We start from the raw sequence: 55,709 nt of genomic DNA, 5'->3' as shown, positions 1-55,709 counted from the left end.
TTGCCCGTGAGGCTTGACCATATAACACCCAAGCAATTTGTAAGCTCCAAGCCCCAGGGCGAAGGAGAACCAGATTGCGGTGTGTGAAGACGAAACGAACCGAAAGTTCGAGACGCTCGACTGCAGCACACAAACTATCGCATACCCATTCGCTGGAACGTGACCGCAAGGCACGCGCTGGCTACCGAATTTCTTGACGACCATAGAGCATTGGAACCACCTGATCCCATCCCGAACTCAGAAGTGAAACGATGCATCGCCGATGGTAGTGTGGGGTTTCCCCATGTGAGAGTAGGTCATCGTCAAGATTAAATTCCGAAACCCCTATCTGCTGACGCAGGTAGGGGTTTTGTTTTTAGTAGAAGTCATCGATTTTACCGACACGTTGTTGTTGAACGGGTCGGACACAGAATTTCTTGACGACCATAGAGCATTGGAACCACCTGATCCCATCCCGAACTCAGCAGTGAAACGATGCATCGCCGATGGTAGTGTGGGGTTTCCCCATGTGAGAGTAGGTCATCGTCAAGATTGAATTCCCAGAACCCCTGTCTGCCCCCGCAGACAGGGGTTTTGTCGTTTTGGGCCGGTAATCGGATCGAACCCCTGATGCCCCGGCAAACCCCCAACGCCGTTGCTATGCTGTGAGAGTCGGGCTCTGGCGACCAAGAGGGCCACGACGTCACTGGTCATGGGGATTCCAATAATGAAAAACCCTTATGCTCCCGGCTTTTGGTGCGCCACTGCGGCATTGCTGCTGCTTTCGGCCACTTATTTCTATGGCGTCATGCTCACTCATCAAATCGACAAGGCGCTGCTGTTCCTCGATAGCGCGGCAGCGTTGATTGGCGTGATATCCATCGCAATCGTGGCCTGGGCTTCGCTTCAGGGCCAACGCATCAAGAAAAAACACCTCGAGCAAGGCAAGACCCTGGTGCTGATTTGGGACACCAAGGTGGCATTGCGACGCGTCGAAACGGTGTTTGACCGTTATTTCTGGGGCAGTTATTGGCAACCTGGCCGCACATTCCAGGAAGTCATGGGCGAGCTCACCGGTACTCCGTTGGAAAAAAGCCTGGAAGCCCTGAAAGTCCAATGCGCGGCCTTGGACAAGCAGGTCACCCAGGACGGCTGGCACTGGCTCAACAACGCCCGTGAATTGTGCGACGTGGCTAACGCCATGGCCCGGGAGCGCTATCAACTGGACTTTTGCGATTCGCGCGCAGAGTCATCGGGGGCTGCGGTGATCAATCGCGATTTCGAAGTGCTGGTGTACACCTGGACGGCCCGCCTCAAGACTTTCGACCATCAGCTCGATGAGATCGAAGTCCAATATTCGTAGACCACCTCGCAAGAAAACGTTTTTACCCCCATAAACATTGGGCCCGCAGGGGTGCCTGATGGTAATCTCCGCTCCTCTTTGCGGCGTCGAGCCACCCCCTTGGCGGGTCAGGGAAGACGACGGCTTTCTTCAACCATGGACATCGATCGGGTCACTCATGAATAAATCAGCAAGCGTACTTCTGGGAATTGTTGTGGCTGTCGGTGCTATCAGCGCGGGCGGCGCCTGGTACACCGGGACCAAACTCGAAGGCGTGTTGAAAAATGCTATTGCCGATAGCAATAAGCAGATGCAGACAGCCTTGGCCGGGTCCAACAGCACTGCTGCCCTGGAGCTGGTTTCCATGGACCGTGGCACATTCAGCAGCACCGCTCACTACCGTCTCAAAGGCGAAGGTGAGATGTTCGGTGGTGAGTCGGTCGAGTTGCTCTTCGTCGACCGGATCGAGCACGGCCCACTGCCATTCTCGCGCTTGATTACGCTCAAGTGGCTGCCGGTCATGGCCACCAGTCACACTGCTCTTGAGCGCAATCCACTGACTGACAAGTGGTTCGCTGCGACCAAGGACCAGTCGCCGCTCAAAGGTGTGGTCAACCTGGGTTACGACGAATCCATCAACGGCACTTACGAGCTGCTGCCGTTGGACACCAAGTTGGATGAGCAGTCCCAGCTCACTTTCTCCGGTCTTAAAATCGACCTGGCCGCCAGCGCCCAAGGCCAGAAGATCAAGGCCGATGGCTACATGGACAGCTTTAAGTTGACCACCGTTGCCGAAGATCAGACGCCAGTGCAGATCGAGCTGAACGGCCTGACATTGGCCAGTAACCTGAGCAAAAGCTCGTACGGTTACTATATGGGTGACAACACCCTGCTGATGAGCAGCACCAAGGCCACGTTTGGTGAGCCGAAGTCGGTGCTGGGCCTGAAGAACTTCGAAATGAAGAACAGCAGCAGCGAGAACGGCACCAGTGCTTCGGGGCGTGCCGATTACAAGATCGGTGAATTGTCGTTCAACGACAAGACCATCGGGTCGGCACAGATGGCGGTCAGCCTGAAGAACCTGGACATCCCGGCCACCATGTCGCTGATGCAGATCTACCAGACCAAGCTGCAGCCCTACGAGAAAGCGGCCGCCGAAGCCGCGGCAGCCGGTGAACCGACGCCAGAGTTGAGCCTGACCGAAGCTGAAGAAGCACAGGTCAAAGCCGACCTGGAAAAACTCTTGGCCGGTGCTCCGCAGGTGGCCTTGGAAAATCTGTCGTTCAACACTGCCAACGGTGAAAGCCGTGCCAGCCTGATCGTTGATCTGACCAAGCCACAGTCCATGGACCTGCCGCCGGATGAATTGGGACGTCAGTTGCTCGCCCTGCTGGATTTCAATCTCAAGGTTTCCAAGCCGATGCTGGTCGACCTGATGACCGTGCAGGCACAGATGGAAGGCCAGACGGATGCCAAGCTGATCGCCGATCAAGCCACAGCCACCAGCGATATGTTCAGCGCCATGGCCGTCGGTACTCAATTGGCGACCCTTGAAGGCAACGACGTTGTCACCAAGTTGCACTACGCCAACAACCAGGTCGATTTCAATGGCCAGAAAATGACCGTTGAACAATTCTCGGCATTTGTGATGAGCAAGCTGGGCGGTGGCGTCGCCATCCAGTAAGCCCGTTCAAGCCACACCCAAGACCCGGCTCGTGCATGACGCACGGCCGGGTTTTTTTATGCCCACGGATCAACCCTGGGCCGAAATCTGTATCGATTCTGAAGAATTGTGGCGTTCCTGAAGATGACCCGCCCGAGAGTGCAAGACTAGGCCCATTAGAGCTTGGCTGGATTCCTTTGATCCGGCTTCCTGTTTGATGGGCAAGGGGGCACTGCGACCCGGCTGGCCATGTAAGGATGCTGACGAATGCCGCGTACTGTGGGTCCTTTTATTCAACGTGGTTTGCGCCCGTTGTTTCGCGTCGCGCTGTGCGGCCAACTGTGCTGGCCGGTGCTGGCGTTTGCCGATACCGCCTATGACCAAATGGTGCTCGACGCCCGTGCAGGCCATTACACGCCTGCGCTGACTGCGTTGCGCCAGGTGCCGGCCGGCCAGGCCAATACCGCGCAGATCAGTGACCACTTGCAGATCGCCAGTTGGGCCGGCCTCGATACCGAGGTGGTAACGGTCTATCAGGCCCAGGGCCGTAATCGAGCGCTGCCCGTCCAGGCGCTGACTGCGACGGCTCGAGCCTATCGCAACCTCAAGCGCTGGGATTCGGCGGCCGAGTTGTACCGCCAGGCCTTGGTGATCGATCCCCAGAACCCCGACTTGCAGCTCGGCCTGGCCTTGACCCAGGCCGATGCAGGCCAGCCCGACGAAGCCGTCACACGCGCCAAGGCCCTGGTCGCTGCCAAGCCGACAGATCCGATGCGTCGACTGGCACTGGGTTATGCGTTGACCCGCGCCAACAGCCCCCACGAAGCGCTGTTCGAATACGACCAGGCCTTCACGCGTGCCGGCAACAATCCAGAGGTTGCGCGCGAATACATCTACGCCCTGCAACGCGCACGGCTGCCGGAGCCGGCGCTGCGCCTGGCACGCTTGCAGCCGGGGCTGATCGACCGTGGCGTGCAACGACGCCTGGAGGGTGACGTCGCCGCCGAACGGGTGCGCCTGGCGGACATGGCCAGCCGCAGCGAAGAGGAGCGCTTCGTCATTGCCGACCGCGCCTTGGCCGACTACGACAAGTTGCTCGTCACCTGGACCCCGGTGGCCGAGGCCCATGACGACGTACTCCGTTGGCGCATCGATCGCATGGGCGCGCTCAATGCCCGCGCCCGTCGAGCAGAAGTGATTGCCGAATACCAGAAGCTGATCGCCGAGGGCGTGAGCATTCCCACTTATGCCCTGCGCTGGGTGGCCTCTTCCTATCTGGAACAGCGTGAGCCGGAGATTGCCGTCGATCTGTACCGCCGGGTCCTGACCGCGCCGGATGCCGACCCCGCGGAGCGTTTTGAAGACAGCACCGCGCTCTACTATGCGTTGCTGGAAAGTGAAAAATCCGAAGATGCCCGTGCACTGGCCGAAGACATGGCGAAAGCCCAGCCTCCGCGCATCGAGCTCAAGGGCCTGCCGATCGGCAACCCCAACGATGAATGGATGGACGCCCAGCAACTCGCCGCCCAGGCCGGTACTTACGGCGCGGACTTGCCCTCTGCCGAGGCGCGCCTGGAAACCTTGGTCAGCCAGGGCCCCGGCAATACTGGCATGCGTCTGGCCCAGGCCGATCTGTACCAGGCCCGCGACTGGCCGCGCCGTTCGGAAAACCTGCTCAAAGAAGTCGAGGCGACGATTCCGCGCAACCGTGACCTGGAAATCGCCCAGGCCCGCGCTGCCATGGATTTGCAGGAGTGGCGGCAGATGGATGCATTGACCGATGACGTGGTCGCCCGCTACCCGGAAAACGCCCATGTCAAACGTCTGCAGCGCCAGCGTGAGGTACACGACATGGCCGAGCTGCGCATCGAGGCCTACACCGGCAAGAGCTATGGCGGTGGCAACGGTGATGCCGGTGCAGTCACTGGCAGCCGGGACTTTGGTATCGAAACGCTGCTCTACAGCCCGCCTATCGATGAAGACTGGCGGTTGTTCGGCGGTGCCGGCTACGCCACCGGCGATTTTGAGGAAGGCACCGGCCACCACCGTTGGCAGCGCCTGGGCGTGGAGCGTCGCACCCGGGACATGACCCTGGAGGCCGAGGTTTCCAATCACTCGTATGGTTCTGGCGACAAGCAAGGCGCGCGCGTGGCCGTGGCCCGAGACATCGACGACCACTGGCAATACGGCGGCAGCCTGGATTACCTCTCGGCCATTACCCCGCTGCGGGCGCTCAACAGCGGCATCCGCGCCAACGGCGGGAGTGGTTTCGTCCGCTGGCGGGCCAATGAAAGCCGTGAGTGGCGACTGGCGGTGAGCCCTTCCCATTTCAGTGACGGCAACAACCGCCTCGAAACCCAACTGACCGGCCGCGAGGGCATCTACAGCACGCCGCGCCTGCAAGTGGAGCTGGGTCTGGAAGTCGGCGCCAGCCGCAACAGCGGCTCCAACGAAGTGCCCTATTTCAATCCGAAAGCGGATTTCAGCGTCATGCCGACCGTGAGCGCGAACCACGTGTTGTATCGCCGCTACGAAACCACGTGGAGCCAGCAATTCCAGGTCGGTGCCGGTACCTACAGCCAGCGTGACTACAACACTGGGGCCATGGGACTGCTTGGCTACGGCCAGCGTTTCATCTGGAACGACGTGCTAGAGGCAGGTGCTGCGCTGAGTTGGCTCAACCGCCCCTACGACGGCGATCGCGAAAGCGATTTGCGCCTGCTTGTCGACCTCACCTATCGCTTCTAGAAGAGTTTGAAGATGCCTGTCATTTCGCGATTCATCCTTCTGCTGGGGGTCTTGCTGATCAGCGCTTGTGCCCAGCAAGCCCCGGCGTTCACGCCGCCTTCGCAGCGTCCGCTGGCGGCCAACGACGCCCCGTGGCCGAAAAATCATGTGCTCGGCATCGCCTACCACGATGTCGACGACCGAGACCCGGACCAGGCGCTGGTGGCCGTGCGCACCGAACGGCTGATCGAGCAACTGGCGTGGCTGCGGGAAAACAACTACCAGCCGGTCACGGTGGACCAGATCATCACGGCCCGCAACGGCGGCCCGGAGCTGCCACCCCGTGCGGTGCTGCTGAGTTTCGACGACGGCTACTCGAGCTTCTATACCCGCGTCATGCCCATCCTGCGTGCCTATAACTGGCCGGCCATCCTGGCTCCGGTCGGTAGCTGGGTCGATACGCCGCTGAACCAGACGGTGGATTTCGCCGGGGTGCCGCGCAAGCGTTCCGAGTTCCTGACCTGGGAGCAGATTCGTGAGGTGTCGAAATCGGGCCTGGTGGAAATCGCCGCCCACACCGATGCCAATCACAAAGGCGTGCTCGCCAACCCGCAAGGCAACCAGCAACCTGCGGCGACGACCCGGCGCTACGATCCGGCCACCGGTCGCTATGAGAGCGAGGCCGATTTCCAGGCACGCCTGCGCAAGGACGTGGCGGCCATTTCCGAGAAAATCCGCAAGGTGGCCGGTTACAGCCCACGCGTCTGGGTCTGGCCTTACGGGGAAGCCGACGGCGTCGCGCTCCAGGTGATCGGCAGCGAGGGCTATCAGATGGCCCTGACCCTGGAGGATGGCCTCGACAGCCTCGATAACCTGATGAGCGGCCCGCGCTTTTTGGTGTCGTCCGATCCGGATGGCGCCCATTTCGCCGAAAGCATCGTGTCCGTACAGACGATTGACCCGATGCGCGTGGTGCATGTCGATCTGGACTATGTCTACGACCCGGACCCGGTGCAGCAAGAGGCCAACGTTGGCAAGCTGGTCCAGCGCATCTACGACCTGGGTGCCAACACCGTATTCTTGCAGGCATTCGCCGATCCGAAAGGCGATGGCCTGGTGCACTCGTTGTACTTCCCCAACCGCCACCTGCCGGTACGGGCCGATCTGTTCGACCGGGTCGCCTGGCAGCTGCGCACCCGGGCCAACGCCAAAGTCTATGCCTGGATGCCGGTGCTCAGTTTCGCCTTGGACGCGAAGCTGCCACGGGTACAACGCTGGGATCCGGAAACCGGCAAGACCGGCGTCGCCCCTGACCAATATGTGCGGTTGTCGCCGTTCGACCCGAATGTGCGCAAGGTCATCGGTGAAATTTATGAAGACCTGGCGCGGATGAGTTCGGTGGATGGCGTTCTGTACCATGACGACGCGGTGCTCTCCGATTTCGAGGACGCCAGTCCTGCGGCCCTGAAAGTCTATGCCGCCCACGGTTTACCGACGTCCATCGCCGCCCTGCGGGACGACCCTGCGGCGATGCAACGCTGGACCCGCTTCAAGAGCCGCTACCTGATCGACTTCACCCATGAGCTGACCGCCAAGGTCCGGGCGATTCGTGGTCCGCAGGTCCTGACGGCGCGCAATATCTTTGCCGAACCGATGCTCAACCCGCAAAGCGAAGCCTGGTTCGCCCAGAACCTCGACGACTTCCTCGGCGCCTACGACTGGACGGCACCGATGGCCATGCCGCTGATGGAAAAGCAGACCCGCGCACAGTCCGGCCTGTGGTTGGAACGTCTGGTCCAGACCGTCAAAAGCCGGCCCGGCGCACTCAAGCGCACGGTGTTCGAGTTGCAGGCGCGAGATTGGGACAGCCAACCGGTGACCGACATCGACGGCGAACTGCTGGCCGACTGGATGGGGCGCCTCAAGCGCCAGGGCGTGACCAGTTTCGGCTACTACCCGGACAACTTCATCGAAGACCAGCCCGCCGTGAAAACCGTGCGGCCGGCGCTCTCCAACAAGTGGAATCCTTGACATGCTCGACAGACTGCTCGCCCTGCTGGTGCTGGCGATCGTCCTTGGGGTGCCCCTGGGCCTGATTTTCCTGGTCACCGGGCAATTCCTGATGGACTTCGTGTTCTTTTACCCGCTGTTCATGTCCGGGCTGTGGATCGCCGGCGGCCTGTATTTCTGGCTGCACTGGGAACGCCACTGGCCATGGAAGGACGACACCTTGCCACCGTCCCTGGCGGGTGAGCCGCTGATCAGCATCCTGATCCCGTGCTTCAACGAAGGCGACAACGTCGCCGACACCATTCACGCGGCGCTGGGCCAGCATTATCCGAACATCGAAGTCATCGCCATCAACGACGGCTCCAAGGACAACACCGCCCAGATGCTCGACCAACTGGCAGCCGAGGACCCGCGCCTGCGCGTGCTGCACCTGGCGGAAAACCAGGGCAAGGCCGTGGCCCTGCGCATGGGCGCCATCGCGGCGCGCAGCGAATACCTGGTGTGCATCGACGGTGACGCGCTGCTGGCGCCGAACACCTGTGCTTACCTGGTGGCGCCGATGCTGGACAACGCCCGCCTCGGTGCGGTGACCGGCAACCCACGCATTCGTACCCGCTCGACCTTGATCGGCCGGGTCCAGGTCGGCGAGTTTTCCTCGATCATCGGCCTGATCAAGCGTACCCAGCGGGTCTTCGGGCGGATCTTCACTGTATCCGGCGTGATCGTCGCGTTCCGTCGCACCGCCCTGCACCGGGTCGGCTACTGGAGCCCGGACATGATCACCGAAGACATCGACATCAGTTGGAAGCTGCAGCTGGATCACTGGAGCATTTTCTACGAGCCGCGCGCGCTCTGCTGGATCCTCATGCCCGAAACCTTGCGTGGCCTGTGGCGGCAACGCCTGCGCTGGGCCCAAGGGGGCGCCGAGGTGCTGTTCAAGAACATCCGTGGCATCTGGCAATACCGCCATCGCTACCTGTGGCCGCTGCTGTTCGAATACTGCCTGTCCACCGGCTGGGCGTTTACCTTCCTGCTGTCGGTGATCTTCTGGGGCGCCGGCAAATTCGTCGAAATGCCAGCGGCCATCGCCGTGGATCACCTGATGCCGCCAGCCTTCACCGGCCTGTTGCTGGCCGTGGTGTGCCTGCTGCAGTTCGCGGTGAGCATCCTGATTGATCGGCGCTACGAAAAAGGCCTGTGGCACATCATGTTCTGGGTGGTCTGGTACCCGTTGGTATTCTGGCTGATCAGCCTCTTCACCACCCTGGTGAGCTTTCCCAAAGTGCTGTTCGGGCAGCATCAGAAGCGTGCGCGCTGGATCAGTCCGGATCGCGGTATCAAACCGTTCGATGATCAGGAAGAGGAAGTGATCCGATGAAAATTGTCAGGACCCGGCAACGGCCTTTTCTGGTGGTCATCGATGCGCTGTTCACCGTGCTGGCGTGGATGGGGTTGCTGTATTTGCTGGTCAAAGGGCTGTGGCCGCTGCTCGACGGCCAGGCCGGCCCGCGCCTGGGAGGGTCGCTGTTCGACACCCTGGGGACTTTGCAGGTCTATGGTTGGATCGCGTTGGTCAACGCGGTACTGCTGATTACCTGGGCGCGTTATCAACAGCGTAAAAGTCGCAGCTTCGCCCAGCGCCGGCTGCCGGCGCCGGTGGTGGATGACCAGGGCTTGAGCGCCAGTTTCAAGCTGACCGGCGAGCGCCTGGACACGCTGCGCCAGCCCGGCTCGAAGATCATCCACAACAACCAGGACGGCGACATCAGCCATGTCGTGCCGCATTTCCATTTGCTCAGCCCGGACTTGCAGCCACCGCCCCTGGCGCCATTGGAGCGACCACGGGTTATCCACTTGCCGGCCGATCAGTCTGTGCATTGATGCAGGCAGGGGGATTGGGGGCGTGGCGGATATTTCGGTCAACACAAGACAACCCTGTGGGAGCGAGCTTGCTCGCGATGGCGTCGCGTCAACCACATTGAGGTGACTGATCCACCGCTATCGCGAGCAAGCTCGCTCCCACAGGGGATTTGGGGTGTGGGACAGGTCTACGAAGAGAAATCCCGAACCAGCCGCCACGCCTCGTCCACCGGCAACGGTTGCTTCATGCGCTGGGCCAGCGCTGCCATGGCCCGGCCTTCATCGCAGGCCACGGCGGCGGCCACGAGGCCGTCCTTGCCTAGCAGGGCGATAAAGGGCGGGTGCTCGGGCGTGCCCTTGAATTCCACCTCGTCCCAATGTTCAGCGTGCCCGAGGTAGTCGTAGCGTTTGCCAAAGTGATAGGTCCAGAAAAACGGCACGTCCAGATAGTGCTCGTCGCCGCCGAGCATGTTCGCGGCGGCGATGCGTGCCTGTTGCTGGGCCAGGCGCCAATGCTCGATGCGTACAGGCTTGCCGTTCAGGGGAAATGTCGCGATATCGCCCACGGCCCATAAGCCATCAGCCACACGCATGCCCGCGTCAACGGACAGCGACTGGTCCTGTTCCCGTGGCAACCGGGCAAACGGCTCGGTGGCCGGGTGCACGCCGATGCCGACGATCACCAGGTCCGCAGCCAAACGCTGGCCGTTATCCAGCACCACGGCTTCGACCTTGTGCGTTCCCTCGATCCGTGCCGCTTCGCCGTCGGTGTGGTACACCACGCCGTTGGCCCGGTGCCGGGCCAGGATGGCCTGACCGACGCTCTCGCCCAATTGCGCGGCGAACGGCACCGGGTGCCGGGCCAAGACGGTGACGCTCAGCTCGCGCTTGCGCAGGGACGAGGCCACCTCCATGGCGATGAAACTGTCGCCAATGATCACCGCCCGTAGCCCTGGCCGGACAGTGTCGAGAATCTGCCGGGCATGAGCGATCGAACGCAGCACGAAGACTTGCGGCAAATCGATGCCGGGCAGCGCTGGCGTCTTCGGCTCCCCGCCTGTGGCAATCAGCGCGGCGTCATAGTCCAGGCGCCGGCCATCGGCGAGCTGGATTTGCCGGGCACTGGGGTCCAAATGGGTGACCTCGCCGTGGAGCCTTTCGATGCGTTGCTGGGTGAAATAAGTTTCATCGCGCAGCGGTGCCGTCTCGTTGACCGGCATGTCGCCGGCCAATACATACTTGCTCAGCACCGTACGGTCGTAGCCGGCTTCGGCTTCGCGGTCGATCAACAGGATCCGGCCGCCAAACCCCTTCTCCCGCAATGCCGCCGCGCAAGCCGTGCCGGCCGCGCCAGCACCGATGATGACAAAGGTGCGTGCGTCATCGGCCGGCGGGATTTTATCGGCTGGCAACGGTTGGTCATTGACCCAGACGTCATCACCGCGCACTTCGACGTGATAGCGCGCCAGGCTGTCGAGGGCCGGCGGCTCGCACAGGGCGCCGTCTTCAGCGCGGAAGGCCGCCTTGTGCCACGGGCAAATCAGTCGTCCATGGCACACCGCACCCTTGGCCAGTGGTGCGCCTGCATGGGGGCACTTGCCTTGGAAGGCGCGCACCTGATCGCCTGAGCGCAGCAACAGGATGGACGTGTCGTTGATTTTGACTTCGAGGCCGCGGTCTTCGCGAACATCGGCGAAACGGGCGATTTGATGCAGAGACATGGGCGTTCTCCGTCAGGCGTTTCCCTTTGGAGTCGAGGGCCGGAACGAGGTTCAGCATAATTGTCACTGCACCCTTGGCGACGCTGCGGCTATAGTTCGCAAGCCGTCCATGGCCAGACACGCACAAGGTGCCCCGGTATGACTCGATTGAACATTCTCACCCCTTGGCTGGCGGCCTTCGCCCTGGTGCTGTGCGCACAAGGGGCAGCCCAGGCCGAGGAGCGTTTTACCCTCAGTATCCCCGGCGTGTCGGACGACCGCCTCTTCACCGCGGCGGCGGCCAGTGACGCCAACGCCTGTGGTGGCAAGAACATTTCCCCGGCCTTGAGCTGGAACGCCGGCCCACCGGGCACCCTCAGCTATGCCATCGTCATGTTGGACCCGGACGGTCAGAGGGGACAGGGTGTCGATCACTGGGTCCACTACGGCATCAAGGCCACCACCCGGCAGATTCCAGCGGGCGCCGGTACCAAGTCCTCGTTGGAAGGCATGAGCGGCATCAACAGCAAGAACACCCACGGCTACATCGGCCCTTGCCCGCCCATCGGCGACAGCGCTCACCATTACCTGATCCAGCTCTTCGCCCTGGACCTGCCGCCGGAAGCCTTCCCCGCTGGCCTTACCCGGGCCCAACTGATGGAAAAAATCAAAGGTCACGTCCTGCGCAACAGCAGCGTCGTACGCCGCTACCACCGCTGACCCGAGACGACACAGCCCCGTGGCGAGGGAATTTATCCCCGCCGGGGTGCAAAGCACCCCTCGCCACAATGGCGCCGTCCAGACACAAAATTGGCGTCAAGCGCCAAAAGCGAGCACTATCGAGCCCCTGTTCACTCATGCCGGAGGATGGCGATGACGCAGAAACCCGACGGCATCGCCCGCCTCCTGAACTGCCCCACCAAGGGCGACGAAATACGCCGGGCCATCGCCCGGAGCCGCAAGGATTTCCTGCCTGTCGACGAGGCCGAAGACGCCGAGCCAGGCCAACCACCGGTTCAACCGGTGGACACTGATCGCGACGACTGAGCCGTCGCCCTCTTTCAACTTATCGTTCAAATCCGCCTATGACTGCCACCCCCGTTCTACCCGGTGACCGATTCAGCCGATCCGATTACAAGACCCTGGGCCTGGCCGCCTTGGGAGGCGCGCTGGAGATCTACGATTTCATCATCTTCGTGTTCTTCGCCCTGACCCTCAGCCAGTTGTTCTTCCCCCCGGAAATGCCCGATTGGCTGCGCCTGCTGCAAAGCTTCGGGATTTTCGCCACCGGCTATCTGGCTCGCCCCTTGGGCGGCATTCTCATGGCGCACTTTGCCGATCGCCTGGGGCGCAAGCGAGTGTTCAGCCTGAGCATCCTGATGATGGCCTTGCCATGCCTGCTCATCGGGGTGATGCCCACCTACGCGCAAATCGGCTATTTCGCCCCGTTGCTGCTGCTGGCGCTGCGTATCCTGCAGGGCGCGGCCGTGGGCGGCGAGGTGCCAAGCGCCTGGGTCTTCGTGGCCGAACACGCGCCGCTGCATCATCGCGGCTATGCCCTGGGTTTCCTCCAGGCCGGCCTGACCTTCGGCTACCTGCTGGGCGCCCTGACCGCCACGGCGCTGGCGCGGATCTACACGCCGGCGGAAATACTCGATTACGCCTGGCGCCTGCCGTTCCTGCTGGGGGGCGTCTTCGGTGTGATCGGCGTCTGGCTGCGCCGCTGGCTGAGCGAAACGCCGATCTTCATGGCCCTGCAAGCCGATCGCGAAGGCGCTGCGGAACTGCCGTTGCGCACGGTCCTGCGCGACCACCGCCAGGCCTTGCTGCCCGCCGCCATCCTGACCTGCGTGCTGACCTCTGCCGTGGTGGTGTTCGTGGTCATCACCCCGACCGTGATGCAGAAAAGCTTCGGCATGACGCCCAGCCACACCTTCGCCCTGAGCAGCCTGGGCATCGTCTTCCTGAATATCGGCTGCGTCCTGGCCGGCCTCGTCGTCGACCGCATCGGCGCCTGGCGCACCGTCATGCTCTACAGTCTGCTGCTGCCCCTGGGCATTGCCGTGCTCTACGCCAGCCTGATCAGCGGCAGCGCCTGGCTGGGCCTGGCCTACGCCGTGGCCGGCCTGGGTTGCGGCGTGGTCGGCGCGGTGCCATCGGTGATGGTCAGCCTGTTCCCGCCGAAGATCCGGGTGTCGGGCATCTCGCTCACCTACAACATCGCCTATGCGCTATGGGCCAGCATGACACCGTTGATGCTGATCGCCCTGGTGCCGTGGAGCCCGTGGGTGTGCGTGGGGTATTGCGTGGTGATGGGGGCGGTGGGCGTGGCTGCGGCGGCGTATTTCCCGGGGCGCCATGGCAGAGCTGCGCAGCCGTCATTGGTCTGTGAATCCTAGCCCGGCTGGCTTAACCTCAAGTGCCGGTGGCGATCCCCGAGACCGCCACCTATTGGATCGACACGTTCAACGTTGAAGTCGTAGGTAAAACGAACGCTTTCTGCCCGACGAAAAAGTCCGCGACCGGTTGCACACTGACTTGATCGTCCGCCTAGGCATGGCAGGTGCCCTGACGAACAGAGGCAACTCCGATGTCGAAGACTATTACACCGGCCAGTTGAGCCGCTTCATCGCCGATGATCTGCGGGGCATTCCGTCCCGCTAGCCATGCCTGCTGCAGCGTGCGGGCGATGGCTCCAATCGCGGTAACGGCCTGGCCACTTCGGGGAGGCCAGGCCTGTCTTGCGGCGCTTCAAAAGAATTTTTTGGTCGTTAACCCGAACCCCGTGCGCCCTGCGTCTGACTCTGTGAACGGATCATTCATTCACGAGGTTCAGCCCATGTCCCGTCCATTTCCCTTTATGCGTCCTGCTGCCCAGGGCTTCGCCGTGACCTTGCTGGTGGCGTTGGCCGGTTGTGGGTTGTCTTCGTCCCGGGAGGTCGCCAAGCCGGCCGAACCCGTGCCTGTGGCGCCCAGCGTTGCACCGCAAGGCGAGGTCGCCTATGTTCGCGAGCCCATGGCCAAGCGCATGGCCGTTCCGGCATCGATGCCCGCCCCCACGGTGGCGAACGACACCCTAGCCGGCGATTACCGCACCGAGCCACGGGAGCAGTACGAAAAACTGCCGGACAACCCGATCCACCGCGTCGCCGAAACGCCGGTCTCGACCTTCAGCGTGGATGTCGATACCGGCAGCTATGCCAATGTGCGACGGTTCCTCAACCAAGGTAGCCTGCCGCCCGAAGGGGCTGTGCGATTGGAGGAAATGGTCAACTACTTCCCTTACGCCTACGCCCTGCCCAGCGATGGTTCACCTTTTGGCGTGACCACCGAGGTCGCCCCCTCTCCGTGGAATCCCCACACCCGCCTGCTGCGCATCGGCATCAAGGCCAGCGACCGCGCTGTGGCGGACCTGGCGCCGGCCAACCTGGTCTTCCTGGTGGACGTTTCCGGCTCCATGGACCGTCGCGAAGGCCTGCCGCTGGTCAAGAGCACGCTGAAACTGCTGGTAGACCAATTGCGCGATCAGGACCGGGTGTCCCTGGTGGTCTATGCCGGTGAATCCCGGGTGGTGCTCAAGCCCACCTCGGGTCGCGACAAGGCGGCAATCCGCAACGCCATCGACCAACTCGATGCCGGTGGTTCCACCGCTGGGGCCTCGGGCATCGAATTGGCCTATCAGATGGCGCGCGAGAGCTTCATCGACAAAGGCATCAACCGCATCCTGCTGGCCACGGATGGCGACTTCAACGTCGGCGTCAGTGATTTCGACAGCCTCAAGCAGATGGCGGTGGACCAGCGTAAAAGCGGCGTCTCCCTGACGACACTGGGCTTCGGTGTGGATAACTACAACGAACACCTGATGGAGCAATTGGCCGACGCCGGTGATGGTAACTACGCCTACATCGACAACCTGCTCGAAGCGCGCAAGGTCCTGGTGGACCAGCTCAGTTCCACCCTGGCGGTGGTCGCCCGGGACGTGAAGTTGCAGGTGGAGTTCAACCCCGCCCAGGTCAGTGAGTATCGACTGCTGGGCTATGAGAACCGCGCGTTGAAGCGTGAGGATTTCAACAACGACAAGGTCGACGCAGGCGAGATCGGCGCCGGCCATACGGTGACGGCATTGTATGAAATCGTGCCGAAGGGCGAGCCGGGCTGGTTGGAACCGCTGCGCTATGCAAGCACGCCCAAGTCGCAGAGCACCTCAGGCGAATTGGCGATGTTGCGCGTACGCTACAAGCCGGCCGAGGGCGGAAGCAGTCGATTGATCGAACATCCCATTGCCAGCGTGCAGAACGACCGCAAGCCCAGCGATGACCTGCGCTTCTCGGCCGCTGTTGCCGCCTTCGCCCAACAGCTCAAGGGCGATGGACGCTACACTGGGACGATGACCTTGAAGGACACTGCGCAATTGGCGCGCTCGGCCCGTGGTGATGATCCGTTTGGGCTGCGCTCGGAGTTTGTGCAGTTGGTGGAACTGGCCCAGAGCCTTGAGCCTGCGGCCAAGCGCTGAGCCTGACTGCAACGAGGATCAAATGTGGGAGCGAGCTTGCTCGCGATAGCAGTAGCCCGATCATGTTCATCATTGACTGATCCGACGCCATCGCGAGCAAGCTCCCACAGGGCTCCCTTGTTGTCTGCCAGGATTGTGTTGCAATGACCGGAAAGGAGTTCGCCCCCCACATGCCCGCTGCGCTTGATTCTCCCAGCGACGAATCGCTGCTGGCCCGCTACCGCAATGGCGACGGGGCTTCTTTCGAAGTCCTGTACGCCCGTCATCGGCAAGGGCTTTACCGTTTCCTGCTGTCCTTGAGCAACAAAGCCGAGCTGGCCGAGGAGGTTTTCCAGGACACCTGGCTCAGCCTGATTCGCAGCACCACCCAGCCACAAGGCCGGGCGAGTTTTCGTACCTGGTTGTTCCAGATTGCCCGCAACCGCTTGATCGACCAGTGGCGCAAACACGGTGTCCACAACCCGTTGCACGACAGTTATGACGAGCAACTGCACGTCCAGCCCGACGACACCGGCAGCCCCGAGCGACAGCTGAGCCTGAGCCGCGACCAGGCGCGTCTCGACGCCGCGTTGCAGGCCTTGCCCGAGGATCAGCGAGAGGTCTTCCTGCTGCGCCTGCATGGCGACCTGGAGCTGCCACAGATTGCCGCCCTGACCGGCGCCCCGCTGGAAACGGTCAAAAGCCGCTTGCGTTACGCCCAGCAGAAATTGCAGCGACTGCTGGCCGAGGAGGTACCCGCATGATCGACCCCAAGCACACCCCGGATCCCAACGACGAAGTGCTGATCGAGCATTTCCGCCAACACGCCAGCGGCGAGCCGCCGGCCTCCCTGGACACCTTCATCCTGGCCACCGCCCGTCGCGAAGCACCGACGCCCACGCCAAGCCTGTGGCAACGCTGGCTGCAAGCCTGCCAACGGCCGCGCTGGCAAATGGCATTCGCCACGGTCGCCGGTGTGGCGCTGATGATCGGCCTGGTAGTGCGCTCACCCGTGCCCCACGAGGAGCTGGCCTCACCCGCCTCGATGGAGTTTTCCGCCGATCGGCAAGCGCCTGCCGTTGCCGCCGCACCACCACCGGCCATGCCCGCCCCGGTCACCCCCATGGCGCCCCAGGGCGAACTGGCCCGGGCCCCGGCAAGCCCGGTGCAATCCTTGGCGGAAAAGCCCGCGGCGAAAATGAGCAAACCCGCGCCGGCAGCATTGCCATCGCTGGAGCAAGGCCTGATGGAGATCCTGCGCTTGCGCGAGGCGGGTGAGAGCAAGGCCGCTGATGAGAAACTGCTGGCGTTGCAAAAACGCTTTCCCGAGGAAGACCTGCCGGCGCGGTTGGAGGCGTTGCGCAAGCGTTGAGTGAGATCGGCGCCCACAAAAAAGCCCCAAGGTCTTGCGACCTGGGGCTTTTGATTCTGAAGATGGTGCACCAGGCGGGATTCGAACCCACGACCCCTGCCTTCGGAGGGCAGTACTCTATCCAGCTGAGCTACTGGTGCGACGCGGGCGCCATGATACTCATATGCATGGCGGGCGTCCATGCTGCTGAATCGCCTGCGTTTTTGGGCAGCTCGCCGGGTGTTGGCTACGCTGATCAGAAAAAGCGGGCAAATTCGGTTTTTTCGTTCTTTTTTTCGAACAGGCTATTGTCCTTCACCCCCATCGGCCCTAGGATTCGTTTGAGATTTCAAACGCTCTTGTCTGGGTGCTGAACCGCACGTCTGTGCTTATGTGCGTTATTTCTGTGCTTCAGCCCGGTGAATGATTTCCCTGACGGCAGCCCCCGAGGCGCCTTTCTACAAATCTAATTCGCTCCGCGTGCGCGCGGTGCTGTTAAGGAAAGCCGACATGCAGCTTAAAGACACCCAGTTGTTCCGCCAGCAAGCCTTTATCGATGGCGCTTGGGTCGATGCGGACAATGGTCAGACGATCAAGGTCACCAACCCGGCGACGGGCGAAGTGTTGGGCACCGTGCCGAAGATGGGCGCGGCCGAAACCCGCCGGGCGATTGAAGCCGCCGACAAGGCACTGCCGGCCTGGCGTGCACTGACCGCCAAGGAGCGCGCCAACAAGCTGCGCCGCTGGTACGAATTGCTGATCGAAAACCAGGACGACCTCGGTCGCCTGATGACCCTGGAACAAGGCAAGCCGCTGGCCGAGGCCAAGGGCGAGATCGTCTATGCCGCCTCGTTCATCGAATGGTTCGCCGAGGAAGCCAAGCGCATCTACGGTGACGTGATTCCCGGCCACCAGCCCGACAAGCGTCTGATCGTGATCAAGCAGCCGATCGGCGTGACCGCGGCCATTACCCCGTGGAACTTCCCCGCCGCGATGATCACCCGCAAGGCCGGTCCGGCCCTGGCCGCCGGCTGCACCATGGTCATCAAGCCGGCTTCGCAAACCCCGTTCTCGGCCCTGGCCCTGGTGGAACTGGCGCACCGTGCCGGCATTCCGCAAGGCGTGTTGAGCGTGGTCACCGGCAGCGCCGGCGACATCGGCGGCGAGCTGACCAGCAACCCGATCGTGCGCAAGCTGTCCTTCACCGGCTCGACCGAGATCGGTCGTCAGCTGATGGCCGAATGTGCCAAGGACATCAAGAAAGTCTCTCTGGAACTGGGCGGCAACGCGCCGTTCATCGTGTTCGACGACGCGGACCTGGATAAGGCCGTCGAAGGCGCGATCATTTCCAAATACCGCAACAACGGCCAGACCTGCGTCTGCGCCAACCGCCTGTACATCCAGGATTCGGTGTACGACGCGTTCGCCGAGAAACTGAAAGTGGCGGTGGCCAAGCTCAAGATCGGCAACGGTCTGGACGAGGGCACCACCACCGGTCCGTTGATCGACGGCAAAGCGGTCGCCAAGGTGCAGGAACACATCGCCGATGCGGTCAGCAAAGGCGCGACCGTGCTGTCGGGCGGCAAGGCGATGGAAGGCAACTTCTTCGAGCCGACCATCCTGACCAACGTGCCGAAGAACGCCGCTGTGGCGAAGGAAGAAACCTTCGGCCCGCTGGCACCGCTGTTCCGCTTCAAAGACGAAGCCGAAGTGATCGCGATGTCCAACGACACCGAGTTCGGCCTGGCTTCGTACTTCTATGCCCGCGACCTGGGCCGTGTGTTCCGTGTGGCTGAAGCCCTGGAATACGGCATGGTCGGCGTCAACACCGGGTTGATTTCCAACGAAGTCGCGCCGTTCGGCGGCATCAAGGCCTCGGGCCTGGGCCGTGAAGGCTCCAAGTACGGCATCGAGGACTACCTGGAAATCAAATACCTCTGCCTGGGTATCTGATCCGCTTCAAGCGCAAAGGGCACGAGAGCGCTGTCCCTTTGCGCGTTTCACCCGTTCTGTTTCCTGTGGCCGGAACGCTGCGGCAGTCGATCATCGCATGCTGTCGCCGTTGTCTCCCCGCCATGTATTCCTTGAACTACGCCGACCGATGAGCGGCGAATGAGGACATTTTAATGAGCAAGACCAACGCAGACCTGATGGCCCGCCGCACCGCCGCTGTTCCACGCGGCGTCGGCCAGATTCACCCGATCTTTGCCGAGTCGGCGAAGAACGCCACGGTGACCGACGTTGAAGGTCGTGAATTCATCGACTTCGCTGGCGGTATCGCCGTGCTGAACACCGGTCACGTGCACCCGAAAATCATCGCCGCCGTGACCGCGCAGTTGAACAAGTTGACCCACACCTGCTTCCAGGTCCTGGCCTACGAGCCGTACGTGGAACTGTGCGAAAAAATCAACGCCAAGGTCCCGGGTGATTTCGCCAAGAAAACCCTGCTGGTCACCACCGGTTCCGAGGCGGTGGAAAACGCCGTGAAAATCGCCCGCGCCGCCACGGGTCGTGCCGGTGTGATCGCTTTCACCGGCGCGTACCACGGTCGCACCATGATGACCCTGGGCCTGACCGGTAAAGTCGTACCGTACTCGGCTGGCATGGGCCTGATGCCCGGCGGTATCTTCCGTGCGCTGTACCCGAACGAGCTGCACGGCGTGAGCATCGACGATTCCATCGCCAGCATCGAGCGCATCTTCAAGAACGACGCCGAGCCCCGTGACATCGCCGCCATCATCATCGAGCCGGTGCAGGGCGAGGGTGGTTTCTACGTTGCGCCCAAGGCATTCATGCAGCGCCTGCGCGCCCTGTGCGACCAGCACGGCATCTTGCTGATCGCTGACGAAGTGCAGACCGGTGCCGGCCGTACCGGCACCTTCTTCGCCATGGAACAGATGGGCGTTGCCGCCGACCTGACCACCTTCGCCAAATCCATCGCTGGCGGCTTCCCGTTGGCCGGTGTGTGCGGCAAGGCCGAGTACATGGATGCCATCGCCCCAGGTGGCCTGGGCGGCACCTACGCCGGTAGCCCGATCGCTTGCGCGGCGGCGCTGGCGGTGATGGACGTGTTTGAAGAAGAACACCTGCTGGATCGCTGCAAGGCTGTGGGCGAGCGTCTGGTCACGGGCCTCAAGGCCATCCAGAAAAAGTATCCGGTCATCGGTGAGGTACGTGCCCTGGGCGCGATGATCGCCGTGGAACTGTTCGAAAACGGCGACACCCACAAGCCGAACGCAGCGGCAGTGGCCCAGGTGGTGGCCAAGGCACGTGACAAGGGCCTGATCCTGCTGTCCTGCGGCACCTACGGCAACGTTCTGCGGGTGCTGGTGCCGCTGACCTCGCCGGACGAGCAACTGGACAAAGGCCTGGCGATCATCGAAGAGTGCTTCTCCGAGCTCTGATCCGGCGAACGCCGACTGTGCACTGATCCACAAAAAACCCGCTTCGGCGGGTTTTTTCATATCCGCGGGCATATCCCGCAGGTTTGAGCTGTCTGGAACGGCCTTCATTGTCTAAGGTGCATGTATGGCAAGGGAGCGATGCTGCATGACTGCTGTGGTTTTACCCGCTGTACCCCGTGTGTTGATCGCCGAGGCCGACCCGGCGTCCCGGGAGATGCTTGAGCAAGTGCTGTCGGGCGTGCGCTGCGATGCCCGAGTGGACACCTGCGGCGAGGGGCAACAGGCCCTGGATTTGCTGGCGCATAACGCGTACGACCTGGTCATCGCCGATTGGGAGCTGCCGGGTGTCGATGGCCTGACGATCCTGCGTGGTCTTCGTCAACAGCATCGAGCTACGCCGTTACCGTTCATTCTGATGAGTCGGCGTAACGACAGCGCCAGTGTGCGTGAGGTCGTTCCACTGGCGCCGACGGCGTATTTGACCAAGCCGTTGAACCGGGAAAGCCTGACCCTGCGTTTGCAAGGGTTGCTGTTGAGTGGCACTGAAGAAACCGTCGGCGATGTGCCAGTCCCCGGCCCGGGGCTGACCCTGGTAGCCTTTCTGGAACGACGGCGTGATCTGTCCGAAGGCGCACCGCTGATGACCGATGTGCAGGTGGCGGTCAAGCGCTGCCTCAACCCCACGGGCCTGGATCTGAAACTGCTGGAAGAAGAGATCCGCACCGACCCGCAAATCACTGGGGTGCTGATTGCGGCGGCCAATAGCGCTGCCCAGCATCAGGGTGGCGGTCCGGTGCAGACGGTGGCCCAGGCGCTGCACCAGCTCGGCACCGGGCAGAGCATGAACCTGATCCTCGGCCTGACCCTCAAGCGCTGCGCCCGGCTCACCGTTCCCTGTCTGGCGGACTATGCCAAGCGCTACTGGGAATTGTCGCTACACACCGCCGAGTACGCCCGGATCCTGGCACGGTTGCTGGATCTGGAACAGGAGCGTTGTTACTGCGCGGGGCTGTTGCATCGCCTGGGCGATCTGGCGCTGCTGCGTTGCCTGGAGGAATGGACGCAGGCGGGGGGCGAACTGGATGAGTTGGAGGAAGTCGGGAACGCCCTCGATCAATACGGCGCCGGCTTCGGCTCGGCGCTGCGCACTCGCTGGCGCCTGCCGCTGGAGTTGCGTGAGTTGATCGCGGCGGCCTATAGCCTGGGTGGCGGGGTTTATTCCCGCGAGGCGCTGGTGATGAACATGGCGGCGCAGATGGCCCATCTGACCGAGCATGAAGGGCTTGAGGAACTGGCCCGGGGGCGCACGGCGCGGTTGCTGAAGATCGGGTTGCCGGAACTGATGCGGTTGCGCCGCAAGTAGCACCGCCGCCTGACCCCTGTGGGAGCGAGCTTGCTCGCGCTCGGCTCTGTAGGAGCTGGCGAAGCCTGCGATCTCTTGATCTTTCACTTGAGACTCAAGTGTCTGGGGAAAGATCGCAGCCTCGCTCCGCTCGACAGCTCCTACCGCGCGGCCCAGCGGGAGCAAGCATGACTGGGTTCAACTGCGCTGCGATTGGCGTCAAGCCGCGATGATGCGGTTCTTCCCCCTGCGCTTGGCTTCGTACATGGCCGCGTCGGCGCGGGAGAACAGGCTGTCGAGGGACGGGTCTTCGGGGGTAATGGCGGTCAGGCCCTGGCTGACAGTAATGCCGAAGGTCTGTTCGCCGCAGCGGAACATCAGGCGCTGGATTTCCCGTTGCAACCGCTCGGCCACTTGCAATGCCATGTCGGGGGGGCAGCCAGGGAACACCGCAGCGAACTCTTCGCCACCGATCCGCCCGAACAGGTCGCCGCGTCGGAGCACGGACCGGCCGCTTTCGGCGATCTTCTGCAACACGGTATCGCCTTCCTGATGACCGTAGGTGTCGTTGATCACCTTGAAGTCATCGATGTCCAGCAACAGGAACGCCATGGGCGTCCCTTGTAGCCGCGCCTGCTCGAACTCTCGGTGGGCGCATTCGAAAAAGTGCCGGCGATTGCTGCTCTGGGTCAGCACATCGGTGGTTGCCAATCGCTGCAGCTCACTTTCCAAGAGCTTCTTTTCGGTGATGTCCTCGGCGATGCCGACCACGATCACCGGTTGCCCTGGCTCGGCCTGGCGGTTGATGAAGCATTTGTCGCTCAGCCAGCGAACCTGGCCATCGCCGGCGATGATGCGGTATTCACGGTCTTCGACGGCCCCCTTGACCAGGACTTCGGCCAGGCTGCGTTCGGCGTACTCCAGGTCGTCGGGATAAATTGCGTCGCGCCATTCGTTGTAGTCAGCCAGGACCAGGCCGGCGGGGCGGCCGAAGATCCGTTCGTAGGCGGGGCTGACATACAGCACTTGCCGGGTTTCCCAGTTGAACGCCCACAACACGGCATTGACGCTGACCAGCAGCGAGCTGAACAGTTGCTCACGTTCGCTCAGGCGCGCCACTTCGCCTTGGGCGTGCATCAGCGCCATGAGCGTCTGGGCCGCCTCGGGCCAATGAGGTAGGGCGTAATCCTGTAGGTTCTTGTCGACCATCGGCACAAATCTCAAAGAACGTGCACTGCTGTTGTTTTGCACGCACTTTTCTCCAAATCCCGCCTGGATGGCGAAGTGCTCTTTGAGATAGGGGATTCGGGACGAAGTTCCTTTTCAGGCGACGAAGGGCGGGGCGGTGATACAAGTAGGAGCTGCCGCAGGCTGCGATCGTTTGATCTTGAGCTTTTGCTTTGGACTCAATGGGCAGGGGAAAGATCGCAGCCTCGTTGCACTCGTCAGCTCCTACGGCCCGGCCCGGCGGGATAATTTCTCATCACAGGGGCGCGTTGGAAAGAAAAGCCCCACCTGATGGCAGGGCTGGTCGGTGTCAGGCCGTGGCAGGCCGTAGCGAGTAGGTCTTGAGCTGATCGGCGAAGTCCCGCAGGGACTGGATGCCGCTGGCCTCGGCTTCGTGGACCCATTCCTTGATGGCCGCGAGCATGTCATGGCCGTTGCTGCTGGTCTTGACCCAGATCTGCTGCAAGGCCAGGCGTTTCTCGTAGATGACCTTCAGTGCCTGGCTGTGTTCGAGCATGTTCTGGATTCGCACGTGGTGACGGTCATCCAGCAGGCTGGTTTCCCGCGACAGCAGCCGTTTGGCCCGGTGGAACTGGTGACGCACCGAGTGATCGACCTTTTCCAGTTCCTGCTTGACCAGCGGCGCGATGACCAGCCGGCGGTACTGCGCCATGATCTGGAAGCGGTTGTTGAGGATCGCCATGGCCGTGTCCATGTCCAGGTGGCCCTTGCCTTCGACCCGGTGGGCGATCGGCGCAACGCGCTGGACCTTGGCCAGGCGCAGGAAACTGAACACCCGGATCCAGGCCCAGCCCAGGTCGAACTCCCATTTGCGTACCGACAGCTTGGCCGAGTTGGGGTAGGTGTGGTGGTTGTTGTGCAGTTCTTCGCCGCCGATCAGGATGCCCCAGGGCACCAGGTTGGTCGCCGCGTCGCGGCATTCGAAGTTGCGGTAGCCCACGGCATGGCCCAGGCCGTTGACCACGCCAGCGGCCCAGACGGGAATCCACATCATCTGGATGGCCCAGATGGTGATGCCGATGGTGCCGAACAGCAGCAGGTCGATGACGCCCATGATCGCCACGCCCAGCAGCGGGAAGCGGCTGTAGAGGTTGCGCTCGATCCAGTCGTCGGGGCAGTTCTTGCCGTAGATGCGCAGGGTTTCCGGGTTTTCCGCTTCGGCGCGATACAGCTCGGCGCCTTTGCGCAGCACGGTGGACAAGCCCTTGATGACCGGACTGTGAGGGTCATCCTCGGTTTCGCACTTGGCGTGATGCTTGCGGTGGATGGCGGTCCACTCGCGGGTGTTCTGCGCCGTGGTCAGCCACAGCCAGAAACGGAAGAAATGTTTGAGACCAGCGTTGAGCTCCAGAGAGCGATGTGCCGAATAACGGTGCAGATAGACCGTGACGGCAATGATCGTGACGTGGGTCATCAGCAGGGTGACTGCCACCAGTGACCAGGCCGACAAGCCAAGAAAACCTTCGTACCACATAGGCTGTAGGGCCCTCGATAAAGATAGAAACCGCCGTTGCATTATCACCAGCCCCACGGATAAAACCAGTCGGCCTTTCAGATAAGAGTGGCTGAATGTTTCTTCCTCTATAATCCACCTCTTTGTAAGGACATGGATGGCCGAATGCCTGCCTATCAACTCAGTGCCATGCGCGTAGCGCTGCTTTACCTCGTACTGTCAGTCGTCTGGCTGCAGCTGATTGGTTATTTATTGAGCAGTTTCTTCGATCAATTCGCTGACAGGCAGCGCTGGCTCCTGATCAACGGGTATGCCTGGATCCTGTTCAGCGCCGGGCTGATCTTCCTGGCCCGGGCGCGGATCTCGCGGTTTTTCGCCAAGGGCGAGCACGGTGCCGATCGCGAGCGCCTGCGCCAGGCCGCCGCCGTCTTCGATTGCACCCGCGAAGGGGTGTTGGTGACCGACCGCAACGGCCTGATCGTGCATGTGAACCGGGCTTTCATGGCGATCACCGGTTATGCCCGGGACGAAGTGCTGGGCCAGCGACCCAATCTGTTCAAGTCCGGTCGCCATGGACCGGATTTCTATCGCGAAATGTTTGGCGCCCTGGTCAGCCTGGGCGAGTGGAGCGGCGAGATCTGGAATCGGCGTAAAAGTGGTGAAATCTACCCGCAATGGCAGACGATCCGCGTCATTCACGATGACAACGGCCAAGTCAGCCATTATGTCGCGGTGTTTTCGGACATCAGCGCCATCAAGGATTCCGAGCACGAACTGGCCTATCTGGCCCATCACGACCCGCTGACAGGCTTGCCCAACCGCCTGCTGTTTTCCGATCGCACCGAGCAGGCCCTGGCGTCGGCGCAGTTGCACAAGCGTGGCTGTGCCTTGTTACTGGTGGACCTGGATCATTTCAAGAACATCAATGACAGCCTCGGCCACAATGTCGGCGACGAGTTGCTCAAGGGCGTGGCCGAGCGATTTCGCGGGCTGTTTGCCCCGGGCGTGACCCTGGCCCGGCTGGGGGGCGACGAGTTTGCGGTGCTGGTGGAAAACTGTTCCCAGCCTGGCCAGGCCGCGGCGTTGGCCCGACGCATCCTCGACGCCTTGAAAGAACCGCTGCGGTTCGATGAGCACGCGTTGTTCATCAACGCCAGCATCGGCATCAGCCTGTTTCCCGGCGATGCCCTGAACGCCGGGCAGTTGTTGCGCAATGCCGATTCGGCGTTGTTCAAGGCCAAGAGCGCCGGACGCGACGGCTACGCCCTGTATACCGAAGAACTCACCGCCCATGCGCAGCAACGGGTCGAAATTGCCTTCGAACTGCGTCGCGCGCTGCAGCAGCAGGAGTTGCGAGTTCATTACCAGCCAGTACACGACCTGGCGAGCAGCCGTCTGATCGGTGTCGAGGCGCTGGTGCGCTGGGAGCATCCCACGCGGGGGCTGGTGTCGCCGGCCGAGTTCATTCCCATCGCCGAGCGTACCGGCCTGATTGCCCAGGTCGATGCCTGGGTCATGGACCAGGCCTGTCGGCAGATGTGCCGGTGGCAGCAGGCCGGCGTGGCGTTGTCGTTCGTCGCTGTCAACGTCTCGAGTCGGTTGTTTGCCCATCGCGAGTTGTACGAGCAGGTTGCCCAGGTGTTGCACGACACGGGCCTGGATCCGGCCTGCCTGGAACTGGAAGTGACGGAAAGCGCGGTGATGGAAGACCCGGAGGTGGCGCTGGAGCAGATGCACCGCCTGCGGGAGTTGGGCGTGCGCCTGGCCATCGACGATTTCGGTACGGGCTACTCGTCGCTGCTGCGGCTCAAACGCTTGCCGGTGCAGAAGCTCAAGATCGACCAGGGCTTTGTCGCGGGGTTGCCATGGGATGAGGATGACGCGGCGATCGTCCGGGTGATCATCGCCCTGGCCCACAGCATGGGCATGCAAGTGCATGCCGAGGGCATTGAACAGCGCGAACAGGCGGCCTTTTTGCTTGGACAGGCGTGTGAGCTGGGGCAGGGCTACTGGTTTGGCCGGCCGGTGGCGGCGGCGCAGTTGGATTGGAATTGCGCGCCGGTCATTGCCTGATGACCGGTGGCATCGATGTTGACTGGCACTCGGCTATCGCGCCCGCCGCAGGGCAGTGAAAGCCCAATAACATTTTAGTTATATAAAAATTCTTAAATAGTCTTTTTAAGAATATCCGCACTTATCTAGTATTGCTCCCACGCCGCAAGCAGTGCCGCCCACTGCCAGGCATTCATTCAAAGGAGCAGCAGCATGAGCGCATCTCTACGTAGCGTTGACGGCCAGGACGAAGCAACCATCTTGCGCGAGATCCAGAGCGCGTTGCGCGATCTACGCTTTGGGGCAGTGGAAATCACCGTGCACAACGCCCAGGTGGTCCAGATCGAACGCAAGGAAAAGTTCCGGCTGCAGCAACCGAGCCATAAACCGTCTTGAAAACCAAAAGATCGCAGCCTTCGGCAGCTCCTACGGGGGGCTAGGTGTAGGCGCTGCCGAAGACTGCGATCTTTTTCCACAAGCCTAACGAATTTCCAGAAGCCATAAGAAAACCAGAATTCCAGGAGCTTTCACCATGTCGTCCATTCGTCGTTATGCCCTGGCCGCGCTGGCCAGTGCTGTTTTTGCAGGTTCCGCCGTCGCCAAGGATTACGAGCTGCTCAACGTGTCCTACGACCCGACGCGCGAGCTTTACCAGGATTACAACGCCGAATTCGTCAATTTCTGGAAGAAAGCGCATCCGGACGACAGCGTGAAGATCCAGCAGTCCCACGGTGGTTCGGGCAAGCAAGGCCGGGCGGTGATCGACGGTCTGCGGGCCGACGTGGTGACCCTGGCCCTGGCCGGCGACATCGATGAAATCGCCAAGCTGGGCAAGTCCCTGCCAGCGGACTGGCAGACACGCCTGCCGGATGCCAGCACGCCTTACACGTCCACCATCGTGTTTCTGGTGCGCAAGGGCAACCCCAAGGGCATCAAGGATTGGGGCGACCTGATCAAGAACGACGTGTCGGTCATCACCCCGAACCCGAAGACCTCCGGCGGTGCGCGCTGGAACTTCCTCGCCGCCTGGGCCTACGGCCTGAAGGCCAATGGGGGTGACGAAGCCAAGGCCAAGGAATACGTGCAGGCGTTGTTCAAGCACGTGCCGATCCTTGATACCGGTGCCCGTGGCTCGACCATTACCTTCGTCAACAACGGTCAGGGCGACGTGTTGCTGGCCTGGGAAAACGAGGCCTTCCTGGCGCTCAAGGAAGACGGTGGCGCCGACAAGTTCGACATCGTCGTGCCGTCGCTGTCGATCCTCGCCGAGCCGCCGGTGGCGGTGGTGGACAAGAACGCCGAGAAAAAGGGCAATGCCGAGATCGCCGAGGCGTACCTCAAGCACCTGTACAGCCCGGCCGGCCAGGAAATCGCCGCGAAAAACTACTATCGCCCGCGTGACAAGGACGTGGCCGCCAAGTACGCCCGGCAATTTCCAAAGGTGGAGCTGGTGACCATCGACAAGGACTTCGGCGGCTGGAAAACTGCCCAACCGAAATTCTTCAACGATGGCGGCGTGTTCGACCAGATCTATCAGGCGCAGTAAGCTGCGGCTTGTCTTAGTGTCTGCCAGTTAAGCCACAAACCTGTGGGAGCGAGCTTGCTCGCGATGGCGTCGGTTCAGTTTGCATTGATGTTGACTGATGCACCGCTATCGCGAGCAAGCTCGCTCCCACAGTAAACCAAGGACTTCTATGTCGCGTCGCATATCCCCCGTCATACCCGGCTTCGGGCTGACGCTGGGCTACACCCTGGTGTACCTCAGTCTGATTGTGCTCATACCCCTGGCGGCGATGTTCGTGCATGCCGCCCAACTCACCTGGGAACAGTTCTGGGCGATCATCTCGGCGCCGCGGGTGCTGGCGGCCTTGAAACTCAGTTTCGGTACCGCGCTGTACGCCGCGGTCATCAACGGCGTGATCGGCACGCTGCTGGCCTGGGTGCTGGTGCGCTACACCTTCCCCGGCCGCAAGATCATCGACGCGATGATCGACCTGCCGTTCGCCCTGCCCACCGCCGTGGCCGGTATCGCCTTGACGGCGTTGTACGCGCCGACCGGCCTGGTGGGCCAGTTCGCCACCGACCTGGGCTTCAAGATCGCCTACACCCCGTTGGGCATCACCCTGGCGCTGACCTTCGTGACGTTGCCGTTCGTGGTGCGCACGGTGCAGCCGGTGCTGGCCGATATTCCCCGTGAAGTGGAAGAAGCCGCCGCCTGCCTGGGTGCCAAGCCGTGGCAGGTGTTCCGCCACATCCTGGTGCCGGCGTTGTTGCCGGCCTGGTTGACCGGCTTCGCCCTGGCCTTTGCCCGTGGCGTGGGCGAGTACGGTTCGGTGATTTTCATCGCCGGCAACATGCCGATGAAAACCGAGATCCTGCCGCTGTTGATCATGGTCAAGCTCGACCAATACGACTACACCGGCGCCACCTCCATCGGCGTGCTGATGCTGGTGGTTTCCTTCGTCCTGTTGCTGCTGATCAACCTGCTGCAGCGGCGCATCGAAACCCCATAAGGAGGCGCGAACATGTCCCAATCGTCTATTTCCGCAGCCTCCACCAATGCCGCCCGTCGCGGCAGTGCGACGTCGCGGCGCGTGCTGATCGGCCTCGGCTGGCTGATTTTCGCGCTGTTTTTGTTGTTGCCGCTGTTCATCGTGGTGTCCCAGGGCCTGAAGCTCGGGTTGGGGGCGTTCTTCACCGCGATCTTCGAACCCGACGCGCTGTCGGCGTTGAAGCTCACGGTGATCGCCGTGCTGATCTCGGTGCCGCTGAACCTGGTGTTCGGCGTCAGTGCCGCGTGGTGCGTGAGCAAGTATTCGTTCCGTGGCAAGAGCATGCTGGTGACGCTGATCGACCTGCCGTTCTCGGTGTCGCCGGTGATCGCGGGCCTGGTCTACGTGTTGATGTTCGGCGCCCAGGGCCTGTTCGGGCCGTGGCTGTCGGATCACGACATCCAGATCGTGTTCGCGCTGCCGGGCATCGTCCTGGCGACCATCTTCGTCACGGTGCCGTTCGTGGCCCGTGAGCTGATCCCGCTGATGCAGGAACAAGGCACCCAGGAAGAAGAGGCCGCGCGCCTGCTGGGCGCCAATGGCTGGCAGATGTTCTGGCATGTCACCGTGCCGAACATCAAGTGGGGCCTGATCTATGGCGTGGTGCTGTGTACCGCCCGGGCCATGGGCGAGTTCGGCGCGGTGTCGGTGGTGTCCGGGCACATTCGCGGGGTGACCAACACCCTGCCGCTGCACGTCGAGATCCTCTACAACGAATACAACCACGTGGCCGCGTTCGCTGTGGCGAGCCTGTTGCTGATCCTGGCGCTCTTCATCCTGCTGCTCAAGCAGTGGAGCGAAAACCGAATCAACCGCCTGCGCGCCAGCGCCGCGGAGGAATAAGTCATGTCGATCGAAGTCCGTAACGTCAGCAAGAATTTCAACGCCTTCAGGGCCCTGGACGAGATCAGCCTGGACATCCAGAGCGGTGAGCTGGTGGCGCTGCTCGGCCCGTCGGGCTGTGGCAAGACCACCTTGCTGCGAATCATCGCGGGTCTTGAAACGCCGGACCAAGGCAGCATCGTGTTCCACGGCGAGGACGTGTCCGGCCACGACGTGCGGGATCGCAACGTCGGTTTCGTGTTCCAGCACTACGCCTTGTTCCGCCACATGACGGTGTTCGACAACGTCGCCTTCGGCCTGCGCATGAAGCCCAAGAACCAGCGCCCGAACGAAAGCCAGATCGCGACCAAGGTCCACGAACTGCTGAACATGGTGCAACTGGACTGGCTCGCCGACCGCTACCCGGAGCAGCTGTCCGGCGGCCAGCGTCAGCGGATCGCCCTGGCCCGCGCCCTGGCTGTGGAACCCAAGGTACTGTTGCTGGACGAACCGTTCGGCGCCCTCGACGCCAAGGTCCGCAAGGAACTGCGTCGCTGGCTGGCGCGCCTGCACGAGGACATCAACCTGACCTCGGTGTTCGTGACCCACGACCAGGAAGAAGCCATGGAAGTCGCCGACCGGATCGTGGTGATGAACAAGGGCGTGATCGAGCAGATCGGCTCGCCGGGCGATGTCTATGAAAACCCGGCCAGTGATTTTGTGTACCACTTCCTCGGCGACTCGAACCGCCTGCACTTGGGGGAGGACCGGCACGTGCTGTTCCGCCCTCACGAAGTCTCGCTGTCGCGCTCGGAGCTGGAAGACCACCACGCCGCCGAAGTGCGCGACATTCGCCCGCTTGGCGCGACCACTCGGGTGACGTTGAAGGTGGAAGGCCAGAGCGAACTGATCGAGGCGGAAGTGGTGAAGGACCATGACAGCCTGGTGGGCCTGGCGAAGGGCGAGACGCTGTTCTTCAAGCCGAAGGTCTGGCAGAAGGTTTCCAACCTCTAAAAGCATCGCGAGCAAGCTCGCTCCCACAGTAGAACTTCAGTGAACACACTATTTGTGTACCTATGGAGATCCATTGTGGGAGCGAGCTTGCTCGCGATGGCGTCCTCACTGCCCCCGATCAAAATCTGAATAACTCTACCCAGCCTTGCTTCGATTGGTTCTACGCTAACGCCTTTTTCCCGCCAAAACCCTACCTAGACTCTGACATGCCAGGAGGCAAGTGAGAGTCCAACGACGGACCGGTGTTATCTCCTGGCGCCCTGATGCCAAGGAGATGAAGTATGAGAATGGAAGTCAGTCGGCATGGCCCGTTTGGCTATGCATTGTTAGGCGTCTTGCTGGTCCCGGCCGCCAGCGCCGCCCCTTCGTTATCGCCGCAGATACCCTTCGATGTCACGGTGACCCAACCGGTTTCACTGCCCAGCCTGCAAGCCGATTTCGATGACCTGTCATGGCAGACCTTCATCGCCCTGAACTGGCCGGCGCTGGACAACGGTCATCCGGATACCGGCACCTCCATTGGCAAGCAGGATGGCGCCACGGTGTGGGAAAGCTGGAAGGAGAGTTACCAGATCTTCCGGGCCAAGGGCCAGGCGCCGCTGCCCTGGAACGCATCGGCGACTCTTCCTGAAGCGTGCAAGTCGCTCAAGCCAGGTCGCCTGCTCCAGCAGATGGGCAAGGTTCCCGATGTGCTGGATGAGTTTATCCAACCCTTCGAGAGCGGCCCGCTGGTGGACCAGAACGGTACCTACACGCGCAACGAAATCGTGGTCAACCAATCGATGTTCGACGGCATCGTCGACAACGGTCTGTACAGCATTGAAGGCCAGCAGAAATTCTTCGCCGCCAACCCGAACAACACCGTGGCGTTCAGCTGTGGTTCCACCCAGACCAAACAGGTCGGCGCGGTGATGGTGAAGGCATCGTGGAAAGTGCTGGGCCCCAACGACAACCGCCAGGATTTCCATACCGTCGATGCACTGGTCTACACCCCGGGCAACAACGACCCGAGCCATGGGCCGATCGTCGCGGAGTCATGCGTGTCCGAGCCGGTCGGGTTGGTGGGGTTGCATATGGTCCATAAGACCGACAGTGCGGCGCAATGGGTCTGGTCAACCTTCGAACATGTGAAAAACGTGCCGGAAAAAACCACGCCTGTGGCCCAGCGCACGGGGCCTTATCTGTTCTACAACGCGGCCAGCAAAAGTGACATCAACCAGCCGCCGCCACGACCGTGGAACCCGGCAGTCAAGGCGACACCCTCGCAGATCGTGCGGGAAGTGCCGCTGACCGAAGCCACCAAAACCCTCAATACCACCTATCAAACGCTGTTGCGTACGGTGAACAAGCAGAGTGTCTGGGCGAACTATCAACTGATCAGTACCCAGTGGCCGTCAGACCCGCCCAAGAACTGCCAGGTATCGGCCGCCAACCCGCTGGGCAGCCCTGCGCCGTTGTTCCTGGCCAACGCCACGCTGGAAACCTACATCCAGGGCACCGTGCCCCAGGCGTCCTCCAGTTGCATGGCCTGTCACGGCAACGCGGCCACCCATGTCACCGAGTCTGCGCGCACCAGCTTCGCGGATTTCACCTATTTGCTTGAACGTGCACAGTCCACTGGCGGACAAGGAGTCAACCATGAGCAGTGATCTGGACAATTTCGTAGGCCTGTCTTCGGCCCTGACTGGCATTCCCACGGATCGGCTGGCGCCGACGATCGATCAGGTGGGTCTGCCGCCAACTTTTCTCGCGTTCATCACCCCGCGTATCACCCCTGCTGTACTCAACGCCTTGCTGACTCAGTACGCCACGCTGGCGGCGGACAATGTGCCCCCTGACCAGATCGCCCAAGCGGTGCTGATGGACGGATCGCGCCCGGCTGTCACCCAAGCGGCCCAAGCCGCGCGTTCGATCATGAAGCTGTGGTTGTTGGGCGTCTGGTATCAGCCTTATACCGCCGGTGACTACGCATCGACCGATTCGACGGTGGTGTCCGACCAGGCCTACATCCAGAGCTGGGCCTGGAAAATCGCCCAGGCCCATCCCATGGGCTACAGCGAGATGTTTTTCGGCTATTGGAACACCACGCCACCGAGCCTTGAGGACTACACCGGCGTGCCTGCCAACACGCAAGGAGCCTCGTCATGAGTACCGAACAAGCCGAGGTGATCATCGTTGGCGCGGGGCTGGCCGGCAGCATCATCGCTTATCAGTTGGGCATGGCTGGCGTGGATGTGCTGGTGCTCGAATCGGGTCCGGAGATCCCGGCCAACCGTGCGCAATACCTGGAGCGTTTCTACACCGCCACCCTGAAGACCCCGGAGTCGCCCTATCCGCCAGTGTCGACCCTGGACTCGTCGCGTGACCCGAGCAAGGAAAATGCGCCTCGAGCGACCATCGCCGACCTGATTCTTGGCTGGAACAAGCCGAAAACCAGCTACCTGGTGCAGAAGGGCCCGCTGCCTTTCAACAGCACTTATGAACGGGTGGGTGGTGGCACGACCTGGCACTGGGTCGGGACGTGCCTGCGCATGGTGCCGAACGATTTCCGCCTGAGGAGCAAGTACGGCGTCGGGGTGGATTGGCCGATCGGCTACGACGACTTGCAAAGCGCCTATTGCCGGGCGGAGGCGGAAATCGGGGTGTCGGCCAATGTCGCCGACCAGGCCTACCTGGGCATGACCTTTCCCGAGGGCTATTCATTCCCGATGCACAGCATTCCGTTGTCGCTGGTCGATGGCAGTTTTGTCGCGGCCGTGACCGGCAAGAGCTTCGACGGGTTACCGCTGGTGGTCAGTCCGACCCCGGCCGGGCGCAACTCCCAGCCCTACGCCGGGCGCCGGGTGTGTGCCGGCAATACCAACTGCACGCCGATCTGCCCGATCCAGGCCAAGTACGACGCCACCGTGACCCTGAACAAGGCCCTGGCCACCGGCAAGGTCCGGGTCATGTACCGGAGCGTGGCCAGCAAAGTGACCGTGGGCCCGGACAAGCACATCAATGGCGTCGAATTCATTCAATACCAGCTTGGCGAGGGACCGAAGACGGGCACCGGCGTGGCCATCGGGCAACGTTACGTAATCGCGGCCCATGCCATCGAGACCCCTAAATTGCTGCTCAACTCCAAGACCCCGGCCTGGCCCGATGGCGTGGCCAATAGCAGCGGCCAGGTCGGACGCAGCCTGTCCGACCATCCGATTTACCTGGCTTGGGGGCTGATGCCGGAAGGCAAGACGGTGTTTCCGTATCGTGGCCCGGTGTCCACGGCAGGCATCGAGAGCCTGCGTGACGGCGACTTTCGCAGCCAGCGAGCGGCGTGGCGCATCGAAATCGGCAACGAGGGCTGGAACTGGCCGGTGGGCGACCCTTACGTCACCGTGGCCGATTTTATCGATGGCAAGAACAAAAGTTGCACCAACCCGTTGCCATCGAAAGAGAACCCGCCGCAGCCCACTGAAGCGCTTTACGGCACGGCCCTGATTCAACGGCTCAACGACCTGTTCATCCGCCAGTTCCGGATCGGCTTTTTGGTGGAGCAGGTGGAGAAGGATCCCGACAAGGCCAAGAGCTACATCGTGCCCTCGACGGACAAGCTCACGGACGGGCTCGGCATTCTTCGGCCGGAAATCCACTACGACCTGTCCGATTACACCAAGGAAGGTTTCAGGCAGGCGAAGAGATTGGCGAGCCACATCATCCAGAACCTGCTGGGCGCCGTGGAGCTGACGGCACCCATTGGCCAAGGGAAATTCAGGTACAAAGAAGAGGATTACACCTTCCAGGGCGCCGGGCACCTGATGGGCACCTATCGCATGGGCGATGATCCGGCCAAGTCGGTGGTGGACAAGGACCAGCGCAGTTGGGACCACAAGAACCTGTTCCTGGTGGGCGATGGCGTGTTCCCCAGCACCGGCACCTCGAACCCGAGCCTGACGATCGCGGCGCTGTCGTTCCAGGCCGGGGACACTGTGGCCAACGACCTGAAGGCGGTGACGATGCAGGTCCAATCCAACGTCGCCTGGCAGGGCACTGGCGTGCAGGTCAACGGCTTGGTACCGCGCCTGGTCCGCTACGTCAGTGGGCTATGGTGTGCCAGTCCGCAGGGTGGCAATGTCGATGGAAATGGCGGTTCGAGGCACATCGACTACAGCAGCTATGCCTTGCCCGGTGCCGCCGAAGGCGCCTTGATCGGTCGCGTGGGCAACGGTGGCAAGCCCTTCCTGGTGGGGGATCTGGCGCAGGTTCCGGGCAATCAGCAAGGGGAGCTGCAACTGTGCATCAACGATGACCTGACCGGGCAGTACGGGTCTGGCTTGAAAGATAACACCGGCGCGCTGACCATCCGGGTCGAGTTCGGTGCCCTGTAACGCTTGAACGGTAAGGCCTGACGCCTGTGGGAGCGAGCTTGCTCGCGATAGCGGTGGACCAGTCGACACGGATGTGTCTGGCCGAGCGCAATCGCGAGCAAGCTCGCTCCCACAGAGGGGCATGGTTTTTTCACGCCGCCGAACGCTGGTTGCGCAACACCACCGGCCCGACACGCTCTTCGATGGCCCGCTTCAGTTCGCCGCGAAGCCCCAGCAGGAAGCCCGCTTCCACCACCACGAACAACGGCCCGACAATCAGCCCGGTGAGGTCGTCGACGAACGCCGGCTTGCGGCCTTCGTAATAGTGGCCGACGAACTGGATCACCCAGCCCACCACGAACATTCCCAGGCCACTGCCCAGCCATACCCAGGTGCTTTGCGCGGCGAGCACCTGGCCCAGCCATACCGCCAGGCCCAGCAGCACCGTCATCAGCACCCCCAGGCGCAACTCCAGGCGCAGGTAGAACCAGGCACTGGCCACCGCCGCCAGCAGCGCTGGCGACACCAGCACTGTGCCCACTGGCCAGCCGGGACGTGACAGCAGCACGGCGACGGCGACGAAGATCAGCGGAATCCCGATGAAATGACTGGCGATATTGCGCGGGTCTCGGTGATAAGCAGCGTATTGACTGAGATGATCGACGAGGCTTTTCATTGTTGTTCCTCCTGAGGTGATGACTGCATGATGCCCGGGTACCACGAGGCGTTCTGTCAGTTAGCCGACACTTGTCCCGGAGTTTCCATGAATTCGCATCCCTGGCACTCACACCTGATGGCCGGCCACTGGTACAGCCATCTGCCTGATGAGTTACAGAATAGTCTGCTGGACATGGCGCGGGTGCGCCGCCTGCCAGCGGGGCATCGGCTGTTCCAGCGCGGCGATCCACCCTGTGGGCTGTATGCCGTGCTGGAAGGCGCGGTGCGCGTCGGTGCGGTGAACGAACAGGGCAAGGAAGCGTTGCTGAGCGTGGTGGAGGCACCTCACTGGTTCGGTGAAATCTGCCTGTTCGATGGCCAGCCACGGACCCATGATGCGGTCGTGGTGGGTCAAGGTACGCTGCTGCATGTGCCCCAGGCGCCGTTGCTGGCCTTCCTGCAAGCGCAACCGATCTACTGGCGGCATCTGGCATTGTTGATGAGTCACAAACTGCGCCTGACCTTCATCAACCTCGAACACCTGAGCCTGATGCCCGCCCCGGCCCGCGTGGCCCACCGCCTGCTGATGATCGCCGAAGGCTACGGCGAAATCGAACCGCCGCGCCGGGTCTTGCAACTGCCCCAGGAGCAACTGGCGCTGATGCTCTCGCTGTCCCGCCAGACCACCAACCAGATCCTCAAGGACCTGCAAGCCCAGGGCATTCTTCACTTGGGGTATGGCGAGATCGAAATTCTCGACATCGAACGGTTGCGCGGGTTGACCACTATCTGAAACCGACTGAGCCCTGTGGGAGCGAGCTTGCTCGCGAAGGCGACAGGTCAGTCGACATCAATATTGACTGATACACCGCCATCGCGAGCCCAGGCGCAACAAGTTCCTAGCGCAACCCGTCCCGAAACTGCCCCGGCGTCATCCCGGTCCAGCGCTTGAAAGCGCGGCTGAAGCTGCTGGTATCGGCGAAGCCCAGCAGGTAGCTGACTTCGCTCAGCGAGCATTGGGGATCGCGCAGGTGCAGTAGCGCCAGGTTTTCCCGACATTCGTTGAGCAGTGCGTCGAAGCGGCAACCTTCGTCGGCCAGGTGCCGTTGCAGGCTGCGCAGGCTCAGGTGCATGGCCTGGGCGATGCGTTCGGCGCTGGGCTCGCCTTCGGGCAGTTGGGCCTCGATGGCCGCGCGCACCTTGCGTTCCCAGGTCAGAGGCTTGAGCTGTGCGAGGGTGCGTTCGAGCACCGTTTCATTGTGCTCGGCCAGTTCCGGATTGGCGTCGTCCAGGTGGCTGTCGAAATCGCTGAGGTTGAACTCCAGGCAGTCCTGGGCGGCGCCGAAATGCACCGGCGAGCGAAACACCTTGTGCCATGGGCTGGGGTCCGCCGGTTCCGGGCGGCGCAGGTACACCGCCAGTGGCGCGTAGTCACGGCCGAGGCGGTTGCGACAGGTGCGCACGTAAATCGCCGCGAACGCATCGATGGCTTCAAAGGCCGGTGACGGGCTGCCCTGGGGCACATCGAGATTGAAGCGGTAGCGGTCTTCGCCGCGGCTCAGTTGCAGGGTCAGTGCATCGCTGACCACCGGGTGATAGCGTACGATCCGCTCGAACACTTCCCGCAGGCTGCCGCTGGCCACTAGGGCATAACCCAGTGCGTGAAATGTGGTGGGGCTGACGAAGCGCGACACCCGCAGGCCGATGGCCGGGTCGCCGCTGGCCTGCACGGCCAATGCCCACAGGCGTGTGGTGGCCGAGAGCGGATAACGGGCGTTCGGGTCGTCCATCCATTGCGGGTCGAGACCCGCCTCGACGCACAGGGCATGGCTGTCCAGGCCCAATGCATCGAGCTGCTTGCGCAGGGCGCGGGTCCAACTGGCGAGGGAGGTCGGTTCCGTCATGACGATTGGCGCTTGCGGTCAACAGGTTGGCGTTTACGGCTACCACCCCATGGGACAACGCCCGGCAGGATGAGCACATCTCTAACAGAGGATGTAAGCCATGCACGGCACTTGCGCAAGCCCCGAGCGATTGAATGCACAACACCGAGCCGCCCATATTCGCCAGGTGGTCCTGGCCCGGGGCGATGAACTGCGCCAGCGCTATCCGATCCTGCGCCACCAGGATGCGCTGGGCGCGGGCATCCTGGCGCTGGCCCTGGCTGGGATGATCGGTTCGGCGCTGCTCTACATCGACGGTTACCTGGCCGGGTGGGCGTGCCTGTTGCTCAACGCGTTCTTCGCGTCCCTGACCCACGAGCTGGAACACGACCTGATCCACAGCATGTATTTCCGCAAACAGCGCCTGCCCCACAACCTGATGATGGGGCTGGTGTGGCTGGCGCGGCCGAGCACGATCAACCCTTGGATCCGCCGCCACCTGCACCTCAACCATCACAAGGTGTCCGGTAGCGAGGCCGACATGGAGGAACGGGCGATCACCAACGGCGAACCCTGGGGGCTGGCGCGGTTGCTGATGGTGGGCGACAACGTGATGTCGGCCTTCATCCGCCTGCTGCGGGCCAAGACCTGGGTGCACAAGCGCAGCATCCTCAAGCGTACGCTGAAGGTTTATTTCCCGCTGGCGTTGCTGCACTGGGGCGCCTGGTATGTGTTCCTCGGCTTCCACGGGGCCAACGGTGTCGCCAGTCTGCTGGGGACTTCAATTGACTGGTCGGCCACCACGCTGGCGACGATGCGGATGATCGACATCGCGGCGGTGGTGATCATCGGGCCGAACGTGTTGCGCACCTTTTGCCTGCATTTCATCAGTTCGAACATGCACTACTACGGCGACATCGAGCCGGGCAACGTCGTCCAGCAAACCCAGGTGCTCAATCCCTGGTGGTTGTGGCCGTTGCAGGCGTTCTGCTTCAACTTCGGCAGCAGTCATGGCATTCATCATTTCGTGGTGAAGGAACCGTTCTACATTCGCCAATTGACGGTGCCGGTGGCTCACAAGGTGATGCGGGAGATGGGCGTGCGGTTCAATGACTTCGGCACGTTCGGGCGGGCGAATCGGTTTGTACGGGAAGAGGCTGTGGCGCGGGAGCAAGCTCCCGCCGGGCCGGCAGGAGCTGTGTAGGAACTCTGTAGGAGCTGACGAGTGCAACGAGGCTGCGATCTTTCCCCAGACACTTGAATCCCAAGCGAAAGATCAAAAGATCGCAGGCTTCGCCAGCTCCTACAGAGTCCAGCGGGAGCAAGCTCCCTCGCCACAGGAACGGGTTACAGTCAGAACTGGTAACTCACCGTCGCCGCCACATTGCGCTCTTCGCCCATGTAGCAATAGCTCAGGCTCGCGCACGAGGCGACGTAGCTTTCGTTCGTCAGGTTGTTCGCGTTCAGGCGCACGTCCACGCCCTTCAAGCCGACCTTGCCCAGGTCATACCCCACCGAGGCATCGAACAACGTGTAGGACGGCACCTTCATGGTGTTCTCCGCGTCGGCCCAGCTATAGCCGACATAGCGCACGCCGCCGCCCAGGCGCAGGCCATCGAGGGTGCCGCTGTCGAACGTGTAGTCCGCCCAGGCCGAGGCCATGTGGCGCGGCGCCTGGGTCGGTGAGTTGCCTTTGTTTTCGATGATGTCGGTGGGCGTGCTGAGGGTGCTGACCATCGATTTCGAGTATTCGATATCGGTGAAGGTGTAGCTGCCCAGCACTTTGAATTGTTCGGTCAACTGCAGGTGCGCTTCCAGCTCCAGGCCCTGGGAACGCACGGCCCCGATGGCGCGGTAGAAATTGTCCTGGGGCAGTTTGGTCGCCAGGTTTTCCTGGTCGATGCGGAACAGCGAGGCCGTGTACAGGTCATCGGTGCCCGGCGGCTGGTACTTCACCCCCAGTTCCCACTGCTTGCCATCGGTCGGCGGCAGCGGGTTGCCGGCGCTGTCGGCATAGGAGTTCGGGTTGAACGACTCGGAGTAGCTGATGTACGGCGCCAGGCCGTTGTCGAACAGGTACAGCGCCCCGGCACGGCCTGTGAGCTTGGTGCGTTTGTCGTTGATCTCGGTGCCTTCTGGACGGCCGAACTCAGCGATGCGGTTTTCATCCGAGGTTTGCACCCAGTCCTGGCGCAGGCCGAGGGAGAAGCGCCACTTGTCCATTTCGATCAGGTCTTGCAGGTATACGCCGGTCTGCTCCAGGCGCCGCAGGTAGCTGGTGGGGCTGAAGTAGGTGATGGCCGAGTTGCCGTAGACCGGGTCGAAGGCGTTGATCGGCGCCAGGCTGCCGCTGGTCCAGTCGACCACGGTTTTGCGGCGCTGGTAGTCGGCGCCCATCAGTACGGTGTGCTTGGTCGCGCCAGTGAAGAATTCGGCTTGCAGCATGTTGTCGACGATGAACGAATGGAGCTTTTCTTCGGCACCGGTGTAGTAGCGGTTCAGCTCGTTGCTGGTGGGCGTGGTCCAGTCGTAGGCATAGACCTGATCGTTCTTGACCTCGGAATCCAGGTAACGGAAGTTCTGCCGGGCGGTGAAGACATCGTTGAAGCGGTGTTCGAATTGGTAGCCGAACGACTGCTGGTCACGCTCATAGCGGTCGATGCCGGGTTCGCCTTCGAAGAAGTGCTCGGAAATCCGTCGACCGTTGCGCTGATGCAAGGTGCCGTCGGCCGGCATGCCACCGTGGTAGCCGCCGTCGGGGTCATGCTGCAGGTAGGCTTGCAGGGTCAGCGAGGTGTCCTCGCTGAAGTCGATGTTCACCGTGGGGGCGAGGGCGAAGCGTTTTTCCTTGTTGTGGTCGAACTGGGTGTCGGAGCTGTCCGCCAGGCCGATCAGGCGATAGGTGATGCGCTTTTCGTCATCCACCGGGCCGCTGAAGTCGAAGCCCATGCCGCGCTGGCCCTGGGTACCGACCGTGGCCTGGATCTGGTGATAGGCCTCGTACAGCGGCTTCTTGCTGGTCAGCGCCACCAGGCCGCCCGGCGAACTGCGGCCGTAGAGCACCGAGGACGGGCCCTTGAGAATGTCGACCCGCTCGAGGAAGTACGGATCGACCTGCATGGAGCTGTAGGTGCCGCTGTCGCCCATGGACTTGAGGCCGTCGAGGTAGATGTTATCCACCGAGCCGTCGTTGAAGCCGCGCATCGCCACATAGTCGTAGCGGTGGGTGGCGCCGTAGGGATTGGTCAGTACGCCGGGGGTGTAGCGCATGGCCTGGGACACGGTTTGCGCGCCCTGGTCGTCCATTTGTTCGCGGGTCACCACCGACACGCTCTGGGAGGTTTCCCGCAGGGCGGTGCTGGTCTTGGTGGCGACCTGGCTGTGGGTGGCGTTGTAGCCTTCCATGCTGCCCAACGCGTTACCCAGGGCGAAGCCCTTGATGTCGGTGGTCGGCAATTCCAGTGTGCTGCCAGCGGTCTCGGTTTGCAGCACGTAGCTGCTGCCATCCTGGCTGACGGCAACCAGTCCTGAGCCGCTGAGCAACTGGCTCAGGGCCTGGTCGGGCGAATACTCGCCCTTGAGCCCCGGGGAGTGGACGCCGCCGGTTTGCGCCGGGGTGCTTGCCAGGGTGATCCCGGCCTGGCGGGCGAACTGGTTCAGCACATCGCTCAATGGGCCGGGGGCAATGTTGTAGCTCTGACGGCTGGCGGTGACGCCGTTTTGTGCGGCCAGCGCGAGCATCGGCACGACGCTGACCCCCAGCGCCGTGGAGAACAGCGCGGCGTGAATCGCCTGGCGCAACAGGCCCGGTTGCGAAGAGAAGCCGAAGGGGTTCTTGAGAGGTACGCGCTCAGTCATTGTAGGTTCCGTAGGAGTCGCTGAAGGCAGATAAGGGGTGCTTACTGTCCTAGCCGGACGCCGGCCTGAAACCCGCCAAAAAAAATCAAGCCAGGCGTTCCACCGTGATCCACCAACGGGTTCGATAGCGCAGCTGTACCGGGAGCGTGCGGGGCAGGACGGCCAGCAATTTGTCGGTGTCCTCCAAGCGGAACACCCCCGACAGGCGCAGGTCGGCGATCGACGCCGCGCAGCGCAGATAGCCCGGGCGGTAGCGTCCTACTTCATTGAGGAAGTCTTCCAGGCGCATGTTGCGTGTGACGATCAAACCGTCGGCCCAGGCGCCTGCATCCATGTCCAGCGGCGGTGCCAGGGCCGCTGTCGATGCAGTGATCAGATAGCTTTGCCCGGCCTCGACCTGGATGGGCGTGCCATCGCTGTTGGGGTGCGAACGGATGACGACGTGTCCGCTGGTGACGCTCAAGCGCGTGCAGTCGCTGTCCTGGCGCACGACGAAGCGCCCCTCCAGCCCTTCGAACAGGCCATGCCGGCTTTTCACCAACAGCGGCCGCCCCGGGTCGCGGCCACAGGTGACCATGATTTCACCGCGGGCCAGGGTAATCAGGCGCTGCCGGGCGCTGAAGTCCAGGTCGGCGGCGCTGTGGGTATTGAGCTCGAGCCGCGTGCCGTCCGGCAACCGGAAACCTCGGCGTTCACCGGTGGCGGTGGCGAAATCGGCATTCCACGCTTGCCAGCCCAGGTCCTTGCCCAGCCATGCCGCACCGCTCACCACGGCGATACCCGACAGCAACTTCAGGGCCTGGCGACGACTGAGGCGCTGGGCACTGTTTTCCAGGGTGTCCAGGGCGACATGAGCACCGGGCACCGCCCGCAGGTTCGAGGTCAATTCGCTATGCAGCGATTGCACCCGTTGCCAGGCCAGTTCGTGTTCAGGGTGGGCGGCGCGCCAGGTGTCGCACTGTTGGCGCAGGGTCGGGTGAGCGGTGTGATTGCGCAGGCGCAACAGCCAGTTGATCGCCTGCCTGACCACCTGTTGCGACGGGCCGTTGCGGCGGCTCTGCAAGTGATCCGCCGGCTCAGCTTTCATAGCGCAACACATAGCAGTGGTACAACGCATCGGCGACGTAGCGCTCCACCGAGCGCAACGAGATGCCCATCTGTTCGGCGATCTGCTTGTACGTCAGGCCTTCGCACTGGGCCAACAGAAAGGCCCTGCGCACTTTCGGCTTGAGGCCTTCGAGCATCCTGGCAATGGCTTCGAGCAGTTCCAGGATCAAGGCCTGGGCTTCAGCGCCAGGGGTTTGGGCTTGCGGCAGGTGAGCGATGGTTTCCAGGTAGGCGCGTTCGATTTCCGCTCGCCGCCAATGGTCGATCACCAGGCCTTGGGCGATGGTTCGCAAAAAGGCACGTGGCGTCCTAAGCTCCAGGCGTTCGCTACGCTGCAACAGGCGCACGAAGGTGTCCTGGGCCAGGTCCGCCGCATCGGCGGCATTGCCCAACCGGGTGCGCAGCCACGTATTGAGCCAGCCGTGATGCCGGCTGTAGAGCGCCTGTACTGCAAACTCGGGAGATGACATGGACGCGACGGCCTGGATGTTACAAATGATAATAGGTCGCATTGTCATCATCGCCCGGCGAATTTGCAACCACCGTTCGCCCGCCTTGTCCTCCCGTCGCCTATTTCTTCGAATCCCTAATTATTTGTACAGGCTTGCCGACAGATTGATATGCGTGCACCAAAGTGGAGCGAAGTGACAACCGCCCGCGCTGTTATATGGAACGTTGCAATCTGGAATGCACCCCCACTCCTTGCATAAGAAGCCCCATCGATGAATCTAAAGTTCAGCCACAAAATCCTTCTCGCCGCCTCTGGTGTGGTGGTTCTGGCTTTTGCCCTGTTCACGCTCTACAACGATTATTTGCAGCGCAACACCATTGGCAGCAGCCTTGAGTCGTCCATCGAGCAATCCGGCGACCTGACGGCCAGCAGCATCCAGAACTGGATGAGTGGCCGGATACTGGTATTGGAAAACCTGGCGCAAAACATCGCGCACCAGGGTGCGACTGCCGATTTGCCCGGGCTGGTCGACCAGCCGGCGCTGACGTCGAATTTCCAGTTCACTTATGTGGGCCAGGCCAACGGTGTCTTCACCCAGCGGCCTGACGCGAAAATGCCTGACGGCTACGACCCGCGTCAGCGCCCTTGGTACAAACAGGCGGTGACCGCCGATAAAACCATGCTGACCCCGCCTTATCTGGCGGCGGTGGGTGGCCTGGTGGTGACCGTTGCCCTGCCGGTGAAGCACAACGGCGAACTGCTCGGCGTGGTGGGCGGCGACTTGAGCCTGGAAACCCTGGTGAAAATCATCAACTCCGTGGATTTCGGTGGTATCGGCCATGCGTTCCTGGTGAGCGGCGACGGTCAGGTGATCGTCAGCCCGGATAAAGACCAAGTGATGAAGAACCTCAAGGACATCTACCCCGGCACCCCGGTGCGCATTGGCAAGGGTATCCAGGAGGTCGAGTTGAATGGGAAGGACCGCATTCTTTCGTTCACCCAGGTGGCGGGCCTGCCGAATGCCGAGTGGTACATCGGCCTGTCGATCGACAAGGCCAAGGCCTACGCGCCGTTGAGCCAGTTCCGTACGTCGGCGTTGATCGCGATGTTCGTCGCGGTGGCGGCCATTGCGTTGCTGCTGAGCATGCTGATCCAGGTATTGATGCGCCCGTTGACCACCATGGGTCGCGCCATGCAGGACATCGCCCAGGGCGAAGGCGATCTGACCCGGCGCCTGGTGGTGCAGGGCAAGGATGAGTTCGCGGTGCTGGGTGGTTCGTTCAACCAGTTCGTGGAGCGGATTCACGCGTCGATCTCGGAAGTGTCTTCCGCTACCCGCCAGGTGCATGACCTGTCGCAGCGGGTGATGACTTCGTCCAACGCTTCGCTCGTCGGCTCGGATGAGCAAAGTGCCCGCACCAACAGCGTGGCCGCGGCCATCAACCAGTTGGGCGCCGCGACCCAGGAAATCGCGCGCAATGCCGCCGATGCCTCGCAGCATGCCAGCGGTGCCAGCGAACAGGCCGATGACGGTCGCCAGGTGGTGGAAAAAACCATCCAGGCCATGACCGAGCTGTCGCAGAAGATCAGCCTCTCGTGCACCCAGATCGAAACCCTGAACGCCAGCACCGACAACATCGGGCACATCCTGGACGTGATCAAGGGCATCTCCCAGCAAACCAACCTGCTGGCCTTGAACGCTGCCATCGAAGCGGCCCGTGCCGGTGAAGCCGGACGCGGTTTTGCGGTGGTGGCCGATGAAGTGCGCAACCTGGCGCACCGCACCCAGGAGTCGGCGGAAGAAATCCACAAGATGATCACCTCGCTGCAAGTCGGTTCCCGTGAAGCGGTCACCACGATGAACGCCAGCCAGACCTCCAGCGAAGAAAGCGTGGAAGTCGCCAACCAGGCCGGCTTGCGGTTGGTCAGCGTGACGCAGCGCATTGGTGAGATCGATGGCATGAACCAGTCGGTGGCCGCCGCGACCGAAGAACAGACCGCCGTGGTCGAAACCCTCAACATGGACGTCAGCCACATCAACCTGCTGAACCAGCAAAGCGTGGCCAACCTCAATGAAACCCTGAAGGATTGCGATGCCTTGTCCCAACAGGCCAATCGACTGAAGCAACTGGTGGACAGCTTCAAGATCTGACCCCAGTCGCAAGCCGAGCCACCGCCATCGCGAGCAAGCTCGCTCCCACAGGGGATTGGCGGTGAGCCCGGATCTTGGATTCACGCCAGCTCAATGTGGGAGCGAGCTTGCTCGCGATGACGGCAGCCCAGCCACCGTCACCGGCACAGGTCCAGCGCCTTCGCGAGCAAGCCCGCTCCCACAAGGGACTGGTGCTTATTTGAACATCTCCTGCACGTTCCCCATCGCCTCATCGGCGAAGCCCTGGAGGAAATCCCTGAAGCCCGACGGGGTGTGGTCGTCGGTGTGGTCGGCGATGATGGTCCAGGTGGCGCGGCAGCGGTTGTCCGCCAGGGGTTCGACGCGCATGGCCGCCCACAGGTTGTCGATGCCCAGGGTGTTGTAGATCAGCGTCCAGGTCATGTGCATGGCCTGGTCGTCACGGCTGTTGAGCTGTTCCACCACCAGGTTCTGCCCATCGCGGAAGAATTTCTTGCGCAGGGACCTCACGCCTTCGCCGGTCATTTCGATGTGCTCCAGGGCCGGGATGAAGCGGTTGAATCCGCCAAAATCACCCACCACGTCCCAGACGCGCGCCGCGTCGGCCGTGACCTCCACCGAGGTTTCGACCTGGCAGGCGTGAGGGTTTTTGATCAGGGTGTCGGGTTGCAATGCACTCATGGTCTTGCTCCTTGCTTTGGGTTGAGGGTGTTTCAAATGAAGTCGATGGCCTTGAGGTAGTCGGCGCCGCGACGTAGCAGGGCCGGGGACTTTTCCGGGTAGCTGGCGCCCATCTGCCGCACACCGGCGCGGGCGTTGTCGTGGCTGATCAGCGAGATGTCGCCGATGTCCTCCTCGAAGCCGTTGAGGTAGAACCCCAGCACGCCAAACAACGCATTGTCGGCATCGACCCGCGCCAGTTGCCGTTGCCACTCGGCGACGCTCACCAGCGAAAATTCCCGGCCGCTGTCGCGGAACGACGCGACGTAAGCGTCCCAGCTCAAAGGCTGCGGGTTGTGCAGGTTGAACACCGCTTGGGTGGGCTGGTAGCGGCTGGCGTGGAAGGCGATGAAGCGGGCCAGGAAATCCACCGGCATCAGGTCGAAATTGAGCGACAGGTCTGGCACCTGGCCGAGTTGGATCGAGCCCTTGAGCATCAGCATCAAGCGATTCTTGTGGGGCTGGCAGACCCCGGTCAGGCTGTTGAAGCTGATGTTGCCGGGGCGGAACAGGTTGACCCAGACCCCGCGATCGCGGGCCCGTTGCAAGATCCGCTCGCCGACCCATTTGGACAGGTTGTAGCCGTTCTTGATGTAGATCGGCGGCGTCTCGGCGGCAGGCTGTTCCAGCACCTGGCCATCGGCGTCCAGGGCACTGGAGGCGGACAGCGTGGAGACGAAATTGAAGATTTTCTTGCTGCGCCCTTCACACAGGCGCAGGCACTCGAAAATCGGTTCCACGTTGTCCCGCGCCAACGACCCGTAGTCGAGTACATGGTTGACGTGGGCGGCGTTGTGCACCAGCGCGCCGAACGTGCGATCGATGCGGGCGTAGACGTCGTCCGGCAAACCCAATTGCGGTTGGGTGATGTCGGCGGCGTACACGCTGACGCGGTCCAGGTCCAGGTGGGTCAGGTGATTGTCCCGCAGGGCCTGGGAGAAACGTTCGGCCGCGCTGTGCTCGGCGCTCGCGCGCACCAGGCACGCGACCTCCGTGGCGCCCCAGGCCAGCAGCGCTTCGACGATGTGCACGCCGAGAAAGCTGTTGGCGCCGGTCACCACCACCTTGTGCACATCGCCGCATTGGCTGATGGGCAGCGGATCGAGGTTGAGCTCGGCCTCGGCATCGATGAAGGCCTGGGGGTTGAGGACCGATGCGTTGCTGTGTTCCGGGTCGTCCAGCAGCTTCGCCAAAGTCATCAGCGTCGGCGCCTCGATGAAGCGGTTGATCGACAGGCTGCGGCCGAACACCTGGCGGATGCTCAGCAGCAGTCGCGACAGCAGGATCGAGTGCCCGCCAAGGTTGAAGAAGCTCTCGTCGGTGGCGATGTCGTCGACCGGCAATTCAAGCAACTCGGCCCACAGTTGCTGCAGTTGTGTTTCCAGGGCGTTCTGCGGTTGGCGCCGTTGGCCGTCGACGTGCACCTGCACCGCCATGGTGAGCAATGCCCGGCGATCGACCTTGCCGTTGCTGGTGTAGGGCAGGCTGGGCAATTCGACGTAGGCCGCCGGATGCATGTAGCTGGGCAAGCTGTTCTGCACATGCTCGCGCAGTGCCTGGAGGGCCGCGCCGGGGGGCGTCTGTTCGGGGTGAACCAGAAACGCCAGGATCCGCCGCTTTTCATCGACCCCCACCGCCACCTGGCGAAACAGCTGGCTGTCGCGCAGGCAGTGCTCGATTTCCTCGGGCTCGACCCGAAAACCGCGGATCTTCACCTGGTTATCGCGGCGGCCGCACAGTTCGATGCCGTTGTCGGTCCACTGGCCGATATCGCCGGTGCGATAGACCCGCAGCGCTTGCCCGGTGGGCAGCGCCAGGTCGAGGTAACGCGTCGCGGTCAGCGCCGGGTCGTTCAGATAGCCGAGGCCGACGCCCGGGCCGGCGATGTACAACTCGCCGGGGACACCTTGGGGAACCGGTTGCAACTGTTCGTCCAGGATCAGGACCCGGCCATTGGCGATGGGCACGCCGAGGTTGCGGTTGTTGTCGCCGACACCGAACTGGCGTGTGGTCGCCAGCACCGTGGTTTCGGTCGGGCCGTAGATGTTGTGGAACCGGCATTGTGGCGCCAGCCGTTCGATCACGAACGGCTCGCAGACATCGCCCCCGGTGATCAGGTGTGCCAGGCCCAACGGCGTATCCAGGGGCATGACGCTCAGCAGCGCAGGCGGCAGAAAGGCGTGGCTGACATGCTGCTGGCGAATCAACGCGACCAATTGCTGCGGGTCGCGGCGCTGGTCTTCGTTGGGCACCACCAGCAGGGCGCCGTGGATGAAGGTCGGCAGGATATCCAGCAGCGACGCGTCAAAGTTGATGGTGGAAAACTGCAACGCCCGGCTGTCGCGCTGCAATCCGACGTAGTCGCCGTACCAGGCACAGAAATGGCTGAGATTGCGGTGGCTGAGCAACACGCCTTTGGGCTGGCCGGTGGTGCCGGAGGTGTAGATCGCCACGGCCGGCTCGTCGATGTTCACCGTGCGCCGGATCAGCGAGGCCGGGATGCTCGATTTGAGCACAGGCAGCCGCTGGACATCCAGGGCTGGCAATGCCACGTCATCCAGGTCGTTGTCGCCGTCGTGCAGCAGCAGGTCGGCCTTGGCATTGTCCAGGATGAAGCGCCGACGCTGCGCCGGGTGCTGCGGATCCAGCGGCAAGTACACCGCACCGCAACCGAGCACCGCCAGGATCGCGGCGTACAGTTGCATGGACTTGGGCAGGCATACGCCGATCACCAACGGGCGGTCGGTCGCCGGGCGTAGGCTGGCGAGCATGGCCTGCTGCATCCTCAGCGCCAGGCTGCGCAAGGTCTTGTAGTCAATGAGGTGCCCATCGACCCACAGGGCTGGTTGCGTGGCGTCATCGAGCAGGCGCTGTTCGATGCTGTGCATCACTGGCACGTCGGCGGCGGCCAGCAGCCAGGGTACCGTCGGCCGATTGAGACCGTGCTCGAAGGCCAGCGGCTCCAGCGCATCGAGCCCGAGCAGGGGCGGGTCGATAGCGTCAGCGTGTACCGTTAGCCAGTGATCGAAACAGGTTTCGTCCCGGGATAACTGGCTGACCAGCCGTGCGCCGGTGTCGACCAGCGTCGCCAGCGTACGCAGGCGCAACGACTGGCCATTGCCATCGCGTTGCGGCGCGATCACTTCCTGGCACAACAGCCGCTGCGCACCGTAGCGGAAAACCAGCACCGGTTGTGGCAATGTCTCACCGGGCAGCGTGCACAGGGCCACGCGGATCTGAAGGCATGAACGGGCTTCAATGGCTCGCGGTGTCGTCCCGTCGTCGATCAACAGGTCGACCGCGTCGTGGCCGGCCGGTGAGTGCCGAACCACTGCGTGGCCGTGCAGTTCCAGTTCCCGGGCCAGTTCGGTCATGGCCTGGCTGGTGCCAGGCACTGCAATGTCGAGGCGTCTCATCGAAAGGTCCTCATGGGGTCAGGTAATCGGCAAGGGCGTCGCGTACGCAGGGGGACGCGAGCATCGAGCTGCCGCGGAAAAAACGCGTGATGTTGCCCACCAACGGGTGAAAACGATTGATGGGGTACGCCAGCGCACTGGCGTCTTCACGCAGCGACTGGCGTACCGATTCGTCGACGGGCAGGTGGGCGATCAGCTCGAAGTCGAAGGCTTGTTGCAGGTCGCTCGCCAGGTACTGGGCGATGAAACCGGGCATCAAGCGCGCGATCGCCGCGCGATCCTCTTCGGGTGCGGTGCGCCAGTAGATCTGCACCAGCCGCGTCCAGAAACCGGAGTGCCGGCCCTCGTCGAGCAAGTGATCGGCCATCAACCCCTTGATCGAGGCCTTGACCGAGTCGTCCCGGGCGAAGGCGGCCACTTCGTTGGTCACGGTGTTCTCGGCGATGGCGATGCAGATCAGCTCCACGGCGCTGAGCAAATGCTCCGGCGCTCGGGCCAGGGTCGCCGGTATGGCGCGGCTGAGTTCGATCTGCCCCGGCAACGGGATGGGATCGATGCCGGTCATGTCGATGGTCTGCTGCATGAAGTCCATCGCCACCAGGGCGTGGTAATCCTCGTCCACCACCACGGTCATCGCGTCGTAGCGGCAGGCGAACGGGAATTCGATGCCGAAGCGGTTCTTGGCGATGCGCCGGGCGGTGTGGTCCACCAGTTCGGTCTCGAAAATCACCACGTCGTTGATGAACTTGTAGAGGCTCTGCACCAGCACAAAGTCGCGCAGTCGCGCACAGTGGCTGAGGAAGGTCTGGCTGTGCACCAGCGGTTGGCGGCTCATGGGGAAGATCAGCTTGTCGTCGTCTTCGACCCGGCGCCGTGGCCGGGTACGGATCGTGGCGCGGCTTTCCCAGGCGTCGGCGAAGGATTGGTAGGGGATGGCGTTCATGGCATCACCTGCGCAACCGGTTGGGTCATGCTCTGGCGCAGGCCATCCCACAAGGCTGCGCGGCTGTGGACGGCGGCGAGGGCGGCGGCCAGGACTTCGGTTTCGCGCTGCGGGTCGCCGTCGATCAACCGTGCCAACAGTTTTTCCGCGGCCGGCCCGTGGTCTTCGGAGTCGACTTCGATGTGCCGTTGCAGGTAGTAACGGAAGGTCGGTGCCTGATCCAGGCCAATGCCCCAGGCGTCCAACATGCGCTGGAACATCTGCGGGATGACACTCTCGCGACCATGTACGAAGGCGGCGGCCACGCTGTGGGCCGGGGCATGCAGGGCGGTGTGCAAGGTCTGGCGGACGAACCGCGCCGCCGCCGGCTCGACCTCGACACTGTCCAGCGCGGTCTCGGGGCTGACGCCTTCCTGCTGCAGGGTGATGAACTGCTCTATGGCACGGGTATCGGCGCCGATTTCCCGCATGGCGTCCAGGTACAGTTCGAAATGGCTGCAATAGCCGGCGCCAGGGCGGTCATCCGACTCTTCCCCCAGCACGATCTCATTGATCAAGCGGGCCGCGTGGGGGTCGGCCGGCGGCAGCCAGGGCAGGTGGACACAGGTGAGCTCGCGTTGCAGTCGCTTGGTCAGTGACATGAAGTCCCAGACGGCAAAGACATGACTTTCCATAAAGCGGCGTAACAGATCGATTGATGTAATCTCGGAAAAAACCGGGTGTTGGCCAAGTTCGTGTTTCTTTAGAGATAGTTGTTCTTTGGATGGCTGCATTGGAACGTCCTCATCAATGATTTTTTGTCCGGAAGGCGGCTCGTTAGTTAATGGGGGCGAGCGGGTGCCTGAACCGAAATCCATGAATTGCCAAGGTGGCTTAAGTATTCTCTTTAAATCGTTTTTCCGGCTTGTGCGCCCTTGTTTGCTTGGGTTTTAGCAAGTCGGAAGGGCCGCCAGTAACGCGGCGAATAAAAAACTAATACACGGAACAAGTAAGCGGCAAGTACTTTTTTAAATATTTAAAGTGGCTGTTTTATTAGGCGCGAAGAGGGCTTTTAAAACTTTTAATATAAGTTTTATTGGGGCGAAGAAGCTCCTTCCGATTTAGGAGTATCAGAATCGAATAGTTCGAGTGAATGCCTCACTCGGAGCACTTCAGGGATCGGGGAATAAGGAAGTTTTATTTTTATGGGCAGGACGTCGGTCGGACATCCGATCATCCCGCCGGTTGGACGACGCTCCTTGCGTATTGGCTTCGATTCGCCTGGCCTCAGCCAAGCGTTGACTTCTTCAGGTCTGTTTTGAATCGATAAGCGCAAGAGTGAGCCCAAATCGATGGCAGTGCCATTGAACTGATGGGGCGATGAGCCGCGGCCACGGTCAGGCCGCGCCGCGCTGGCGACAAGTGGGTCGGAAGGATATGTAAGAATTTTTTACGTCGGACGGAGCGCCGACGTGGGATCACTGATTCGACGGCTGTTCCAAGTACCGGCGCATGGTGACAGAGGCTTTTTCCAGGTGCAGTTCCAGCAATACGATCGCTTTATCGATGTCTTTGGCCCGGGCGGCCTCAAGCAGCGCGCGATGATCGTCCTGGCTCAACTTGCCCAGGCCCATGGACGACAGATGAAAGCGCAGGAAGCGCTCTTCTTCATTGAGCTCGCGCTCGATCAGGTCCAGCAGCTTGCCGTTGGGTGCCTTGTGATAAAGCGACATGTGGAACAGCCGGTTGAGCTTGCCGATCTCGGCGTGGTCGGTTTCCGTTTCCAGCTGTTCGATGTACCGGGCTGCCAGTGCCAGGTCGCTGTCATCGAGCAAGGGAATGGACAGGCGCAAGGCGAAAGACTCCAGGACCGAACGCAGGGCGTAGGTTTCTACCGCATTGTTGGTGATCAACGGCGCCACGACGGCGCCCTTGTGCTGAACCACATTGAGCAGCGACTGCGCTTCGAGCTGGCGCAACGCCTCGCGCACCGGCATGCGGCTCACACCGAACAGGTCGGCCAGTTCCTGCTGGCGCAGGGCGGTACCGCAAGGCAAGCGGCCATCGAGGATGGCCTCGCGCAGGGACTCTTCGATGATCGAGCGTGCCTGGTCAGCGGGAATGGGACCGTTGATCTGGATAGTGCTGAGCGGTTTGGGCTTCTGTGTCACGACAACGCACCCTGATTGGTAGTAAAAATTGGATCCAGGCTCACGTTAGTTACAGGTTGGCGAACCGTCAAAGTCTCTCGACCGGAGGTGCCTGGACTAAAGTTTAGTCTGCCTGCGGTGATTGCACCTTGCCATTGTCTTTTAGTGGGCCAGGCGTCACCATCCAACGAATTTCCAACGACCCTTTTCGGACGTATATCCCTTGGCTGCACCGTTCCCTGTCTTCAGGTCCTTGCGCTGGCTGTGTTCGGCATTGTTGCTGGCCGGCCTGATGCTGGGCGGCCTGCGGGCCGACTGGGACTTTGCGCAGATCAGCCGGCGGGCGCAAGCGTTATATGGCCCGCTGGGGGAAGGACAGCAACGGATCGACGCCTGGCAGCAATTGCTGGCGACCCAGAAACAGATCCCGGAACTGGAGCAGCTCAAGGTGGTGAACCTGTTCTTCAACAAACAGGTGCGCTACGTGGAAGACATCGACCTGTGGCGTGAAGTCGACTATTGGGAAACGCCGATCCAGGCCCTGTGGAAGGGCGCCGGCGATTGTGAAGACTACGCCATCGCCAAGTATTTCAGCCTGCGTCATCTCGGGGTGTCCAGTGACAAGCTGCGCATCACCTACGTCAAGGCCTTGCGGCAGAACCGTGCCCACATGGTGCTCACCTATTACGCCACGCCCGAGGCGATGCCGCTGGTACTCGACAGCCTGATCGACGGGATCCTGCCGGCCAGCCAGCGAACCGACTTGCTCCCGGTCTACTCTTTCAATGCCGAAGGGCTGTGGCTGCCGGGCGCCAAGGGCAACAAGAAAGTGGGTGACACCAAGCGCCTGTCCCGGTGGCAGGATGTGTTGAAAAAAATGCAGGCCGAAGGTTTTCCGGTCGAGACGACTAACTAGGAGCGCGCGCTCAGATGTCCTTGTTCAAACAGCTGTTGATCGCTATCTGTCTGTTCCTGGTGGTTGCCTTCAGCGGCAGCTTCATGGTCAGCCTGGAGAGCTCGCGGGCCCAGTACGTCAACCAGTTGCGCTCCCACGCCCAGGATGCGGCCACGGCGCTGGCGCTCTCGCTGACGCCGAACATCGACGACCCGGCGATGGTGGAGTTGATGGTCAGCTCGATCTTCGACAGCGGCTACTACGCCAGCATCCGCGTGGTCGACGTGGCCACCGACAAGACCCTGGTCGAGCGCACCGGCACGCCGGACGCTGGCAGCGTGCCGCAATGGTTCGTCAAGCTGATCGGCCTGGAACCGGCTGGTGGCGACGCCATCGTCAGTCGCGGCTGGGAGCAGGCGGCGCGGGTCGAAGTGATCAGCCACCCCATGTTCGCCCTCGCCAAGCTCTGGCAGAGCGCCCTGGGCAGCCTGGGCTGGTTGCTGTTGTGCGGCGCCGTGAGCGCGGTGCTGGGGGCCTTGCTGCTGCGTCGCCAGCTCAAGCCATTGGACTATATGGTGCATCAGTCCCATGCCATTGCTCGTCGCGAGTTCCTGAGCCTGCCGGAGCTGCCACGCACTCCCGAGCTGCGGCGCGTGGTGCAGGCGATGAACCAGATGGTCGAGAAACTCAAGGCGCTGTTCCAGGAGCAGGCCGAGCGCAGCGAGAAGCTGCGGGTCGAGTCCTACCAGGACACCCTCACGGGCCTGGCCAACCGGCGCTATTTCGAAATGCAGCTCAATGCCCGGGTGAGTAACCCTGAGCAGGCCAGCTCCGGTTACCTGCTGTTGCTGCGGGTCAAGGACCTGGCCGGTTTGAACCAGCGGTTGGGCGGGCAGCGCACTGACCAGCTGTTGATCGCGGTGGGTGAGCAATTGCGGCGTGAGTGCGCCCGCTACCCGGAAACCCTCAATCTGGTCACGCGTATTCGCGGCGGCGAGTTCGCGGTGCTGGCTCCCGGGCTGGTGCGTGAGGAAGCCCTGCAACTGGCGCAACACCTCGAAGCCGCCCTGGCGAGCCTGCATGCCACTGGCGCGACGGACGTGGCTTCGGTGGCCTCCATCGGGCTGGCGCCGTTTGTCCACGGCGACTCGCCGCAAGCGGTGCTCCAGCTTGCCGACCAGGCCCTGGCCCAGGCCGAAAGCCAGGGTGAACCCGGCTGGGCCTGCCTGGACCACAGCCTGGCGGCCAGTGTCGGCGACGATCACCATGCCTGGCACACGTTGCTCGACCAGGCCTTGAGTCATCAGCGCTTCGAGCTGTACTTCCAGCCGGTGGTGGCCGCCCGGGACACCCAGGTGGTGCTGCATTACAAAGTGCTGTCGCGACTGCTGGACGAGCAGGGCCAGACCATCCCCGCCGGGCGTTTCCTGCCCTGGTTGGAGCGTTTCGGCTGGACTGCGCGCCTGGACCGTTTGATGCTCGAACAAGTGCTCAGGCAAATGGCCGGGCATGAACAGTCCCTGGCGTTGAACCTGTCTTCGGCGACCTTGGCCGATCCTCAGGCGCTGAACAAGATCTTTGAGATCCTGCGGGCCCATTCCAACCTCGGGCCGCGCTTGACCCTGGAGATTGGTGAAGAGCAATTGCCGGAGCAGGTCGTGCTGGAGCAGTTGACCCGGCAACTGCGCGAGCTGGGCTTTTCCCTGAGCCTGCAGCGTTTCGGTGGGCGGTTCAGCATGATCGGCAACCTGTCGCGACTGGGGTTGGCTTACTTGAAAATCGACGGCAGTTACATTCGTGCCATTGATCAGGAAAGTGACAAGCGTTTGTTCATCGAGGCGATCCAGCGCGCGGCCCACAGTATCGATTTGCCGTTGATTGCCGAGCGGGTGGAGACCGAGGGGGAATTGATGGTGATTCGGGAGATGGGGTTGTTTGGGGTGCAGGGGCAGTTGGTTGGGGAGCCTCGGCGTTGGGGGTGAGGCTTGTTGACGAGGCGGCCTTATAGCCGACCTGGCACTTTGGCCGTACCCGATCCAACTGTGGGAGCGAGCTTGCTCGCGAAGACGGCGGTACATTCAGCATCGATGCAAGCAGACCCACCGCTATCGCGAGCAAGCTCGGCTCCCACAGGGCTCGGCGGTGGACGCTGATCTTGTAAA

42 protein-coding genes, 1 tRNA gene, 2 rRNA genes and 2 pseudogenes are annotated in these 55,709 nt (G+C 62.2%); 33 read left to right on the top strand and 14 right to left on the bottom strand.

The genetic code is table 11. The features are described 5' to 3' along the window. Positions 1-192 precede the first annotated feature (192 nt). The 8 genes from rrf (BLQ55_RS28545) to pgaD all read left to right on the top strand — a co-directional run bounded on the left by rrf (BLQ55_RS28545) (position 193) and on the right by pgaD (position 9,602). Positions 193-308 (top strand): 5S ribosomal RNA (gene rrf / locus BLQ55_RS28545). A gap of 107 nt (positions 309-415) precedes the next feature. Next, positions 416-531: ribosomal RNA gene (rrf, locus tag BLQ55_RS28540) — 5S ribosomal RNA — on the top strand. Positions 532-706: 175 nt separating this feature from the next. Beyond that, positions 707-1,342, top strand: coding sequence for a hypothetical protein (locus BLQ55_RS28535; protein WP_060739785.1), 636 nt, complete (start codon positions 707-709; stop codon positions 1,340-1,342). Between the two features lie 157 nt (positions 1,343-1,499). After that, a complete protein-coding gene (locus BLQ55_RS28530) occupies positions 1,500-3,005 on the top strand; it encodes a YdgA family protein (protein ID WP_092204982.1) in 1,506 nt (501 codons plus the stop codon). Between the two features lie 246 nt (positions 3,006-3,251). Beyond that, positions 3,252-5,732: a poly-beta-1,6 N-acetyl-D-glucosamine export porin PgaA gene (gene pgaA, locus BLQ55_RS28525; RefSeq protein WP_092258828.1), complete on the top strand. Its 2,481-nt coding sequence runs from the start codon at positions 3,252-3,254 to the stop codon at positions 5,730-5,732. 12 nt (positions 5,733-5,744) lie between these two features. Next, complete coding sequence (pgaB, locus tag BLQ55_RS28520; RefSeq protein ID WP_092258825.1) at positions 5,745-7,742, top strand: poly-beta-1,6-N-acetyl-D-glucosamine N-deacetylase PgaB; 1,998 nt, start codon at positions 5,745-5,747, stop codon at positions 7,740-7,742. A gap of 1 nt (position 7,743) precedes the next feature. Further along, positions 7,744-9,099: a poly-beta-1,6-N-acetyl-D-glucosamine synthase gene (gene pgaC / locus BLQ55_RS28515; RefSeq protein ID WP_092204979.1), complete on the top strand. Its 1,356-nt coding sequence runs from the start codon at positions 7,744-7,746 to the stop codon at positions 9,097-9,099. Further along, the gene (gene pgaD / locus BLQ55_RS28510; RefSeq protein WP_092258822.1) at positions 9,096-9,602 is read left to right on the top strand and encodes a poly-beta-1,6-N-acetyl-D-glucosamine biosynthesis protein PgaD; all 507 of its coding nucleotides are present in this window, start codon (positions 9,096-9,098) and stop codon (positions 9,600-9,602) included. The genes pgaC and pgaD overlap by 4 nt, the downstream gene beginning before the upstream one ends. A gap of 167 nt (positions 9,603-9,769) precedes the next feature. Here the strand turns inward: pgaD and BLQ55_RS28505 are convergent, their stop codons facing one another. Continuing rightward, the gene (locus BLQ55_RS28505) at positions 9,770-11,302 is read right to left on the bottom strand and encodes an FAD-dependent oxidoreductase (protein WP_092258819.1); all 1,533 of its coding nucleotides are present in this window, start codon (positions 11,300-11,302) and stop codon (positions 9,770-9,772) included. Between the two features lie 138 nt (positions 11,303-11,440). Here BLQ55_RS28505 and BLQ55_RS28500 point away from each other — a divergent pair, with 138 nt between their 5' ends. From BLQ55_RS28500 to BLQ55_RS28475, 7 genes and pseudogenes are all read left to right on the top strand, one after another. Further along, positions 11,441-12,001 (top strand): YbhB/YbcL family Raf kinase inhibitor-like protein, encoded by a 561-nt coding sequence (locus BLQ55_RS28500; RefSeq protein ID WP_092258816.1) that lies wholly within the window; start codon positions 11,441-11,443, stop codon positions 11,999-12,001. Positions 12,002-12,154: 153 nt separating this feature from the next. After that, positions 12,155-12,328 carry a hypothetical protein gene (locus BLQ55_RS32275; protein ID WP_170847662.1) on the top strand — a complete coding sequence of 58 codons (174 nt, stop codon included), beginning with the start codon at positions 12,155-12,157 and terminating at the stop codon, positions 12,326-12,328. Between the two features lie 38 nt (positions 12,329-12,366). Then, entirely contained in the window at positions 12,367-13,680 is a 1,314-nt protein-coding gene (locus BLQ55_RS28495) for an MFS transporter (protein WP_092258814.1), read from the top strand. Between the two features lie 20 nt (positions 13,681-13,700). Then, positions 13,701-13,945: pseudogene (locus tag BLQ55_RS28490) on the top strand (hypothetical protein). A 175-nt stretch (positions 13,946-14,120) separates the two neighbouring features. Then, positions 14,121-15,794 (top strand): vWA domain-containing protein, encoded by a 1,674-nt coding sequence (locus BLQ55_RS28485; RefSeq protein ID WP_092258811.1) that lies wholly within the window; start codon positions 14,121-14,123, stop codon positions 15,792-15,794. A 170-nt stretch (positions 15,795-15,964) separates the two neighbouring features. Next, positions 15,965-16,537, top strand: a complete 573-nt coding sequence (locus BLQ55_RS28480) for an RNA polymerase sigma factor (RefSeq protein ID WP_092204983.1) — start codon at positions 15,965-15,967, stop codon at positions 16,535-16,537. Continuing rightward, positions 16,534-17,145 (top strand): hypothetical protein, encoded by a 612-nt coding sequence (locus BLQ55_RS28475; RefSeq protein WP_092258808.1) that lies wholly within the window; start codon positions 16,534-16,536, stop codon positions 17,143-17,145. The genes BLQ55_RS28480 and BLQ55_RS28475 overlap by 4 nt, the downstream gene beginning before the upstream one ends. 63 nt (positions 17,146-17,208) lie before the next feature. On the opposite strand, the gene BLQ55_RS28470 is transcribed toward BLQ55_RS28475, so the two are convergent. Next, positions 17,209-17,285 (bottom strand) — tRNA-Arg (locus tag BLQ55_RS28470). Between the two features lie 349 nt (positions 17,286-17,634). Between BLQ55_RS28470 and gabD the strand changes: the two genes are divergently transcribed. The 3 genes from gabD (at position 17,635) to BLQ55_RS28455 (ending at position 21,891) form a co-directional block, all read left to right on the top strand. After that, the gene (gabD, locus tag BLQ55_RS28465; protein WP_092258805.1) at positions 17,635-19,077 is read left to right on the top strand and encodes an NADP-dependent succinate-semialdehyde dehydrogenase; all 1,443 of its coding nucleotides are present in this window, start codon (positions 17,635-17,637) and stop codon (positions 19,075-19,077) included. 173 nt (positions 19,078-19,250) lie between these two features. Continuing rightward, a complete protein-coding gene (gene gabT / locus BLQ55_RS28460; RefSeq protein WP_092204970.1) occupies positions 19,251-20,528 on the top strand; it encodes a 4-aminobutyrate--2-oxoglutarate transaminase in 1,278 nt (425 codons plus the stop codon). A gap of 145 nt (positions 20,529-20,673) precedes the next feature. Next, entirely contained in the window at positions 20,674-21,891 is a 1,218-nt protein-coding gene (locus BLQ55_RS28455) for an HDOD domain-containing protein (protein WP_092204969.1), read from the top strand. A 198-nt stretch (positions 21,892-22,089) separates the two neighbouring features. Here the strand turns inward: BLQ55_RS28455 and BLQ55_RS28450 are convergent, their stop codons facing one another. Both BLQ55_RS28450 and desA read right to left on the bottom strand, forming a co-directional pair. Then, on the bottom strand, positions 22,090-23,079 hold the full coding sequence (locus BLQ55_RS28450) for a GGDEF domain-containing protein (RefSeq protein ID WP_092204968.1): 990 nt from the start codon (positions 23,077-23,079) through the stop codon (positions 22,090-22,092). Positions 23,080-23,407: 328 nt separating this feature from the next. Continuing rightward, entirely contained in the window at positions 23,408-24,592 is a 1,185-nt protein-coding gene (gene desA / locus BLQ55_RS28445; RefSeq protein WP_092176300.1) for a delta-9 fatty acid desaturase DesA, read from the bottom strand. 144 nt (positions 24,593-24,736) lie between these two features. Here desA and dibA point away from each other — a divergent pair, with 144 nt between their 5' ends. The 9 genes from dibA to BLQ55_RS28400 all read left to right on the top strand — a co-directional run bounded on the left by dibA (position 24,737) and on the right by BLQ55_RS28400 (position 35,378). Beyond that, positions 24,737-26,644, top strand: coding sequence for a phosphodiesterase DibA (gene dibA, locus BLQ55_RS28440; RefSeq protein ID WP_092258802.1), 1,908 nt, complete (start codon positions 24,737-24,739; stop codon positions 26,642-26,644). A 192-nt stretch (positions 26,645-26,836) separates the two neighbouring features. Further along, positions 26,837-27,019 (top strand): sulfur starvation response protein OscA, encoded by a 183-nt coding sequence (oscA, locus tag BLQ55_RS28435; RefSeq protein ID WP_003186967.1) that lies wholly within the window; start codon positions 26,837-26,839, stop codon positions 27,017-27,019. A 136-nt stretch (positions 27,020-27,155) separates the two neighbouring features. After that, on the top strand, positions 27,156-28,169 hold the full coding sequence (locus BLQ55_RS28430) for a sulfate ABC transporter substrate-binding protein (protein WP_060739763.1): 1,014 nt from the start codon (positions 27,156-27,158) through the stop codon (positions 28,167-28,169). Between the two features lie 148 nt (positions 28,170-28,317). Next, positions 28,318-29,136, top strand: a complete 819-nt coding sequence (cysT, locus tag BLQ55_RS28425; protein ID WP_003186964.1) for a sulfate ABC transporter permease subunit CysT — start codon at positions 28,318-28,320, stop codon at positions 29,134-29,136. A 12-nt stretch (positions 29,137-29,148) separates the two neighbouring features. Next, positions 29,149-30,018: a sulfate ABC transporter permease subunit CysW gene (cysW, locus tag BLQ55_RS28420; RefSeq protein ID WP_024618577.1), complete on the top strand. Its 870-nt coding sequence runs from the start codon at positions 29,149-29,151 to the stop codon at positions 30,016-30,018. A 3-nt stretch (positions 30,019-30,021) separates the two neighbouring features. Beyond that, entirely contained in the window at positions 30,022-31,011 is a 990-nt protein-coding gene (locus tag BLQ55_RS28415; protein WP_092204966.1) for a sulfate/molybdate ABC transporter ATP-binding protein, read from the top strand. A gap of 281 nt (positions 31,012-31,292) precedes the next feature. Beyond that, positions 31,293-32,660 carry a cytochrome C gene (locus BLQ55_RS28410; RefSeq protein WP_092258799.1) on the top strand — a complete coding sequence of 456 codons (1,368 nt, stop codon included), beginning with the start codon at positions 31,293-31,295 and terminating at the stop codon, positions 32,658-32,660. Next, positions 32,650-33,159, top strand: coding sequence for a sorbitol dehydrogenase (locus tag BLQ55_RS28405; RefSeq protein WP_092204964.1), 510 nt, complete (start codon positions 32,650-32,652; stop codon positions 33,157-33,159). The genes BLQ55_RS28410 and BLQ55_RS28405 overlap by 11 nt, the downstream gene beginning before the upstream one ends. After that, positions 33,156-35,378: a GMC oxidoreductase gene (locus BLQ55_RS28400; RefSeq protein WP_092258797.1), complete on the top strand. Its 2,223-nt coding sequence runs from the start codon at positions 33,156-33,158 to the stop codon at positions 35,376-35,378. Before BLQ55_RS28405 ends, BLQ55_RS28400 begins: the two co-directional genes overlap by 4 nt. 130 nt (positions 35,379-35,508) lie before the next feature. On the opposite strand, the gene BLQ55_RS28395 is transcribed toward BLQ55_RS28400, so the two are convergent. Then, a complete protein-coding gene (locus BLQ55_RS28395) occupies positions 35,509-36,033 on the bottom strand; it encodes an Mpo1 family 2-hydroxy fatty acid dioxygenase (RefSeq protein ID WP_092204962.1) in 525 nt (174 codons plus the stop codon). 87 nt (positions 36,034-36,120) lie between these two features. Between BLQ55_RS28395 and BLQ55_RS28390 the strand changes: the two genes are divergently transcribed. Both BLQ55_RS28390 and BLQ55_RS33010 read left to right on the top strand, forming a co-directional pair. Then, positions 36,121-36,807 carry a Crp/Fnr family transcriptional regulator gene (locus tag BLQ55_RS28390; protein ID WP_092258794.1) on the top strand — a complete coding sequence of 229 codons (687 nt, stop codon included), beginning with the start codon at positions 36,121-36,123 and terminating at the stop codon, positions 36,805-36,807. Positions 36,808-36,813: 6 nt separating this feature from the next. Further along, positions 36,814-36,903 (top strand): annotated as a pseudogene (locus BLQ55_RS33010) (metal ABC transporter ATP-binding protein); the annotation flags it as partial. A gap of 10 nt (positions 36,904-36,913) precedes the next feature. Here BLQ55_RS33010 and BLQ55_RS28385 read toward each other — a convergent pair. After that, entirely contained in the window at positions 36,914-37,918 is a 1,005-nt protein-coding gene (locus BLQ55_RS28385) for an AraC family transcriptional regulator (protein ID WP_092204960.1), read from the bottom strand. Between the two features lie 100 nt (positions 37,919-38,018). On the opposite strand from BLQ55_RS28385, the gene BLQ55_RS28380 reads away from it, so the two are divergent. Then, entirely contained in the window at positions 38,019-39,101 is a 1,083-nt protein-coding gene (locus BLQ55_RS28380; RefSeq protein ID WP_092258791.1) for a fatty acid desaturase, read from the top strand. Between the two features lie 149 nt (positions 39,102-39,250). Here the strand turns inward: BLQ55_RS28380 and BLQ55_RS28375 are convergent, their stop codons facing one another. The 3 genes from BLQ55_RS28375 to BLQ55_RS28365 all read right to left on the bottom strand — a co-directional run bounded on the left by BLQ55_RS28375 (position 39,251) and on the right by BLQ55_RS28365 (position 43,332). Next, positions 39,251-41,755, bottom strand: a complete 2,505-nt coding sequence (locus BLQ55_RS28375) for a TonB-dependent siderophore receptor (RefSeq protein WP_092258788.1) — start codon at positions 41,753-41,755, stop codon at positions 39,251-39,253. Between the two features lie 85 nt (positions 41,756-41,840). After that, positions 41,841-42,842 carry a FecR domain-containing protein gene (locus BLQ55_RS28370; RefSeq protein WP_092258785.1) on the bottom strand — a complete coding sequence of 334 codons (1,002 nt, stop codon included), beginning with the start codon at positions 42,840-42,842 and terminating at the stop codon, positions 41,841-41,843. After that, on the bottom strand, positions 42,832-43,332 hold the full coding sequence (locus tag BLQ55_RS28365; protein ID WP_092204956.1) for a sigma-70 family RNA polymerase sigma factor: 501 nt from the start codon (positions 43,330-43,332) through the stop codon (positions 42,832-42,834). The genes BLQ55_RS28370 and BLQ55_RS28365 overlap by 11 nt, the downstream gene beginning before the upstream one ends. Before the next feature lie 252 nt (positions 43,333-43,584). On the opposite strand from BLQ55_RS28365, the gene BLQ55_RS28360 reads away from it, so the two are divergent. Then, positions 43,585-45,465, top strand: a complete 1,881-nt coding sequence (locus tag BLQ55_RS28360) for a methyl-accepting chemotaxis protein (protein ID WP_092204955.1) — start codon at positions 43,585-43,587, stop codon at positions 45,463-45,465. Between the two features lie 195 nt (positions 45,466-45,660). Here the strand turns inward: BLQ55_RS28360 and BLQ55_RS28355 are convergent, their stop codons facing one another. From BLQ55_RS28355 to BLQ55_RS28335, 5 genes are all read right to left on the bottom strand, one after another. Next, positions 45,661-46,125, bottom strand: a complete 465-nt coding sequence (locus BLQ55_RS28355; protein ID WP_092258782.1) for an SRPBCC family protein — start codon at positions 46,123-46,125, stop codon at positions 45,661-45,663. A gap of 32 nt (positions 46,126-46,157) precedes the next feature. Then, the gene (locus BLQ55_RS28350) at positions 46,158-49,580 is read right to left on the bottom strand and encodes a non-ribosomal peptide synthetase (RefSeq protein ID WP_092258780.1); all 3,423 of its coding nucleotides are present in this window, start codon (positions 49,578-49,580) and stop codon (positions 46,158-46,160) included. Positions 49,581-49,590: 10 nt separating this feature from the next. After that, on the bottom strand, positions 49,591-50,523 hold the full coding sequence (locus BLQ55_RS28345; RefSeq protein WP_092258777.1) for a diiron oxygenase: 933 nt from the start codon (positions 50,521-50,523) through the stop codon (positions 49,591-49,593). Further along, positions 50,520-51,296 carry a DUF3050 domain-containing protein gene (locus BLQ55_RS28340; RefSeq protein WP_092204952.1) on the bottom strand — a complete coding sequence of 259 codons (777 nt, stop codon included), beginning with the start codon at positions 51,294-51,296 and terminating at the stop codon, positions 50,520-50,522. The genes BLQ55_RS28345 and BLQ55_RS28340 overlap by 4 nt, the downstream gene beginning before the upstream one ends. Before the next feature lie 684 nt (positions 51,297-51,980). Beyond that, on the bottom strand, positions 51,981-52,673 hold the full coding sequence (locus BLQ55_RS28335; protein WP_092204951.1) for a GntR family transcriptional regulator: 693 nt from the start codon (positions 52,671-52,673) through the stop codon (positions 51,981-51,983). A 202-nt stretch (positions 52,674-52,875) separates the two neighbouring features. On the opposite strand from BLQ55_RS28335, the gene lapG reads away from it, so the two are divergent. Both lapG and lapD read left to right on the top strand, forming a co-directional pair. Continuing rightward, a complete protein-coding gene (gene lapG, locus BLQ55_RS28330) occupies positions 52,876-53,568 on the top strand; it encodes a cysteine protease LapG (RefSeq protein WP_092204950.1) in 693 nt (230 codons plus the stop codon). Positions 53,569-53,582: 14 nt separating this feature from the next. After that, a complete protein-coding gene (gene lapD / locus BLQ55_RS28325; protein ID WP_092258774.1) occupies positions 53,583-55,529 on the top strand; it encodes a cyclic di-GMP receptor LapD in 1,947 nt (648 codons plus the stop codon). Positions 55,530-55,709: the final 180 nt, after the last annotated feature.

The sequence above is a fragment of the Pseudomonas sp. NFACC13-1 genome, from assembly GCF_900104425.1.
Classification (GTDB): Bacteria; Pseudomonadota; Gammaproteobacteria; order Pseudomonadales; family Pseudomonadaceae; genus Aquipseudomonas; species Aquipseudomonas fluorescens_AA.
This window is presented reverse-complemented; position numbering and strand designations above follow the sequence as displayed.

Coding starts and splice junctions, on each gene's coding strand:
- BLQ55_RS28410 (WP_092258799.1), top strand. CDS start 31,293: ATGAGAATGGAAGTCAGTCGGCATGGCCCGTTTGGCTATGCATTGTTA.
- oscA (WP_003186967.1), top strand. CDS start 26,837: ATGAGCGCATCTCTACGTAGCGTTGACGGCCAGGACGAAGCAACCATC.
- cysT (WP_003186964.1), top strand. CDS start 28,318: ATGTCGCGTCGCATATCCCCCGTCATACCCGGCTTCGGGCTGACGCTG.
- BLQ55_RS28390 (WP_092258794.1), top strand. CDS start 36,121: ATGAATTCGCATCCCTGGCACTCACACCTGATGGCCGGCCACTGGTAC.
- BLQ55_RS32275 (WP_170847662.1), top strand. CDS start 12,155: ATGACGCAGAAACCCGACGGCATCGCCCGCCTCCTGAACTGCCCCACC.
- pgaC (WP_092204979.1), top strand. CDS start 7,744: ATGCTCGACAGACTGCTCGCCCTGCTGGTGCTGGCGATCGTCCTTGGG.
- BLQ55_RS28380 (WP_092258791.1), top strand. CDS start 38,019: ATGCACGGCACTTGCGCAAGCCCCGAGCGATTGAATGCACAACACCGA.
- pgaD (WP_092258822.1), top strand. CDS start 9,096: ATGAAAATTGTCAGGACCCGGCAACGGCCTTTTCTGGTGGTCATCGAT.
- BLQ55_RS28345 (WP_092258777.1), bottom strand. CDS start 50,523: ATGAACGCCATCCCCTACCAATCCTTCGCCGACGCCTGGGAAAGCCGC.
- BLQ55_RS28350 (WP_092258780.1), bottom strand. CDS start 49,580: ATGAGACGCCTCGACATTGCAGTGCCTGGCACCAGCCAGGCCATGACC.
- BLQ55_RS28500 (WP_092258816.1), top strand. CDS start 11,441: ATGACTCGATTGAACATTCTCACCCCTTGGCTGGCGGCCTTCGCCCTG.
- pgaA (WP_092258828.1), top strand. CDS start 3,252: ATGCCGCGTACTGTGGGTCCTTTTATTCAACGTGGTTTGCGCCCGTTG.
- gabD (WP_092258805.1), top strand. CDS start 17,635: ATGCAGCTTAAAGACACCCAGTTGTTCCGCCAGCAAGCCTTTATCGAT.
- BLQ55_RS28360 (WP_092204955.1), top strand. CDS start 43,585: ATGAATCTAAAGTTCAGCCACAAAATCCTTCTCGCCGCCTCTGGTGTG.
- BLQ55_RS28405 (WP_092204964.1), top strand. CDS start 32,650: ATGAGCAGTGATCTGGACAATTTCGTAGGCCTGTCTTCGGCCCTGACT.
- BLQ55_RS28480 (WP_092204983.1), top strand. CDS start 15,965: ATGCCCGCTGCGCTTGATTCTCCCAGCGACGAATCGCTGCTGGCCCGC.
- BLQ55_RS28485 (WP_092258811.1), top strand. CDS start 14,121: ATGTCCCGTCCATTTCCCTTTATGCGTCCTGCTGCCCAGGGCTTCGCC.
- BLQ55_RS28400 (WP_092258797.1), top strand. CDS start 33,156: ATGAGTACCGAACAAGCCGAGGTGATCATCGTTGGCGCGGGGCTGGCC.
- BLQ55_RS28530 (WP_092204982.1), top strand. CDS start 1,500: ATGAATAAATCAGCAAGCGTACTTCTGGGAATTGTTGTGGCTGTCGGT.
- BLQ55_RS28365 (WP_092204956.1), bottom strand. CDS start 43,332: ATGTCATCTCCCGAGTTTGCAGTACAGGCGCTCTACAGCCGGCATCAC.
- BLQ55_RS28375 (WP_092258788.1), bottom strand. CDS start 41,755: ATGACTGAGCGCGTACCTCTCAAGAACCCCTTCGGCTTCTCTTCGCAA.
- BLQ55_RS28355 (WP_092258782.1), bottom strand. CDS start 46,125: ATGAGTGCATTGCAACCCGACACCCTGATCAAAAACCCTCACGCCTGC.
- BLQ55_RS28535 (WP_060739785.1), top strand. CDS start 707: ATGAAAAACCCTTATGCTCCCGGCTTTTGGTGCGCCACTGCGGCATTG.
- desA (WP_092176300.1), bottom strand. CDS start 24,592: ATGTGGTACGAAGGTTTTCTTGGCTTGTCGGCCTGGTCACTGGTGGCA.
- BLQ55_RS28475 (WP_092258808.1), top strand. CDS start 16,534: ATGATCGACCCCAAGCACACCCCGGATCCCAACGACGAAGTGCTGATC.
- BLQ55_RS28455 (WP_092204969.1), top strand. CDS start 20,674: ATGACTGCTGTGGTTTTACCCGCTGTACCCCGTGTGTTGATCGCCGAG.
- pgaB (WP_092258825.1), top strand. CDS start 5,745: ATGCCTGTCATTTCGCGATTCATCCTTCTGCTGGGGGTCTTGCTGATC.
- BLQ55_RS28415 (WP_092204966.1), top strand. CDS start 30,022: ATGTCGATCGAAGTCCGTAACGTCAGCAAGAATTTCAACGCCTTCAGG.
- cysW (WP_024618577.1), top strand. CDS start 29,149: ATGTCCCAATCGTCTATTTCCGCAGCCTCCACCAATGCCGCCCGTCGC.
- BLQ55_RS28450 (WP_092204968.1), bottom strand. CDS start 23,079: ATGGTCGACAAGAACCTACAGGATTACGCCCTACCTCATTGGCCCGAG.
- BLQ55_RS28370 (WP_092258785.1), bottom strand. CDS start 42,842: ATGAAAGCTGAGCCGGCGGATCACTTGCAGAGCCGCCGCAACGGCCCG.
- gabT (WP_092204970.1), top strand. CDS start 19,251: ATGAGCAAGACCAACGCAGACCTGATGGCCCGCCGCACCGCCGCTGTT.
- dibA (WP_092258802.1), top strand. CDS start 24,737: ATGCCTGCCTATCAACTCAGTGCCATGCGCGTAGCGCTGCTTTACCTC.
- BLQ55_RS28430 (WP_060739763.1), top strand. CDS start 27,156: ATGTCGTCCATTCGTCGTTATGCCCTGGCCGCGCTGGCCAGTGCTGTT.
- BLQ55_RS28495 (WP_092258814.1), top strand. CDS start 12,367: ATGACTGCCACCCCCGTTCTACCCGGTGACCGATTCAGCCGATCCGAT.
- BLQ55_RS28340 (WP_092204952.1), bottom strand. CDS start 51,296: ATGCAGCCATCCAAAGAACAACTATCTCTAAAGAAACACGAACTTGGC.
- lapD (WP_092258774.1), top strand. CDS start 53,583: ATGTCCTTGTTCAAACAGCTGTTGATCGCTATCTGTCTGTTCCTGGTG.
- BLQ55_RS28385 (WP_092204960.1), bottom strand. CDS start 37,918: ATGACGGAACCGACCTCCCTCGCCAGTTGGACCCGCGCCCTGCGCAAG.
- BLQ55_RS28395 (WP_092204962.1), bottom strand. CDS start 36,033: ATGAAAAGCCTCGTCGATCATCTCAGTCAATACGCTGCTTATCACCGA.
- BLQ55_RS28505 (WP_092258819.1), bottom strand. CDS start 11,302: ATGTCTCTGCATCAAATCGCCCGTTTCGCCGATGTTCGCGAAGACCGC.